Annotated in this window: 54 protein-coding genes and 1 pseudogene (1 of these 55 running past the window's edge); 31 read left to right on the forward strand and 24 right to left on the reverse strand. The window is 42.4% G+C overall.

Going from position 1 to position 57,671, the window contains the following annotated elements:
• Positions 1-166 precede the first annotated feature (166 nt).
• The gene (locus tag IEY42_RS09410; RefSeq protein WP_188925002.1) at positions 167-1,891 is read left to right on the forward strand and encodes a hypothetical protein; all 1,725 of its coding nucleotides are present in this window, start codon (positions 167-169) and stop codon (positions 1,889-1,891) included.
• An 84-nt stretch (positions 1,892-1,975) separates the two neighbouring features.
• On the opposite strand, the gene IEY42_RS09415 is transcribed toward IEY42_RS09410, so the two are convergent.
• Positions 1,976-2,866, reverse strand: a complete 891-nt coding sequence (locus IEY42_RS09415) for a phospholipase A (RefSeq protein WP_188925003.1) — start codon at positions 2,864-2,866, stop codon at positions 1,976-1,978.
• Between the two features lie 233 nt (positions 2,867-3,099).
• On the opposite strand from IEY42_RS09415, the gene cobA reads away from it, so the two are divergent.
• The 5 genes from cobA to cysC are packed head-to-tail and all read left to right on the forward strand — an operon-like array spanning position 3,100 to position 8,769.
• A complete protein-coding gene (cobA, locus tag IEY42_RS09420) occupies positions 3,100-3,918 on the forward strand; it encodes a uroporphyrinogen-III C-methyltransferase (protein WP_188925004.1) in 819 nt (272 codons plus the stop codon).
• Positions 3,919-3,972: 54 nt separating this feature from the next.
• Positions 3,973-4,881: a sulfate adenylyltransferase subunit CysD gene (gene cysD / locus IEY42_RS09425; protein ID WP_188925005.1), complete on the forward strand. Its 909-nt coding sequence runs from the start codon at positions 3,973-3,975 to the stop codon at positions 4,879-4,881.
• Between the two features lie 48 nt (positions 4,882-4,929).
• Entirely contained in the window at positions 4,930-6,372 is a 1,443-nt protein-coding gene (cysN, locus tag IEY42_RS09430) for a sulfate adenylyltransferase subunit CysN (protein WP_188925006.1), read from the forward strand.
• A gap of 3 nt (positions 6,373-6,375) precedes the next feature.
• The gene (locus IEY42_RS09435; RefSeq protein ID WP_188925007.1) at positions 6,376-8,100 is read left to right on the forward strand and encodes an SLC13 family permease; all 1,725 of its coding nucleotides are present in this window, start codon (positions 6,376-6,378) and stop codon (positions 8,098-8,100) included.
• A 45-nt stretch (positions 8,101-8,145) separates the two neighbouring features.
• Entirely contained in the window at positions 8,146-8,769 is a 624-nt protein-coding gene (gene cysC, locus IEY42_RS09440; protein WP_160053483.1) for an adenylyl-sulfate kinase, read from the forward strand.
• Positions 8,770-8,839: 70 nt separating this feature from the next.
• On the opposite strand, the gene IEY42_RS09445 is transcribed toward cysC, so the two are convergent.
• From IEY42_RS09445 to yjjX, 6 genes are all read right to left on the reverse strand, one after another.
• Positions 8,840-10,021, reverse strand: coding sequence for a membrane dipeptidase (locus IEY42_RS09445; protein ID WP_188925008.1), 1,182 nt, complete (start codon positions 10,019-10,021; stop codon positions 8,840-8,842).
• Between the two features lie 39 nt (positions 10,022-10,060).
• Complete coding sequence (locus IEY42_RS09450) at positions 10,061-10,522, reverse strand: SufE family protein (RefSeq protein WP_188925009.1); 462 nt, start codon at positions 10,520-10,522, stop codon at positions 10,061-10,063.
• Positions 10,523-10,559: 37 nt separating this feature from the next.
• The gene (locus IEY42_RS09455; RefSeq protein ID WP_188925010.1) at positions 10,560-11,819 is read right to left on the reverse strand and encodes an aminotransferase class V-fold PLP-dependent enzyme; all 1,260 of its coding nucleotides are present in this window, start codon (positions 11,817-11,819) and stop codon (positions 10,560-10,562) included.
• Between the two features lie 99 nt (positions 11,820-11,918).
• Complete coding sequence (locus IEY42_RS09460; RefSeq protein ID WP_188925011.1) at positions 11,919-12,959, reverse strand: NADP(H)-dependent aldo-keto reductase; 1,041 nt, start codon at positions 12,957-12,959, stop codon at positions 11,919-11,921.
• 143 nt (positions 12,960-13,102) lie between these two features.
• Entirely contained in the window at positions 13,103-13,615 is a 513-nt protein-coding gene (locus IEY42_RS09465; protein ID WP_188925012.1) for a GNAT family N-acetyltransferase, read from the reverse strand.
• Positions 13,599-14,171, reverse strand: coding sequence for an inosine/xanthosine triphosphatase (gene yjjX / locus IEY42_RS09470; RefSeq protein ID WP_188925013.1), 573 nt, complete (start codon positions 14,169-14,171; stop codon positions 13,599-13,601). The genes IEY42_RS09465 and yjjX overlap by 17 nt, the downstream gene beginning before the upstream one ends.
• A 281-nt stretch (positions 14,172-14,452) precedes the next feature.
• Here yjjX and IEY42_RS09475 point away from each other — a divergent pair, with 281 nt between their 5' ends.
• On the forward strand, positions 14,453-15,256 hold the full coding sequence (locus IEY42_RS09475; protein WP_188925014.1) for a DUF4097 family beta strand repeat-containing protein: 804 nt from the start codon (positions 14,453-14,455) through the stop codon (positions 15,254-15,256).
• 108 nt (positions 15,257-15,364) lie between these two features.
• The gene (locus tag IEY42_RS09480) at positions 15,365-16,153 is read left to right on the forward strand and encodes a ribonuclease H family protein (RefSeq protein ID WP_188925015.1); all 789 of its coding nucleotides are present in this window, start codon (positions 15,365-15,367) and stop codon (positions 16,151-16,153) included.
• Positions 16,154-16,216: 63 nt separating this feature from the next.
• Here the strand turns inward: IEY42_RS09480 and pepN are convergent, their stop codons facing one another.
• The 6 genes from pepN to IEY42_RS09510 all read right to left on the reverse strand — a co-directional run bounded on the left by pepN (position 16,217) and on the right by IEY42_RS09510 (position 22,777).
• Positions 16,217-18,883 (reverse strand): aminopeptidase N, encoded by a 2,667-nt coding sequence (gene pepN / locus IEY42_RS09485; protein WP_188925016.1) that lies wholly within the window; start codon positions 18,881-18,883, stop codon positions 16,217-16,219.
• Between the two features lie 77 nt (positions 18,884-18,960).
• Positions 18,961-19,554, reverse strand: a complete 594-nt coding sequence (lpoB, locus tag IEY42_RS09490; protein WP_188918121.1) for a penicillin-binding protein activator LpoB — start codon at positions 19,552-19,554, stop codon at positions 18,961-18,963.
• A gap of 49 nt (positions 19,555-19,603) precedes the next feature.
• Positions 19,604-20,974 (reverse strand): COG3014 family protein, encoded by a 1,371-nt coding sequence (locus IEY42_RS09495; protein WP_188925017.1) that lies wholly within the window; start codon positions 20,972-20,974, stop codon positions 19,604-19,606.
• The gene (def, locus tag IEY42_RS09500; RefSeq protein ID WP_188925018.1) at positions 20,968-21,480 is read right to left on the reverse strand and encodes a peptide deformylase; all 513 of its coding nucleotides are present in this window, start codon (positions 21,478-21,480) and stop codon (positions 20,968-20,970) included. The genes IEY42_RS09495 and def overlap by 7 nt, the downstream gene beginning before the upstream one ends.
• Positions 21,481-21,571: 91 nt before the next feature.
• Positions 21,572-21,784 carry a SlyX family protein gene (locus IEY42_RS09505; RefSeq protein ID WP_188918115.1) on the reverse strand — a complete coding sequence of 71 codons (213 nt, stop codon included), beginning with the start codon at positions 21,782-21,784 and terminating at the stop codon, positions 21,572-21,574.
• A gap of 24 nt (positions 21,785-21,808) precedes the next feature.
• Positions 21,809-22,777: a WD40 repeat domain-containing protein gene (locus IEY42_RS09510; RefSeq protein WP_188925019.1), complete on the reverse strand. Its 969-nt coding sequence runs from the start codon at positions 22,775-22,777 to the stop codon at positions 21,809-21,811.
• A 167-nt stretch (positions 22,778-22,944) separates the two neighbouring features.
• Between IEY42_RS09510 and fkpA the strand changes: the two genes are divergently transcribed.
• On the forward strand, positions 22,945-23,703 hold the full coding sequence (fkpA, locus tag IEY42_RS09515) for an FKBP-type peptidyl-prolyl cis-trans isomerase (protein WP_188925020.1): 759 nt from the start codon (positions 22,945-22,947) through the stop codon (positions 23,701-23,703).
• A gap of 146 nt (positions 23,704-23,849) precedes the next feature.
• Here fkpA and IEY42_RS09520 read toward each other — a convergent pair whose 3' ends face one another.
• Positions 23,850-24,815, reverse strand: coding sequence for a zinc transporter ZntB (locus IEY42_RS09520; protein ID WP_188925021.1), 966 nt, complete (start codon positions 24,813-24,815; stop codon positions 23,850-23,852).
• A gap of 186 nt (positions 24,816-25,001) precedes the next feature.
• Here IEY42_RS09520 and IEY42_RS09525 point away from each other — a divergent pair, with 186 nt between their 5' ends.
• A complete protein-coding gene (locus tag IEY42_RS09525; RefSeq protein WP_188925022.1) occupies positions 25,002-25,373 on the forward strand; it encodes a YacL family protein in 372 nt (123 codons plus the stop codon).
• 59 nt (positions 25,374-25,432) lie between these two features.
• On the opposite strand, the gene IEY42_RS09530 is transcribed toward IEY42_RS09525, so the two are convergent.
• Entirely contained in the window at positions 25,433-26,062 is a 630-nt protein-coding gene (locus IEY42_RS09530; RefSeq protein ID WP_188925023.1) for a response regulator, read from the reverse strand.
• Positions 26,055-27,770, reverse strand: coding sequence for a nitrate/nitrite two-component system sensor histidine kinase NarQ (narQ, locus tag IEY42_RS09535; protein WP_188925024.1), 1,716 nt, complete (start codon positions 27,768-27,770; stop codon positions 26,055-26,057). The genes IEY42_RS09530 and narQ overlap by 8 nt, the downstream gene beginning before the upstream one ends.
• 287 nt (positions 27,771-28,057) lie before the next feature.
• On the opposite strand from narQ, the gene nrfA reads away from it, so the two are divergent.
• The 5 genes from nrfA (at position 28,058) to IEY42_RS09560 (ending at position 33,287) form a co-directional block, all read left to right on the forward strand.
• The gene (gene nrfA, locus IEY42_RS09540) at positions 28,058-29,446 is read left to right on the forward strand and encodes an ammonia-forming nitrite reductase cytochrome c552 subunit (RefSeq protein WP_188925025.1); all 1,389 of its coding nucleotides are present in this window, start codon (positions 28,058-28,060) and stop codon (positions 29,444-29,446) included.
• Between the two features lie 346 nt (positions 29,447-29,792).
• Positions 29,793-30,131, forward strand: a complete 339-nt coding sequence (locus tag IEY42_RS09545) for a P-II family nitrogen regulator (protein WP_188918100.1) — start codon at positions 29,793-29,795, stop codon at positions 30,129-30,131.
• Between the two features lie 10 nt (positions 30,132-30,141).
• Positions 30,142-31,392 carry an ammonium transporter AmtB gene (gene amtB, locus IEY42_RS09550; RefSeq protein WP_188925026.1) on the forward strand — a complete coding sequence of 417 codons (1,251 nt, stop codon included), beginning with the start codon at positions 30,142-30,144 and terminating at the stop codon, positions 31,390-31,392.
• 236 nt (positions 31,393-31,628) lie between these two features.
• Complete coding sequence (locus tag IEY42_RS09555) at positions 31,629-31,949, forward strand: hypothetical protein (RefSeq protein WP_188925027.1); 321 nt, start codon at positions 31,629-31,631, stop codon at positions 31,947-31,949.
• 117 nt (positions 31,950-32,066) lie between these two features.
• On the forward strand, positions 32,067-33,287 hold the full coding sequence (locus IEY42_RS09560; RefSeq protein ID WP_188925028.1) for a tetratricopeptide repeat protein: 1,221 nt from the start codon (positions 32,067-32,069) through the stop codon (positions 33,285-33,287).
• A gap of 209 nt (positions 33,288-33,496) precedes the next feature.
• Here the strand turns inward: IEY42_RS09560 and IEY42_RS09565 are convergent, their stop codons facing one another.
• The gene (locus IEY42_RS09565) at positions 33,497-34,360 is read right to left on the reverse strand and encodes a substrate-binding periplasmic protein (RefSeq protein WP_188925029.1); all 864 of its coding nucleotides are present in this window, start codon (positions 34,358-34,360) and stop codon (positions 33,497-33,499) included.
• A 390-nt stretch (positions 34,361-34,750) separates the two neighbouring features.
• Here IEY42_RS09565 and aroG point away from each other — a divergent pair, with 390 nt between their 5' ends.
• A complete protein-coding gene (gene aroG, locus IEY42_RS09570) occupies positions 34,751-35,806 on the forward strand; it encodes a 3-deoxy-7-phosphoheptulonate synthase AroG (protein ID WP_188925030.1) in 1,056 nt (351 codons plus the stop codon).
• A 38-nt stretch (positions 35,807-35,844) separates the two neighbouring features.
• Here aroG and IEY42_RS09575 read toward each other — a convergent pair whose 3' ends face one another.
• Positions 35,845-36,021 carry a hypothetical protein gene (locus IEY42_RS09575; protein ID WP_188918088.1) on the reverse strand — a complete coding sequence of 59 codons (177 nt, stop codon included), beginning with the start codon at positions 36,019-36,021 and terminating at the stop codon, positions 35,845-35,847.
• Positions 36,022-36,382: 361 nt separating this feature from the next.
• On the opposite strand from IEY42_RS09575, the gene IEY42_RS09580 reads away from it, so the two are divergent.
• Both IEY42_RS09580 and IEY42_RS09585 read left to right on the forward strand, forming a co-directional pair.
• Entirely contained in the window at positions 36,383-38,173 is a 1,791-nt protein-coding gene (locus IEY42_RS09580) for an ABCB family ABC transporter ATP-binding protein/permease (RefSeq protein ID WP_188925031.1), read from the forward strand.
• A 297-nt stretch (positions 38,174-38,470) separates the two neighbouring features.
• Complete coding sequence (locus IEY42_RS09585) at positions 38,471-38,689, forward strand: hypothetical protein (protein WP_188925032.1); 219 nt, start codon at positions 38,471-38,473, stop codon at positions 38,687-38,689.
• A 209-nt stretch (positions 38,690-38,898) separates the two neighbouring features.
• On the opposite strand, the gene IEY42_RS09590 is transcribed toward IEY42_RS09585, so the two are convergent.
• Both IEY42_RS09590 and IEY42_RS09595 read right to left on the reverse strand, forming a co-directional pair.
• A complete protein-coding gene (locus IEY42_RS09590) occupies positions 38,899-39,093 on the reverse strand; it encodes a hypothetical protein (RefSeq protein WP_188925033.1) in 195 nt (64 codons plus the stop codon).
• A 156-nt stretch (positions 39,094-39,249) separates the two neighbouring features.
• A complete protein-coding gene (locus tag IEY42_RS09595; protein WP_188925034.1) occupies positions 39,250-40,737 on the reverse strand; it encodes an FMN-binding glutamate synthase family protein in 1,488 nt (495 codons plus the stop codon).
• A 195-nt stretch (positions 40,738-40,932) separates the two neighbouring features.
• On the opposite strand from IEY42_RS09595, the gene IEY42_RS09600 reads away from it, so the two are divergent.
• The 6 genes from IEY42_RS09600 to IEY42_RS09625 all read left to right on the forward strand — a co-directional run bounded on the left by IEY42_RS09600 (position 40,933) and on the right by IEY42_RS09625 (position 47,487).
• Positions 40,933-41,532 carry a DUF5610 domain-containing protein gene (locus IEY42_RS09600; RefSeq protein ID WP_188925035.1) on the forward strand — a complete coding sequence of 200 codons (600 nt, stop codon included), beginning with the start codon at positions 40,933-40,935 and terminating at the stop codon, positions 41,530-41,532.
• A gap of 133 nt (positions 41,533-41,665) precedes the next feature.
• Complete coding sequence (locus tag IEY42_RS09605; protein ID WP_188925036.1) at positions 41,666-42,415, forward strand: ferredoxin--NADP reductase; 750 nt, start codon at positions 41,666-41,668, stop codon at positions 42,413-42,415.
• Between the two features lie 188 nt (positions 42,416-42,603).
• Positions 42,604-43,611, forward strand: a complete 1,008-nt coding sequence (locus tag IEY42_RS09610) for an extracellular solute-binding protein (RefSeq protein ID WP_188925037.1) — start codon at positions 42,604-42,606, stop codon at positions 43,609-43,611.
• Positions 43,612-43,683: 72 nt separating this feature from the next.
• Entirely contained in the window at positions 43,684-45,315 is a 1,632-nt protein-coding gene (locus IEY42_RS09615; protein ID WP_188925038.1) for an ABC transporter permease, read from the forward strand.
• A 1-nt stretch (position 45,316) separates the two neighbouring features.
• Positions 45,317-46,351: an ABC transporter ATP-binding protein gene (locus IEY42_RS09620; RefSeq protein WP_188925039.1), complete on the forward strand. Its 1,035-nt coding sequence runs from the start codon at positions 45,317-45,319 to the stop codon at positions 46,349-46,351.
• Positions 46,352-46,548: 197 nt separating this feature from the next.
• Positions 46,549-47,487 carry a Dyp-type peroxidase gene (locus IEY42_RS09625; protein WP_188925040.1) on the forward strand — a complete coding sequence of 313 codons (939 nt, stop codon included), beginning with the start codon at positions 46,549-46,551 and terminating at the stop codon, positions 47,485-47,487.
• A gap of 111 nt (positions 47,488-47,598) precedes the next feature.
• Here the strand turns inward: IEY42_RS09625 and argR are convergent, their stop codons facing one another.
• A complete protein-coding gene (argR, locus tag IEY42_RS09630; RefSeq protein ID WP_188918066.1) occupies positions 47,599-48,069 on the reverse strand; it encodes a transcriptional regulator ArgR in 471 nt (156 codons plus the stop codon).
• A 226-nt stretch (positions 48,070-48,295) separates the two neighbouring features.
• Positions 48,296-48,607, reverse strand: a pseudogene (locus tag IEY42_RS22365) (META domain-containing protein); the annotation flags it as partial.
• A gap of 228 nt (positions 48,608-48,835) precedes the next feature.
• Here IEY42_RS22365 and IEY42_RS09640 point away from each other — a divergent pair.
• The 3 genes from IEY42_RS09640 to IEY42_RS09650 are packed head-to-tail and all read left to right on the forward strand — an operon-like array spanning position 48,836 to position 49,983.
• Positions 48,836-49,054 (forward strand): hypothetical protein, encoded by a 219-nt coding sequence (locus IEY42_RS09640; RefSeq protein WP_188925041.1) that lies wholly within the window; start codon positions 48,836-48,838, stop codon positions 49,052-49,054.
• Positions 49,055-49,057: 3 nt separating this feature from the next.
• A complete protein-coding gene (locus IEY42_RS09645; RefSeq protein WP_188925042.1) occupies positions 49,058-49,621 on the forward strand; it encodes a GNAT family N-acetyltransferase in 564 nt (187 codons plus the stop codon).
• Positions 49,621-49,983, forward strand: coding sequence for a hypothetical protein (locus IEY42_RS09650; protein WP_188925043.1), 363 nt, complete (start codon positions 49,621-49,623; stop codon positions 49,981-49,983). Before IEY42_RS09645 ends, IEY42_RS09650 begins: the two co-directional genes overlap by 1 nt.
• Positions 49,984-49,989: 6 nt before the next feature.
• Here the strand turns inward: IEY42_RS09650 and IEY42_RS09655 are convergent, their stop codons facing one another.
• Entirely contained in the window at positions 49,990-50,568 is a 579-nt protein-coding gene (locus IEY42_RS09655; RefSeq protein ID WP_188925044.1) for a GNAT family N-acetyltransferase, read from the reverse strand.
• Positions 50,569-50,638: 70 nt separating this feature from the next.
• The gene (gene metK, locus IEY42_RS09660) at positions 50,639-51,790 is read right to left on the reverse strand and encodes a methionine adenosyltransferase (protein WP_188925045.1); all 1,152 of its coding nucleotides are present in this window, start codon (positions 51,788-51,790) and stop codon (positions 50,639-50,641) included.
• A 538-nt stretch (positions 51,791-52,328) separates the two neighbouring features.
• Here metK and tkt point away from each other — a divergent pair.
• The 4 genes from tkt to fba form a co-directional block, all read left to right on the forward strand.
• The gene (gene tkt, locus IEY42_RS09665; RefSeq protein ID WP_188925046.1) at positions 52,329-54,323 is read left to right on the forward strand and encodes a transketolase; all 1,995 of its coding nucleotides are present in this window, start codon (positions 52,329-52,331) and stop codon (positions 54,321-54,323) included.
• A 185-nt stretch (positions 54,324-54,508) separates the two neighbouring features.
• Positions 54,509-55,528, forward strand: a complete 1,020-nt coding sequence (epd, locus tag IEY42_RS09670) for an erythrose-4-phosphate dehydrogenase (protein WP_188925047.1) — start codon at positions 54,509-54,511, stop codon at positions 55,526-55,528.
• Positions 55,529-55,608: 80 nt separating this feature from the next.
• Positions 55,609-56,784 (forward strand): phosphoglycerate kinase, encoded by a 1,176-nt coding sequence (locus tag IEY42_RS09675; RefSeq protein WP_188925048.1) that lies wholly within the window; start codon positions 55,609-55,611, stop codon positions 56,782-56,784.
• A 149-nt stretch (positions 56,785-56,933) separates the two neighbouring features.
• Positions 56,934-57,671, forward strand: the 5' portion of a protein-coding gene (fba, locus tag IEY42_RS09680; protein ID WP_188925049.1) for a class II fructose-bisphosphate aldolase. The gene runs 327 nt beyond the window's last position; only the first 738 of its 1,065 coding nucleotides appear in the window; it begins with the start codon at positions 56,934-56,936; its stop codon lies beyond the right edge, outside the window.

A 57,671-nucleotide genomic window follows, 5' to 3' on the forward strand; every position in this document is an offset into this window, starting at 1 on the left:
AATATGGGAACAACATAAATCAGCCGCTTAGTGAAAGGTATGTGCCTTTGCCTAGACGCTTACAGTTTATCGGTGCAATCGATAATTAGTTTTAGATGTACAACATAATTTTAACGCTAACTCATGTCATGGAAGAGTTAACAACAATATAAATTGGAGTTTATAGATGAACAAAATGGCAATTGCGGCTGTGGTATTGGCTGTCGGTGCAGGTGGATATTTCCTGTCACAACAAGGCGCATCGGTTGTTAAAAATGATCCTATGCTAGATTTTATCCCTGCTGATACCGTGATGTTTTCTGGCCAGCTGGCACCCTTTCCATTAAAAGATTATTTGTACAGTATTGCAGGTAATTACCAAACTAACGGCCTAGATGAAATTCTTCAGCTTGATGCCAGTTCATCTGAACAAGAGCGATTCTTTGTTAGCCTGTACAAGCAGTACATGAATGTATTACCAACCCCTGATGTGTTATTAGCGACCTACGGGCTACCTGACTCGATTAAGAGTTATTTCTATACTCTGGGCGCGCTGCCAGTAATGAAAATACAGTTAAGTAACCCAGATGCGTTTTGGGCTGAGCTTGACCGTGCTGAGCAAGACAGTGGTTTAGCCCATACAACAGGTAGCGTTGGTGAAACAGAATACCGTGCTTATGCATTAACCGACGCCAATGAGCAAGAACAAATAAATCTTGTGTTTGCTGAAAAGCAAGGCTGGTTAACTGTGACGTTAAATACCTCATTTAACCAGGTTGAATTACTTGAAATGGCGCTTGGCGAAAAGCCTGTTGAAAAGCCATTAAGCGACACAACAATGCTGCAAGACATTGCTAAAAGCCATGGCTTTATGCAAGACAACATTAGCTTTGTTAACCACGTTGAATTGGTTAAAGGCTTAACCACAACTGATGGCAATATGCTTGCGAAACAAATTAGCAAAATGGCCGAAACTCAGGGTGAAGATCCTTTTGCTGAGCTTAAAATATCGACTTGCCAAACCGAGTTTGCGGCAATTGCGGCTAATTGGCCTCGTACCGTGATGGGGTTAAATAGTTATTCTATTAGTCGTGAAGAAAGTGACATCGATGCAGCCGTGGTTGTAGAAAGTAATAACCAAGTAATTTTGTCTGCACTGGCTAAAATGCGTGGCTTTATTCCTGCGTTCGATAACAGTGACCACGATAATATTCTATCGATGGCCCTAGGGATGGATGTAAACCAACTTGCTCCAGCGTTAACCGAAGTGTGGAAAGATCTGCAAACCCCAAGTTACCAGTGTGAAGCATTAGCCCAAATGCAAGGCGAGCTAGATGAATTAAACCCTGCAATGTTAGGGATGATGACTGGCATGGCCAATGGTGTTAAAGGCATGAGCGTGACGTTAGCCGATTATAAATTAACCGAGGTTAATGGCGAGCCAAGCTTTGAAAAGTTAGACGCGTTAGTAACGGTGTCGGCTGAAAACCCAATCATGTTAATTGATATGGTGAAACCATTCTTCCCGCCTTTAGCCAACATCGATTTGAAAGATAATGGCGACCCAGTTGATATTACGCCTTTATTGATGCTGCCACCTGAATATGGTGTGAGTGCTAAAATGGCTGTCAAAGGAAATCATTTAGTGGTTTATACCGGTGACAGAGGTACAGAACTTGCTGATGGCTTATTTAAACAAACATTATCAGCCAATGGTTTTTTTGATTTTGCAGTGGATTATCAAAAAATGTTTATGCCATTAGTGGATGTGATTGAAATGAGCGGCGAGCCAATGCCAGAAGAGCTCGAAGCATTAAAAGATTACAATATGCGGTTAAAAATGTCTGTCGACTTTACCGACAAAGGTATTGTGATTGGCTCTAAAGTGAATAGTAGAGCCAGCGCTGAGTAGTGCCCATCTAGTCTTAATAGCTAATAAAAAGGTGACCTAATTAGGTCACCTTTTTTGTCTTTATCCTGGATTAATACGCACGAGTTACAAAATATCGTTTAACGCAATACCAATACCAAAACGTTGATTGTGGTGGTTGTAATCAATAAGGCTTTCACCGTAACCATTAAAATATTGAGTATAGATCCGCAAGTTACCAATAACAGGATAGCTCCAGGTGAACTCAACAGCGCCGCGATTAGGTGACTGTAAGTTATTACGCCATAGCACCGTAAAGCGATGTTCATCAAGACCATATACACCGGTTAACTCAAAGTTACCCATGTACTCGTCAATATCTGGATTATCGTCGCCATCAGCAGCGGTGGGGTTTTCTTTTTCATCTTCAGGAATGCGCCACCACGCTTTTAATCCTAATGCAAAAGGGCCTTTATCGAATACAGCACTACCATAAATGCGGTTCCAACTACGGGATAAATCTGTGGATTGCCCATTAGATTGATGTACAAGACCAAAGCCTAAAAATGAGTTAGTAAAACCGCCAATTTTCCAGTTGTTGTTAAATAGCATAAAGACTTCAGGTTCGTGGTTGGTTTCACGAAACGGCGACGAAGCGTCTTGATTGTAGACTTGCCAGTACGATTGGTTGGTATATGCAAAAAATAAATGGCCGTTATCGCCAAACACGTTGTACCACACCGGAAACTTAAAACTAATTTGAAACTTAGCCTCGAGCTTATCAATATTAATGTCATCGTCGGGATATTTCGCTTCGAACGATGACGGGTTGGTGCTAGTTTGGTAGGTTACTGGGAGTAAATAGTTCGCTTTATGTGGGGTGATCACAAAAGGTTTTTCTGAGGTTGCTAATTCATCTTTAACACGTTCTTCTACTAATGAATCTTCAGCAAAGCTTGAACTGATACTGCCGAGTAACAACAGTGGTATCGCTAGGTAGTATGTGTTTTTTATCATTGCATTATCCATTAGCAAAGTTGTAATTGTAATTATTTGATACACATTGTTATCAATTGTGTTGCTTTTGTCGAATTAAGTTCCAGTTTTAATCTATTGATACGGGGTTGAGTGATAACAAGAGTAAATCATCTTATATATCTTTTGGTTATAAAAACTAACTTTTTACTATTGTATATGGAATATGTAAAACGCTATATTCGAACATAGTAAATTATCTTGAGGTGAGTGTGATGGAATTAGTATCGATGCCAGGGCAAAAAGCCAAAGGCAAAGTATGGTTAGTTGGCGCAGGTCCTGGTGACGTTGAGCTATTAACCCTAAAAGCCTATCGCATTCTTAAAAATGCTGATGCAGTGTTATATGACGCATTAGTGAGCCAGGATATTTTAGATCTGATTCCATCGAGTGCTGAAAAGATTGCCGTAGGCAAACGTGCGGGCAAACACAGCGCCGCTCAAGACGAAATTAATCAGCTGCTTGTCACTAAAGCGTTTACCCGCAAAAATGTGGTGCGTTTAAAAGGTGGCGACCCGTTTATTTTTGGCCGTGGCGGCGAAGAGCTACAAACATTAGTGGCATCAGGCATTGCCTTTGAAGTTGTACCGGGCATTACCGCTGCCAGTGGCACTTCTGCTTATGCCGGTATTCCGCTTACGCACCGTGATTATGCACAAGGTGTCACGTTTATTACCGGACATTGTCAGTTAGCCAGCCGCCCAATGGATTGGCAAGGTTATGCCAATCCTAACAATACGCTAGTGGTTTATATGGGGATTTTAAATGCCAACATTATTAGCGAAGGGCTTATTGGTGCAGGTAGAAGCGCTGACACCCCCGTGGCTATCGTGTCAAAAGCCACCTCATCATCGCAACAGCGCTTTATTGGTAAATTAGGCGAACTTGCCCAGTTAGCGGCTGACCCTGCATTACAAATGCCAGCATTAATGGTTATTGGCGAAGTGGTTGAGCTTGCCGACAGCTTAAACTGGTTTGAACCTAACAAAGAAACGCCAGCAATCGATTTAGATACTACTGCCCACGCGCTGTAGTCACACAATATAACCCCGCTGTGTAAGCAGCATAATAGGTAATGGAGAATTATCATGGCAGGCCGTTCATTAAGCCATTTACAACAACTGGAAGCAGAAAGCATCCAGATCATCCGTGAAGTTGCCGCCGAGTTTGATAACCCTGTCATGATGTATTCGATAGGGAAAGACTCATCGGTGATGCTGCATCTTGCGCGTAAAGCGTTTTATCCAGGCAAAATTCCATTCCCGCTATTACATGTCGATACCGGTTGGAAATTTAAAGAGATGATTCATTTTCGAGATGCTCAGGCAAAAGCGTTTGGGTTTGAATTATTAACTCATACCAACCAAGAGGGTGTTGAGCAAGGTGTTGGACCCTTTACCCATGGTAGTGCCAAACACACTGACATCATGAAAACCCAGTCTTTAAAGCAAGCTTTAAACAAATACGGTTTTGATGCCGCTTTTGGTGGTGCCCGACGCGATGAAGAAAAGTCTCGTGCTAAAGAACGTGTGTATTCATTCCGTGATAAACACCATCGCTGGGACCCTAAAAGCCAACGTCCAGAATTATGGCGCACTTATAACGGCGCGGTAAACAAAGGCGAAAGCATTCGTGTATTCCCATTGTCTAACTGGACTGAGCTGGATATTTGGCAGTATATCTACCAAGAAAACATTGAAATTGTACCGTTATATTTTGCCGCACCTCGCACGGTAGTGAATAAAGGCGGACAGCTCATCATGAAAGATGATGACCGTATGCCTGTAGAAACTGGTGATGTTGAGTCTGTTGAGCGTGTGCGTTTTAGAACCTTAGGTTGCTATCCGTTAACCGCGGCTATGCCATCTGAAGCCGATACGTTAGAGAAAATTATTGAAGAGATGTTGCTTACTCGCTCAAGTGAACGACAAGGCCGTTTAATCGACTCGGACCAAAGTGCGTCGATGGAACACAAGAAACGCCAAGGTTATTTCTAATTAACCCAGCGGGCAACGCCAATAGACCTAATTTGAGTGAGAGAGATAATGGATAAAGCAACAGCAAATACCGACCGCATGGCAGCAGAGATCCAGCTGCACGGCGTAAAAGAATACCTGGCCTTACAACAAAATAAAGGCTTATTACGTTTTTTAACGTGTGGCAGTGTTGATGATGGTAAAAGTACCTTAATTGGACGTTTACTACATGACAGCGCCCAGATTTACGAAGACCAGCTAGCCAGTTTAAAAAATGACAGTGCTAAAATGGGTACCACAGGTGAAGCGATCGATTTAGCGTTATTAGTTGACGGCCTGCAAGCAGAGCGCGAGCAAGGCATTACGATTGATGTAGCTTATCGTTACTTTTCCAGTGAAAAGCGTAAGTTTATTATTTCTGATACGCCTGGCCATGAACAATATACCCGTAACATGGCAACCGGCGCATCGACATGTGACCTAGCCGTTATTTTGGTTGATGCGCGTTACGGCGTTCAAACGCAAACTAAACGTCACGCGTTTATTGCATCTCTTCTTGGTTTGCGCCACTTTGTTGTCGCGGTTAACAAGATGGATCTCGTCGGGTTTGATCAAACGGTGTTTGATAAAATACAGGCTGATTTTGCGGACTTCGTAAAAGACTTCGGTAATTTGGATATTCATTATGTGCCGTTATCAGCGTTAAATGGCGATAACGTGGTTAACCGCAGCACGCAGTGCGATTGGTATCAAGGTGGTACATTGCTCGAGTTACTAGAAACCATCGACACTCAACGTGAACTTAGTGAATTACCGGTGCGTTTTCCTGTGCAATATGTTTTGCGTCCAAACCTTGATTTCCGTGGGTTTTCAGGCACCTTAGCATCTGGTGTACTCAACGTTGGTGATGAAGTTGTCGCGCTACCTTCAGGCAAGCGCAGCAAGATTGAACGCATAGTGACCTTTGATGGTGATTTGCAAGATGCGGTAGCCGGTCAAGCTGTGACTATTACCCTAGAAGATGAAATTGACATCTCTCGTGGTGATTTGTTAGCTAAACCAGACAGCGCACCAGAAATGGCTAACCATATCGTGGCAGACTTAGTGTGGATGGATGAAAAGCCATTACAAATCGGTCAGTTATACGATGTAAAAGTCGCGGGTAAAAAGACTCAAGCAGTTGTCAGTGAAATCGAATACGTTACTGATGTAAATACTCTTGAGCGCAGTGCTGCGACTACGTTGAGCTTAAATACTATCGCAAGAGTTAAGTTAGATTTAACTGAATCGATTGTATTAGATGCATACAGCTTAGTGCGCGACACGGGCGGAATGATCTTAATCGACCGTTTATCAAATGCCACTGTTGCAGCTGTAATGGTAGTGAGTGGTCATCAAGGTGATAAGCAAACCAACACTGAATTTAGTGCATTTGAAATTGAGTTTAATGCGTTAGTTCGAAAGCATTATCCACACTGGAATGCCCGCGATATTAGCGTACTTGGAAAATAATTAATGAGCGAAATATGGTTGTTAGCGATTATCTTGTTAGCACTGGTCGGCGGGCTCCTTGCTGGGCTTGCCACTCCGGCCGCCATGTTTTTTTTCGCTTCATTATTGTGTTACATGCTCGGGTTGGTGGATTTAAGTGTCAGCCTGAGTAGTTTTACCAACAATGGTTTAATTGTTTTAGTGTTGTTGGTGCTTGCCGCCACAGCACTCGAGAAAACCTCTTTGCTTGGTAAGTTAAGTCAGGTTATAGGTAAAGGCTCTTTGTTTTCAACCTTGGCTAAACTCGGTGTTTCAACGGCGTTATTGTCATCATTTACTAATAATACTGCTGTTGTAGCCTCGCTAATTGGTGTTGTGCGTCGTAATCAGGCTCATGCTCCTGCTAAGTTATTACTTCCGCTCAATTATGCTGCCATTCTTGGCGGTACATTAACCTTAATTGGTACCTCAACTAACTTAATTGTTAACTCATTTGTTGAAAACGCGGGTTTAGAACCGTTAGGTTTTTTCGAGTTTTCACAAGTGGGTGCACTGTTGGTGGTGGGTGGATTAACTTTACTGACCATTCTCGCTAACTTTTTACCCGACAGACGCGAAGAGTCAGAAGATGAGGCATTGCCTTATTTACTTGAAGCTCACGTAGCTAAAACTTCCACTTTGGTGGGCAATAGTGTTATCGATAACCGCTTACGTGCACTTAAAAAGCTTTACCTAGTTGAGTTAGAGCGCAGTGGTATTCGCATTTGTCCTGTGCCACCACAAATGGTGTTGCAAGCAGATGATGTATTGCGATTCAGTGGCGCAGTTGAGTCGGTTGAATTATTGCATCAATTTGATGGCTTAGAATGGTTTGGTAAGCAACATGCTAAAGGCCAAAATTTGGTAGAAGCGGTGTTAGCACCATCATCAAGTTTAGTGGGTACGAGCTTAAAAGACTCTCGATTTCGTGAAGTGTTTGACGCTGCGGTCATGGCAATTCGTCGTGGCAATATGCCGTTAAAGGGTGGCCTGGGTGACATCGTATTACAACCTGGAGATGTATTGCTACTAACCCCAGGCGATCGTTTTTCAAAATGCCCCAATTTGACCACAGATTTTGCGGCCATTAGTGGTTTAGATCTCAGTGTTCGATTAGATGAAAAGCGTGGCAACTGGGTGTTAGCCGGTTTTGCCTTAACCATCTTAGCGAGCATTTTTGAAGTACTCCCTTTAGCCAAAGGGTTAGTGTTATTGCTACTTAGTTATGTGGCGATTGGCGCGGTTACCCTAACAGAACTTAAACGACGTTTTCCGCTCGAGTTGGTGGTTATTGTCGGCAGTGCTTTGGGTTTAGCCAACCTAATGGTCACCACAGGCCTCGCAGATCAAATGGCTCAGGGTTTACTCAATGTGTTTAGTGGTTATGGTGTGTTTGCTGCTTTTGTTGGGGTGTATTTTATCACTTTGATTGTCACTGAACTGATCACCAACAATGCTGCTGCGGCGTTAGCATTCCCGGTCGCTTATGCGATAGCCATAAGCTTTGGTGTTGATCCTCGCCCGTTTATTATGGCGGTAGTGTTTGGCGCTAGCGCGAGTTTTATTTCTCCTTACGGTTATCAAACTAATCTAATGGTGTACAACGCGGGTAACTATAGGTTGAGTGATTTTGTGCGTTTAGGTTTGCCGTTATCGATTTTGTATTCCGCCATAGTGTTAATGGCTGTACCGTATTTTTTCCCGTTTTAGTATGAGTTTTCGTGCGGTGTATATTGCCGTAGATCAGGAGCTGTTATGAGCAATATTGTTTGGCATCAACATTCGATAGACCAAGCCGCCCGAGGGGCGCAAAAGGGCCAAAATCCGGTGTTGTTATGGTTTACTGGTTTGTCTGGCTCAGGCAAGTCAACGCTTGCTGGCGCATTAGAGCGAGCGTTATTTGAGCATGGTTTTCATACCTATTTGTTAGACGGTGATAATGTTCGTCACGGCTTATGTAAAGATTTGGGCTTTAGCCTTGAAGACCGTGATGAAAACTTACGTCGTGTAGGCGAAGTGGCTAAATTGATGGTTGATTCAGGCTTAGTGGTACTGTCGGCGTTTATCTCTCCTACGCGTGAAGAGCGTGATCGCGTCCGCGCATTATTTCCTCAAGGTCAATTTGTTGAAGTGCATGTTTCAACGCCATTGAGTGTGTGTGAATCGCGAGATCCTAAAGGGTTATATGCTAAAGCGCGTAAAGGCGAAATTGCTAACTTTACCGGTATTTCATCACCATATGAGGTGCCTGAATCTGCTGAGTTAACCATAGACACCAGCAAAGGCGATCTTGGCACGCAGGTGAATGGTTTATTAGCTTATTTAAAAGCAATCGAAGTGTTAAATCCACCGAGACAAATAGCCGGAGCGGGAATTTAACTAGCTGTGAGCAAATAATTAAAAAAGGGCAGAATAGTAATATTCAGCCCTTTTTTACTTTTAGCAGAGGTTAAATTAACACCTTTTTTAACACTCGTTGCCAGTTACCGCCCATAAAACGATCGCGATCAGATGATTTAAAACGGGCTTTTTTCAGCGCGTCATCAATGCGGCTCATGCGATCGATATGATTAAACTCGGGGATCACTACGTGTTTAGGCTCTACGTCAAAACCGAGTACGTTTCTACTCTGTAAGCTGTGCCACCAGTCGAGATACTCTTTTACCCCTTCGCTGTTATTGTTATTTAACGCTAATAAATTCTCTTGGCCCCGCAGCGGAAAATCGTTGGCTATTGCCACACAATCAACACCACCGATCTTGGCGACATATTCAAGCTGGTCGATGTAGTCTTCTATGGTTGGAGTGGGGTTGTTTGTTAGCCAAAAACTCATCATAAACACTCCAAACACCCCACCCGTGTCGGCTACCGCTCGGATGACTTTATCAGATGAGCAGCGTGCATGATTGACAAAGCGTTTTGCTGCGCCATGACTGAGCACGATGGGCAATTGGCTCGCCTTGGCGGTATCAAGTGCGGTTTGTTCACTTGAGTGGCTAACATCGATAAGCATGTTTCTTTTGTTAAGCTCGGTAATTAGCGTATGACCTGCGGTCGTAAGAGGCTTATTAAGGCCCTGTTTGCCATTATTGTCTAATGCGCCACCCGCAAAACGATTGCCGTAGTGATGGGTAAGCTGTAATACACGTAAGCCCTGCTGATGCAGTGACTCTAGTTGCGGCCAAAGTGGAGGATTACCATTGGCTGAAATGCCATCGGCTTCGACACAATCAGCACCTTGGATTTGAAAGTACACGGCAGTGCGTTGTTGCGCGCGAGCCTTGTCAATATCGGCGCCCGTGAGACCTTGCAAGTATATCTCTGGATTTTCGTTAACGGTTTTGGCTGCTTGTTTAATGCTGTTAATACAGGCTTGATAGGTGCGTTTATAGTTTTTAGTGCCATCGCTTTGCTCAATAGTTTCTATGGCAGAAATATCGGCGATAAAGGCATCAAGTTTCGATGCTTTAACATCATTAATGTCATTGGGTAAAAACGATAAACCGTCGACATATAAGCGTGGGGGTTTGGCAGCCCAGGTTGGCATTGAATAGAGTGGGCTTAATAATGTGGCTGCTCCAAGGCCTTTTATGATGTGGCGGCGTGTTGGGTTGCAGACTTTTAAGGTCATTATTATTCCTTAGTTGAGGCCGATATTAGCGGCACTTTTTTAGGTGACACTCTCTTTGGCGTAACGTTTTATTGCTTCGGCTAATGCATTGAGGCCATTGGTTCGTGACGGACTTAACTGACCACTGAGGCCTAATGTATCGAAGTACTGCTTCACCTCAAATTGACTGATTTGTTCCGTGGTTTTGCCCTGGGTTGCCACAAGTAAAATGGCGATTAATCCTTTGACTATCCGCGCATCGCTGTCAGCGAGGTAAAAGTGTTGGCCGTTGTGTTGATGATGATATAACCAGGCTTGGCTTTCACAACCTTTTACCTGAGCATCAGCTTGCTTGAACTCATCGGCTAATGTGGGTAATTGTTTACCGAGTAGCATGATGTGACGATATTTGTCTTGCCAGTTTTTAGCTTGCTCTATCAGGGTGACTGCCGTTGATAGCTCAGCAGGTAACGAGATAAATAACTGACTTTCTGGTGTATTAGTTGCACTGATTTGGGTCATTAACTGTGTTGTCTCATAAAGCGTGTAAGTTGCCAAGTTATAACAATAACTCTTTTACCGTAATTAACGCATGAATAAATTGATCAATATCTTGCTTATTAGTATAGATGCCAATTGAAGCACGGCAGCAGCCGGCTAAATTAAGATCGCTCATCAGTGGCATGGCACAATGATGGCCGCAGCGAACGGCAACTGCTTGTTGGTCTAGTAATATACCAACATCTTGGTGATGCTCATTAGCTACGTTAAACGCCACAGAGCCAATATTACTCTGCAGTGGATTATCTGCAATACCGTACAGAGTTATGTCACCCAAACTAAGCAGCTGCTGTTGTAAATAAGCCATTAACTGTTGCTCGTGGGCTGCTATTTCTTGGCGCGGTAGGCCCTGTAAAAATGTGATTGCAGCACCTAAGCCTATGACTTCGGCAATGGCGGGTGTGCCCGCTTCAAGCCTGTTTGGCAACTCACCATATTCAGTACGATCAAAGCTAACGGTTTTGATCATCTCGCCGCCAGTGAGCATGGGTGTTAATGCATCTAGTTGTTCAAAGCGACCATATAAAATACCTACACCAGTAGGGCCATACATTTTGTGACCTGAAAACACATAAAAGTCGCAATCTATGTGTTGTACATCAATATCAAGGTGAGCAATAGCTTGGGCGCCATCAACTAAAGTTAATGCCCCGGCATTTTTTGCCTTGGCTATTAAGTCGTTAATGGGGTTTACAGTGCCTAACGCATTAGACACGTGGCATAAGGCAACGAGCTTTGGTTTGCTTTGCAGTAATTGCTCATATGCAGTGATATCAAGCTGCGCATTGGCTGTTAATGAGATAGGTTTAATGATGGCGCCAGTGCGTTTAGCAAGTTCTTGCCAAGGTACAATATTGGCGTGATGGGCTGCTGTATCAATTAAAATAATATCATTGGCTTGTAGCTGCGCAGTTAAGCCGTATGCCACCATATTGATTGCTTCAGTCGTGCCGTGAGTAAAGATAATTTCTTGCGGCTTTGCGGCATTAATAAAGTGGCCAACCTGGTGCCTTACCGCTTCATATTGACTGGTGGCCCGAGCCGATAACTGGTGCGCGGCACGATGAACATTGGCATTGTTGAGCTGATAATACTCATTCATTGCATCAATCACAGCCTGAGGTTTTTGACTGGTTGCGGCGGTGTCTAAATAACATAAAGGATGATCGCCTAGGGTCTGTTTGAGTGCCGGAAATTGATCGCGAATGGCTGGGTGATCAAATGGCGCTTGCGACGGCAATGGGGATATCGACTTCATGAATATGGGGTACTTTATCAAAATAAAAGGCATCAAGATCTTCAGTGATCTTGATGCCTAATGCAAGGTTTTGTCGGCAATTAGCTTAATGCCGCGAGTTTACGGACAAGGAAAACGATACAGTGTTGATAGTTCATTAATCCTAACCATCAACTCAGTCGACAAAGTCACTTTATGGCTGTCGATATTTTGCTTGAGCTGGTGCAGACCTGTTGCGCCGATAATGTTAGAGGCCACAAATTTGCGACTATTAACAAATGCTAAGGCCATTTCTGTAGGGGTTAAGTTAAACTCGCGCGCCAGGTCGATATAGGCCTGAGTCGCCTGTAATGCAACTGGTGTGCTGTTGTAACGAGCAAAACGCTTGTATACCGTTAAGCGTGCGCCTTCCGGCCATTGATCATTTTCATATTTACCCGTCAACATACCAAATGCCAGTGGCGAATAAGCCAGTAATGGTACGTCTTCGCGGTGACTGATTTCAGACATGGCAATCTCGTAACTGCGATTGAGCAAATTATAGGGATTTTGCACACTCACAATTCGCGGTAAATCGTGTTTTTCAGCCAGCTTGAGGTATTTCATAAAGCCCCAAGGGGTTTCGTTCGAAATACCGATATAGCGAACTTTACCTTGTTTAATCACTTCAGCGAGGGCTTCAAGGGTGTCTAAAATAGGTGTGTAATGTTCGTCTTCATCGTGCTCATACATCATCTCGCCAAAGAAATTAGTATTTCGGTCTGGCCAATGCACCTGGTATAAATCGATAGTGTCGATTTGCAAGCGGCTTAGCGAGTCATCTACGGCTTGATGCACATTGCGCCAGTCCAGGGCCATATTGTCGCGAATATAGTCACCTTTAATGCCTGGGGCGGCAATTTTGCTGGCGATAACGAGTTCGTCACGATTACCCTGGGCTTTTAGGTAGCGACCTAAAATACGTTCGGTTTCACCCTGGGTGCTGGCTTGAGGTGGCACAGGATACATTTCGGCGGTATCAATAAAGTTAACGCCCTGGCCAATGGCATAGTCAAGTTGAGCGAAAGCTTGTGCTTGGGTATTTTGTTCACCCCAAGTCATTGTCCCGAGGCAAATTTTACTGACCTCAAGGGTTGAATGTCCAATACGTTGATATTCCATTATCTTCCTCCTATGGAATGTACTTAATTTGAGGCTACCAAGCTTTTGCATCCTTGCAAAGCGCTATCAAACTGTTAGGAGAAGACTGCTTAAAAAATGCTCTAAAGCAACGCGTGCGGGAGATTAATGGAATGCTTTTTAAGCTATAAGTCCATTATCATGGCGATTTCGCAGGCATCGTGACCGGTTTCACCTAAATGCTGACAGTGGTTAAAGCCCAGTTTTTCGTAGAGCGCTAAGGCTTCAACTAACACTGCTGTGGTTTCTAAATACATCGATTGATATTGCTGGTTTTTAGCAAATGCAATGCATTGTTGGGTGAGTTTTTTGGCCATGCCCTGACCACGGATGGTGCGGTTAAAATACATCTTTTGCAGTTCGCACACACCGATATTCCCCGCAAGGGCTGCAACGCCAGCGCCGCCAACGACTTTACCTTGGTATTCAATCACCCAATATTGTGAGCCTTGTGCTTGATACACCTCACTTAAGCAGTCTAGGGTTTTATCTGCCACGCTAAAGCCTTTGTCTGGGGTTAGGCCGTATTCTGCCGACACTTCACGGATAACAGCAGCTATCGCGGCATCATCTTGTGCTGTGAGTGGACGGATTATGGCATCGACGCTGTGGCTTAAAGTGCTAGAGTGTTGAGTCATTAAATAATTCCGCATTAATAAAGGGAGTCATGGCCAGTAACAGCGCCTGAGTATAAATGCTTTCTCGAGTGGCTAAACCTTGGGTCAGCAAGCCAATCGCGCCGCCTTTTTGTTTAATATTTTGGGTGCTAAACATTCGGTCCATCACATGGCCGAGTTCTTCGCCAGCGGCTAGAGCATCATATACGGTCGGCGGTAAGGGTAAGTTGGCGCTACGGCCGACCGATAAAGTGTCATTACTAATAATCGCCATATAAGCAAACGTGGCAGGGCCATGATCGAATTGGTCAACGCCGCCTTCCATTGCCACATAAAAGTCTGCAACTTGTGCCTGTTGTTGACAATAACGAGCACGATTAATGGCGCCTAGTTTAGTTTCGGCTTCGGTCATCGGTTGTTCTGCCACTTGCGAGGGAGCATGCATACCTTGGCAGCGCACAGTGCTATTAGGGTAATACTGCGCAATGGCGTTTTTAGCAGCATTAATTTTTACCGGATTGTTAGAGCCGACAATAATATCGATGCAGTGAAGGTTATCGTGTTGAGTTGTTGTCATAAGTTGTCGTTATTCGTTATTCAATATTCGTTATTCAATATTGAATTTATCGGTTAGTGATATTCACCACTTTGTGCTGTTTTAGGTGATGTTTTAATTTTTTAGCTCACATAATATTTTTACATAATCATTATAAACAGCTATAAAACAATGTCTTACGATTTTGGTATGAAATCTGCTTAGTGATAGCTATCAGGTGAAGATATGTATTAGTCAGTTTGCGACTAAGCTTACGTATCAGCCTATTCTATTTCGAACCTCTTTTAAAAGGAATTTAACCTATGTCTATTCGTATTGCGACCATTAGCCTAACTGTAGGTTTAGTATTAGGTGCGACAATTTTTGGCGCGTCATACACTGAAGCTGAATCGATATTCTCGTTAACAGATTCTGCCGACGTGAATGCGGAGCTAACACATACTCAACAAAAAATGACCTTAGACAGTCAATCACTAAACCAATTAGTGGCTAATACTGGCGCGGGTAAATTAACCGTTAAAGGGGTAGAGGGGCAAACACATATTGAAGTCACGGCCGATATTTATACCGATAAAGACAGTGAAGATGTTGAGATTGAATTAACCTTAAACAAACAAGGCGACAATGCCAAGTTTGTGGCCGATATTGAGTCTGATGGTTTTATGGAGCAATCGCCTTTTATCGATGTGTTAATTACTGTACCAGCGGCTCTAGCGCTAGATATTACCGACGGTTCTGGTTCGATTAAGATATCTGATGTAGCGGCCGCCATTACACTCAAAGATGGCTCTGGTAGCATTGTGATGGACCATGTTGGCGCGGTGAAGTTAGCTGATGGATCAGGTTCGATTAACATGAAAGATGTCAATGGTGATGTGACTTTGCAAGATGGCTCAGGTTCTATCAACATTTCACAAGTGACCGGTGATATTGAGGTGAGCGATGGTTCGGGCTCGATTAATATCGACCAAGTTAACGGTAAAGTCACCATTAGTGATGGTTCTGGTGGCATTAATGTCAGCAATACTAAAGGGCTTGAGATTGTCAGCGCAGGCTCGGGTGGCGTGAATCATCAGGATATCGATGGCCCTGTAATCGTTAATTAATCTTTTATCCCTCATCTACAACAAAACCTGCCTATCTTGCAGGTTTTGTTTTAAAGCCTAAATTAATCGTGGCATGATGCGATATTGATTTAGCAAGGATAAACCACAATGGCAAAAAAGTATTATGTAGTTTGGGCAGGGCGTGAAACGGGTATTTTTACCAGCTGGGATGTGACTAAACGATCCGTTGATAAGTTTCCGCAAGCTAAATACAAATCATTTGCCACTGAAGCTGAAGCAAAAGCCGCTTTTGCCAAGTCGCCGCACAGCAGTATTGGCAAGGCTTCCGCTAAAGCATCGGGCACAAAAACGACAAGCACTAAGACGAAAGTGAGCAGCAGTACTGCAACCGAGGCGTCTAACAATGCGGTACTGTCGCAGTTTGATGTAGTGATTTACACCGATGGCGGTTGCGAGCCCAATCCGGGTAAAGCGGGTTCAGGGATTGCGGTATATCGTCAAGCTCAACTTGCCGAGTTATGGTATGGCTTATTTAACCCTAATGGCACCAACAATACCGCTGAGCTTAATGCGTTACATCAAGCCTTATTGATGGCTAAAACGGCATTAGATGCCGGACATAGCGTGCAGATTATGAGTGACTCGCAATATTCAATTAAGTGTATTAGCGAGTGGGCTTACGGTTGGAAATCAAAAGGCTGGACCCGCAAAGGGGGGGAAATCGCTAACCTAGACATTATTAAACAAGCGCATGAACTTTATGATGCGATAAAAGATAAACTCACCATTCAGCATGTTGCTGCTCATATCGGCATTGAAGGTAATGAACTCGCCGACAGAATGTCAATCTATGCCATTGATCAACAGCACAGCACTTTTAGTCAATTTAAGCCACCATTGGACATCGGTAAAATATTAGCATTACGCACAGGCTAATGACTGATCTTTACCGATAAAAAAGCCGGATTACTCCGGCTTTTGCATTTCACAACACCATTGTTAGTAGTTCAGCTTTTGCTTAATGCTGACACAACGTTGTTCTTGTTGGCGAGTTTCTAACAGGGCGCGTCTGGCCAGTTTTGATAAACCGGTTTCGCTATTTAACACCTGACTGATGGCGTCGATATTGGCTGCGCTGCAATCGGTAGGGATTAATTGCGAAGCAAAGCTGCGCATAAACACCGGCCCTTTATCGTCCATGAGTTGCAAGTTTTCAAAGCGTTGCTCGGCGGTTGCTGCGCTAAGTAATTTTTGTTCTGCAGGGTAGAGGTTGTTTATCGCCACACGAATTTTTGAAAATGCCATGCTGTCGTTATGTTCAATGGTATTTAGCCATTGGCGTTTAAGTGCTGATTCTGGACGGATAACTTCAGCCGCGATAGCGGCTTTTTCACCAGAGTCAGATTGATCAAGATGCTTTTCTTTAACCAATAATGCATGTGCATCGCCGTAGTCATAACGGTTTAGTTGACGGATCATGTTCCAGCGCAGGTCTTGATCTATGGTTAACCCTTTAATATGGCTTTTGCTTTGCAGTAACGACTGAATATGTTCAAGCGCATCACCATGGCTTGATAAGCTAATGTAGGCATCGAACCAACGACGTTGGAAATCTCGGTTACGGTAGCTTTCCATGCTCATGCGTAGGCTCATTTGGCTTAATGCTTTTGATATTTTGCTGTTATAACTGGCATGAGTTGGTGCCATTAAGTCGAGGTAGTTTTTGGCTCGCTGCAAGTTATTAAGTACTTGGCCTAAAATGGTGTAGTCTTTTTCCTGCGGCGCATTGATTAAGGCAATATTTAAGAACTGCTCTAACGACGCGTTACCATCAACCACACTGTCCCACATACTTTGCCACAACATAGAGCGCAATAATGGGTCGCTCACGTGGCTGAGTTGCTGTTTGGCCGTATCGAATGACTTTTGGTCTAATTCAACTTTCACAAATCCCCAATCATCATAGTTTGGATACACTAAATCAGGACAGATCTCGCCAACCAGTTGGTTCACTTCGGTATAAGCGCCTTTGTAGGTAACAGCAATTGCTTGCAGCTTATCGAGCCCGTGTCGTTGATGGTCGAATAAGCCTATTTTCACACGCTGTTCACGCAGTGTTGGGTGTTGGCTATCTTCAGCGGTTTGCACTAATGCAAAAGAGTCGATTTGGTTACCCTGGCAAGTGTATTGTGCCTTAATGGTATTGACGCCAGCGGCATATAACCATTCTTGAGTCCATTGTGACAAATCACGGCCACTGGCTTTGGCTAAACTATCAATAAAATCATCGAGCTCGGCATTTTGATAGCTGTATTGTGTTAAATATTGGCTAACACCACGACGAAAAGTTTCTTCACCTAACAGATGGCGCAGTTGTTTAATGGTTGATGCCCCTTTTTGATAGGTGATGGCGTCAATATTATCAAATGCATTTTGGCTGGTGGCTACCGGCACTTCAATAGGGTGAGTGGTGACTAAACTGTCTTGATGATAAGCAGCTTGCTTACCAGAGGCGTAGAAGGTGCGCCAGGCATGGCTAAACTCAGTGGCTTCGCTGGTGGCCAATGTCCCCATAAATGAGGCAAAGCTTTCGTTTAACCATAAGCCGTTCCACCATTTCATAGTGACTAAATCACCAAACCATTGGTGAGCCATTTCATGCATGATAACGCCGGCTAAACGCTGTTTTTGCTCGGCGGTCATTTTGGCATTAAATAAGAAGCGATCTTCTGAAAAAGTAATCGCAGCGGCGTTTTCCATGGCGCCGTATAAAAAGTCTGGCACTAACACCTGGTCGTACTTTTTAAATGGGTAATCAATCCCAAAGTAGCGGTCGAAAAAGTCTAAACCTTGCTTGGTATAGGTAAACCAATCTTGTGGTGTCACTTGCTCGGCAACCGATTGGCGCGAGAATAAGCGCATCGGATAGCGGCCTGAATTGTCTTCCCAGACTTTATAGGGGCCAGCATGCATCGAGAAGTTATAAGGGCTTAATTTTGGCGTAGTAGGGAAGGTCCACAGGTTAGTTTCGCCTTGGTCTACCACGTTAGTTTCACGCATCGCGCTGATTACTTGCCAGTCTTTGGGGGCGTGAACATTAATCTGGTAGGTGGCTTTTAAGTCGGGTTGATCAAACACGGCGAACATTTGCTGCGCGGCAGCAGGCTCAAAATGCGAGTACAAGTAAACTTTATTGTCTACTGGGTCAACAAAGCGATGTAAGCCTTCACCGTTAGTACTGTGTTCGCGGGTAAACTCAACTGTAATGGTGTTGCTTCCACTCGCTAATAGGCTTTGGTTAATTACGATATATGCGTCGTTGTAGTTAGGATAAACCTTGGTACCGTTAATGATAAATTGTTTAATATTGGCTTTGTTTAAGTCAAGTGTCAGTGATTTAGGCACACTGCTAAGGTCAAAGTTGACGGTCGACTTGGCACTGAATTGACTATTTTCACTTAAAAAGAAAGTAAGATCGTATTGTACATTTGATACTACATTAGCGCGTGCTTGTGCTTGCTGTTGGCTAATGTAAGCCGACCCATCACGTTGTAACGTTGAGGTTGATACTGAGCTACTGCAACTTATGACGCTGGCACAACATAATGCAACAAAACTGGTTTTGATAACCTGTGGACTAAACAATTCAGTAGATAACAATTTCACGTTAGTGTTCCTAACTTATTATTGGGTGTATGAAAAAGCCGACATCAATGTCGGCTTTATTACTATATGCTTGCGTATTACAAGCCTAAGAATGACTTAGATTTAACCTTACGAATTTCTTTTTCATCAGACCATTCAATTAAACCGGTTTCAAGATCCATTAAACGCATGGTCATTTTGTAGTACACATCTTTGGTGCTGCCATCTTGCTTAACAATGCTCGATAGGTTGCCGTATAACATGTACTGCGCGCCAATTTGACGACCAAACTTAATGGCGGTTGTTGGGTCTACCATGCCGGCATTGTTTTGATAATCTAGCTGCTTACGTACGGCATCCACTTTGGTCATGTCGATAAAACGGAACTTACCAGAACGGAGTAACTTGTTGCTAATCGTGTCGGTAACTGACTCAGTATCGATATGCTCTGAGGTCTTATTTTTAATTTTATCAACAAATATAATCGGACGATTGGTTTGTGTCATTACCACCACAGGCGGGAAGGTCATCATGCTGTCGACCATTTTGGCGGCAATATCTTGCAGATCAGTTGAGCCAAAGTTTTCGTTAACGGTTTCAACTTCGGTGGCATCGCCGTATTCAACTTTAGATTGACAGGCGCTCAGCCCCATTACTGCAGCTAACACAAATATCAGTTTTAAATTTTTCATAATAAATTCCATTGGTGATGAGTGACAGTTGATAAGGGGTTATCGTCTATCAGATGATTATCGAATAAAAACGGGTACGATTGCCAGTCTCTATTGCCCAAATTAATGTTGTACGGTTTGGTTTTACTTCAATTTTTACATTTTGGCTGTTATTTAAACGAATGTCGTAGTCACCTGCATCAATAAATTGTTTGGCTATTTGAGCCTGACGCGGCAAGGTTAACCAGCTGCGACGATCTGCTTGTTCGCTTATGACGTTAAAAATTTGCATCACCATGGCCGCGGCATCAACTTGATTATTGGCGCGGCGACTGCTGCTCTGAACGCTTTGATTAAGTTCGTACTTGGCATAAATACGTGCAGCTTGGCGAATGAGCGCAGCAGGTAGGTCTTCTTTTAATGCATTAATGGCTAGGGCGTCGATATGGGCAATACTGTCGGCGTAGAGTGTTTGGCCTAAGCCGCCTATTTGACTCTGTTCAGCTAATGGCATTTGTCTCTGGTAAGTGGCTAATGACGCGGTTTGCCAGTTACCATCTATTGAAAAAGGGACGGTAATGCTTTGTTTTTCGGGAACAAAGCTTCGTTCAACAATAAATACAACCTGGCCTTGATTTGCCGTTGCTAACACAGCATCGCCCCATCGTTTGGCAAACTCATCATATTGTGGCATAGCTAATTGTTTGGCTAAACGGACTAAGTCTTGTTGTAAATAGCGGTTGTCGGGAGTGATTTGCGCCGCTTTACGGTAATCGATAAAAGCATCATTAGGTTCGTTAGCCAGTTCGTGCAGTAAGCCTGTTATGTAGTAACTGTATGCATTTAAAAATGAACTGGTTACGCTACCTGCGGCTTGTCCTAGCTGCGCCATTTGGGCATCAATTTTGCCATTAGCCATTGCCTGAACCGATTCTTGTGATTGTTGATAACGCGCTTGTTCCATACTTTGCAGCTCATTACTGCGGCGCACTTCAACTAGGGCTCCCTGCGCGTCACCACTAAATAAATAATTCAACGCCTGGTATTGGTGCAACATAATGCGCTCATAACCCGGGCCACGATATGGAATGGCATTGTCGTTAAGCAGTATGCTGGATGCACCTGCGCCAAGCTGACTGGCACTGACGGTAGCTTTGTCGTCAAAGGCTTGGTATGCGGCTATTGCTTGTTGATAGTAGGTTTTGCTTTGCTCAAAATTACCCGCCACTTGCATAATACGTCCAGACTCTTGGGCGTAGAGTAAGCCGTCATTACCACTGATGTTGTCGGCTAATGCAGTAATATTAGTCGTAGGCGAGTTGCTGGCTAATTGCTGTTTATAAGGCGCTATTTGCGATGGATAATTAACGAATACACTGTTGTAAGCGCAACCGCTTAAACCGGCCATGAACAGTAGCAACAACCCAAGTGTTTTTAACATGGCATCGCCTCAACCTGTGGCGCCATAAGCTTAACCCGTTCAAGTAAGGTAATACCCTGAAGGTGGTCATATTCATGCTGAAATATCCGCGCCACGAAACCTGTTAAGGTGTGCTGCTGCAGTTCGCCATTTAGTGATTGGTATTGCACTTCAATTTGCTGATGGCGCAAAATCGATAAGCGTTGTCCCGGAATCGATAAGCAACCTTCAATCCCGGCTTCTGTTGCGCTAGATATTGACAAAATTTGGGGGTTAATAACTGCCGTTGGCGCCATTGTTGGGGCGTCTGGGTATCGCTCATTTGGGTTAGAAGCCATAATAAACATGGCTGCACGGCTAAACACTTGTGTTGCAGCAATGCCGACACCGTTAGCATTGAGCATTGTGCTAAGCATGCTATCGGCCAATGCACGCAATTTATCGTCAAACACCGTCACAGGTTCAGCTGTCAGCGTGAGAATATCATCGCCTGTTGTGGCTATTGTAAGGTGTTGAGTCGATTGCATGTGCACCTGCTATGTTAAAAATAAAGTAATGGCCAATATTGCAAACCCATTTTTTTAATCAACCTGTATTGCAACACAGCCTAAGTAGGGCCTAGTAGTGCGGAGGTGGTGTTTCTTCTGCTTGCGAAGCCATATTACTTGGCTCCATCGCCTGTAATTTATTGACCATTAATATCATTTGCTGTTGTTGTCTGGCAACTAAAGCATTGAGCTTTATCACTTCTTGGTTAAGTTCTTCAATAGTGATTTCTTGGAACGAAAGCTTCATTTCAAGGTCGTCTAGCTTTTGCAACACCTGCTCCATTGGGGCCTCTATTTGTCTCTGTTATTACTGCCAATATTCAATTAACCCCTGGCTACTTATACTGACGATAGAGCCTTGGGTTGTCATTGCGGCAGAGTATACTACAGCGCCCCTGTTTTGGGTGTTTTTACTGAGTTGAACTTGCCAGTGTCCTGTTTGTTGGCCTGAGTCGACTTGCCATAAAAAGATCTCTTTTGACGGCGTCCCTGTGAGTAGCTGTGTATCATTTTTGACAAAACGAGCCGCAGAAAAGTTCATTTGACGACGCTTAATATCGAGTTGGCTAAGCGAGTCGCCCGAGTTTGAGTGCCATAGGTTAGCATTACCGGTAATGTCAGCGGCAAAACTTAAGCTACCGCTGTCGTTAATTAATACTTTGGTGAGCCTTGAGTCCATTTGCCACTGTTGCATTGGCTGACCCGTTTGGCTATTCCATAATATGACTTTGCCATCATTCCCCCCACTGAGAGCGGTTTCACCGTCGGCGCTAATCGACACGCTATTGACCTTTTCTTGATGACCTAAAAATTGAATTAAGCGATTTTTTTGTGGCGATAATGACATCACCGAACCATCAACAAGGCCTACCAAGGTTTGGCCATTATTGGCGATAGCAACACTTTGAGCATAAGAGGGCAGAGACCACCAACCTACAGAGCTGCCGTCATCTAAGCGCCAGATCGCTAATGAGTCACTGCTCATCGTCGCGGCAAAAGTATTGTTAGCCGATATAGCCGTATCAATAACATTACTGGTGTTATCTTGTTTACCTTGAAGCCATTGGTAGGAGATGCTCGGACCGGTTAAATCCCACACTTGCACACCATTGTTGGCAGTGCTGACCAGAGCGATGTTGCCATCGTTAGACAAGCTGGCGCTGTAACTGGCATCGGTGGTGAGCACCATCATCTTATCAGCGCTCGGCTGACATGCAGATAATAGCGCAACACAAAGCCAAGTTGAGCAAAAAAGCAGCATTGGAACCCGTGTCATGAACTTGCCCCTTGAATTATTGTCGTAAACCTTGTGATATAAGGTCGACCCAATGGTATAACCCCATTAACTAGTATAAAGTGGCAAGCGAACATGACCACTAAAACATCTCATAGTTTGAATGTATTAGGTTATTGTAACCACTAAAGGATGCTGAGGAAGCTTTAATGAAATCTATTTACAAATTATCGTTAGTTGCATTAGCTGTTGTTGGATTGACTGCATGTAACCAAGAACAAGACGTAGCACCAAAGAAAGTCGAGCTAACAACAGACGCTCAAAAAGAAGCATACAGCGTGGGTGGTTCAATTGGTAAGTACATGTCTGGTCACATTAAAGAGCAAGAAGAGTTAGGTTTTGCTGTTGACCGTACTATGGTTATCAAAGGCTTTAGCGATGGCTTAGGCGAAGAAATGCAGTTGACCGAAGAAGAAATGCAAACTGTATTACAAAACCTAGATAAAAAATTAAACGACAAGCGTTTAGAGCAAGCAGAAGTGTTAGCGGCTAAATCGGTTGAAGAAGGTAAAAAATTCTTAGAAGAAAACAAAGCCAAAGAAGGTGTAACCACGACTGAGTCTGGCCTACAGTACGAAGTACTTGAAGCCGGTGAAGGTGAAAAGCCCGCTGCAGAAGATACTGTTGAAGTTCACTACCGTGGCACATTAATCGACGGTACCGAGTTTGACAGCTCATATGCTCGTGGCGAAACGGCTAAGTTTCCACTAAATCGCGTTATTCCTGGTTGGACTGAAGGCGTACAGCTTATGCCTGTAGGTGCTAAGTACAAGTTTGTTATCCCTTCAGAACTTGCATATGGCGAGCGTGATACAGGGACTATTCCTGCTAATTCAACATTGGTTTTTGAAGTAGAGCTTGTGTCTGTTGAAAAAGCCGCTGCGACAGCTGAAACTGAAACAAAATAATTAACTAGCTTGATTTCGGTGTTAACGCCCGAGATGCAGAGTTAATGGCAAAAAAGGACGCATCGCGTCCTTTTTTATTGCTCATTTGAGGCTGTAGATACCGTTAAACAAAGCGCTTTTAACGGTAGTCAATCAATATCAACTCATTACAACCACTTTAAGCGATAAAATAGATACATCTGCAATGCGATAAGGGCAATAAGACCACCACAGAATGCTGCAAATGCCCAGTTGGTTTCTGCACCGGGAATACCGCCAATATTGACGCCAAGTAACCCTGTTAAAAAACCAAGCGGTAAAAATACCGCTGAGATTAATGATAAAAAATACAGCCTTTGGTTCACCTGTTCAGACTGTTGAGATTGCAGCTCTTCTTGGGTGACACTGGCGCGATCGCGAATGGCATCTAAATCTTCAATGATGCGAATTAAGGTTTCATGAATTTCGCGTAAACGCAGTTTATCGTTATCATCAAATAGTTCGCTACTTTCATGCAACATCCGTGAAAAAGCTTCGCGTTGCGGCGCGAGGTAACGACGCAATACTACGGTTTTCCTGCGTAGCTCGGCAATCTCAGTGCGTAAGCTTTTGTTCACTTGGGTAACTACACGCTCTTCTAACTCATCGAGTTGTTCTTCTAGCTTGCCAATAAATTCAACTTTACGTTGGGTTAAGCGCTCACAAATGGCCATGATAAATGCCGCGGTATCAATTGGCCCTTTGCCTTGGCTAATGGACTCTGCGAGATCGATGACTGACTGTAATTGGCGCTCACAGGTTGAAATGATTTTATCTTCTTCGGCGTATATGCGCACCGCAACCATGTCTTCAGGATCTGAGTTAGGGTTGAGATTGACGCCACGCAAGGCTAATAACATCCCTTTACTTGAGTTGACGACGCGTGGACGAGTGTCTGTGGCTAACAAAGTATCTGTTTCAACACGATCGAGCCCTGAGTTAAGGATCCATTTACGCGCTTTAGGTTCACGATAACGAAGGTGTAGCCATAATAAACCGTCTTGTGGCTGCCATTGCGTAACTTGCTCCTCGCTGAGCGACTGACCGGCATTTGGCCCATTTAGCAGTAAGCTATAAATAAAACCAGTATTCATTGTTTATCATTCCAAGTGTTCGCTATCACAGCCATTAAGTGTGATCCAAGTGTATTGATTATAGCGAATGAAACCTTATATTTATCTAACATTTAATCTGATGCGCACTGATCAGACGACATTACAGGCAGCAGGTTTTGATTTCTTCGGTTAAAATAGTGATAACGCTAATTAAAGAGCAATATTATGGAATACCAATTTCGTCGTAATCGTCTAGAAGGGACGGTATTTGCAGAGTTTAGTATGGATCATGAAGTACTCGGCCGTTGGTTTGCTGAAGAGCTTGGCGATGATAACAGCCGTGCTAACCATATCCTGACGCAAATCATCTTAATCAAAAGCGGTAGTAAAAATCACTGGCGTCATATTGGTGCTGATTTAACCATCGATATCGACACCGAGCAGGTGCGAGTTTTCGCCAACGTTATCGATTTTGAAGAAGAGCATGAATTAGATGATGCCATGAATTTGTATGATGCAGAATCTGAGTCGTATTGCGGTTTAGAAGATTTTGAAGCGGTATTACAAAGCTGGCTTGCCTTTATTAATCAGAAATAATATTACCCCACACTGATTGGTGTGGGGCATCAATTCACGTTAAATGCATCTTGTAAGCGTTATTGGTTTAAATAACGAACCGCCATTTCGGTACGCGACTTCGCATTGGCTTTACGCAGTAAGTTTTTAACGTGTACTTTAACAGTGCCTTCACTGATGTGCAGGTCTTCTGAAATCATTCGATTACTTTTACCTTCAGCCAGCTCCTGTAATATTTGTAACTCACGAGGCGTGAGGTTTTCTATCCAAGTGTTGTCATCAGTGGCATTTTTTAACTCGTAAAGATAGGCCTCAACTTCGTTGCTGATGACGCGGTGACCTAACATGGCTTTTTTTAGCTGTTCGAGTAACAAATCTGGCTCAGTGTCTTTGAGTAAATAACCGTCAGCGCCAGCACGCAATAACCTAACGACATCTTGCTTGGCATCGGATACGGTTAAAATAACAATTCTCGCAGTGACGCCTTCTTGGCGCATCGCATTAAGCGTATCTAAGCCTGACATGCCTTTCATATTTAAATCGAGCAGGATGATGTCAGGTTCGTCATCAGCTACGGCAGTGAGGGCTTCTAGTCCTGTTCCAGTTTCACCAAAAAGTAAAAAATCACTGTCAGAGGTGATCAGCTGGCAAATACCTCGACGTAACAAGGGGTGATCATCTACAACAAGTACGGAGTACGGCTTACCCATTTAAAGGCTCCTGTTGAGGTGGAAAACTAAGTGTAACGGTGGTGCCGCCATGCAGATTACTCTCAAACGTCACAACGCCATGTAATTTATTGGCTCGTTCATGCATGATGCCGATGCCAAAATGTTGATCGCGCTCTTGTAAGTGTGACACACCAATACCGTCATCACATATTGCTATTGTTATCATAGCACTATTTGTTAATTGGCAATCTACCACTATATGGGCAGGCTTAGCGTGTTTGATTGCGTTTAGTGTTGCTTCGCGGATCAATTGTAAAATATGAATATGCTGTTTAGCTTCTAACAAGTGTGCTGACAACTTGTAATTGAGTTTAATATCAACATCACTTTGCTGACGAAGTTGATCAAGCATGACTTCAATCGCTTGATTTAAATTGGGTTCTTTAATGGTTAATCTGAATGTGGACAATAATTCGCGTAATTGCACGTAGGCAGTACTTACCCCTTCATTAATCTCGAGTAATTGTCCTTCCACCTCAGGGCTACGACAACTTTCGTGTAAACTTTTTTTGAGTAAACTGACCTGGATTTTTAAAAATGATAATAATTGACCTATCGAATCATGTAATTCTCGGGCGATGACTGCGCGTTCTTCCATTAATGCCATTTGTTGACGCTGCTCTGTGGCATTATGAATCGTAATTGAACGAGTAAGCATCATGGCAAAGTTTTCAAATAATTGCTGATTCAGGTGCTTAGCGGAAATCACATCCAAATAACCTAATTGAGTTTCTTCAATGTTTAATGGGAACTGGACAGAGCTGATATTGTTTTCTTCAGGCCAACCGCCTTCGGCTTTGATGACATCGCATGAGTCATCTTCATGCTTGATAACAAGCCTGATAAAGTCTAAGCCCTCATAGTATTTCAATTGATTTATAGCAGACTGCAGCGCTTTGTAATCCAGTTTGTCTGCATGCAGCATCACAAGGTTATCGTATAAAAACTTAAGCTCATTATTTGCGCGCGTTAATGCAAGGGTTTTATCGTTAACTTGGCCTTCTAAATCTTCATATAAATCGGCCAATTCTGAGGCAGTTTTTTGTAATGCGTTGCCCAGAGAGGTGAGCTCAATATATTCCGTTTTAGGCATCTTAACTTTAAAGTTACCTTTAGAAATAGTTGATGCGCTGTCCATTAATAATTGCAGCGGTCTTACAACGCGTTTTCGGGTAAACACAACGGCCATAATGGCAACTGCTAATAAAATCACTAAACCTATAATTTGTCCTATAACCAACAGCTTAAGTTTATATGCTGCGAAAAGCTCCATTTTCAATACTAGGGTGTCAATGGTATCAACAAAGTCTTTTAATGACGCCGAATACAGGCGAGCATCACCCGCTTCGACATAGGCTCTCATCACTTGCCACTTATCGATTACCTGCAGGTATTGGTCTGTCAATTCTTGAGGGCTGTACCAGGCCAACGTTCGCTTTAACGGTTCAGAATTAAGGGTATTTTCAAATTCGGTGATTTTTTCTTGAGCATTAATACTGCCTGCATTGGTAAATAACAGTAAGCGATAACTTTGCATACGCATTGAGCCTGAAGCATTAATGCCTTTAGCATCATCGAGGCTAAAAGTTAAATTGACGATAGAAAAAACGGCTAAGCTTGATGATAACAAAATGAGAAACAACATTAAGCCTAAAATCGTTGAGGTAAGACTGCCTCGAGTAAACATAAAACCCTACTTTGAATGACATTTAATAAAAGAATTTGGATAAGACAAAAGTATGGTTTCACTTCTTATCCAATAGTGTGTTCTACATTAGGTGTATCTGCATTACATTAACGAGTTAACGGAACTGTGAGATACATCCTGTTTACATGTTGATCTGGCGCAAACTTTTCTCGCTATACCCCATTGGAGGTATGTCTAAATGTTAGGTTAATGGCTACTTTTGATATTGGAGATGTCGTGGTTAATAAATTAAATATAATGTAACACGGAGATAAAGGGTGATGAAGATGAACGCAAAATCAATTGCACTCAGTGCTGTTATCGCTGCAAGCTTTATGGCTGCAGGCGCAATGGCGAGTGATAAAACTGAACCTCGTAATGAGGTTTATAAAGATAAGTTTTCAAAGCAGTATGACAGCTGGCATGCTACTGATGAAAGTAAAGACATTGTTGATATGTTGGAAAAAGTACCAAGTCTAGTTGTATTGTGGGCTGGTTACGGCTTTGCTAAAGATTATAATGCACCACGTGGTCATATGTATGCGATTACAGATGTAACTAATACATTACGTACCGGAGCACCAAAAAACGCTGAAGACGGCCCTATGCCAATGGCATGTTGGAGCTGTAAAAGCCCTGATGTACCTCGCATGATTGAAGAGCAAGGTGAAGATGGTTATTTCAGTGGTAAATGGTCTAAAGGCGGTCCAGAAATCGTTAATGTTCTTGGCTGTGGCGATTGTCATGTGAAAGGTTCATCAAAGTTACGTGTTTCACGTCCGTATGTTGAACGCGCAATGAACACGTTAGATACTCCGTTTGATAAAGCTTCTCGTAAAGATAAACAATCAATGGTATGTGCTCAGTGTCACGTTGAATACTACTTCGAGAAAACAGCTGACCGTAAAGGTTTTGTGAAGTTCCCTTGGGATATGGGTACCACTGTTGAACAAATGGAAGTGTACTATGACAGCATGGAGTTCTCTGATTGGACTCACGCAGTGTCTAAAACACCTATGTTAAAAGCACAACATCCTGGTTATGAAACTTGGAAAATGGGTACTCACGGTCAAAACAATGTAAGTTGTGTTGATTGTCATATGCCTAAAGTGACAAATGACAAAGGTCGTAAATTTACAGATCATAAAGTGGGTAACCCACTTGATCGCTTTGAAGAAACCTGTGCAACTTGTCACACTCAAAGCAAAGAATTTATGGTTAAGCAAGTTGAAGAAAGCAAACACAAAGCAGCAGATTTAAAAGCACGTGCTGAAGCGCAATTAGTTAAAGCTCACTTCGAAGCAAAAGCTGCTTGGGATGCGGGTGCAACTGAAGCTGAAATGAAGCCTATCCTTATGGATATTCGTCATTCACAATGGCGTTGGGATTTTGCGACTGCTTCACATGGCGCATCAACTCATGCTCCAGCTGAAGTTCTACGTATTTTAGGTACTGCAGTGGATAAAGCTGCTGATGCTCGCATTAAATTAGCTCAGTTATTAGCTGTTAAAGGTGTTAAGCAACCAATTGCTTACCCAGACATTTCAACTAAAGCTAAAGCGCAAGCGGCATTAGGCATGGATATGAAAAAAATGAATGCTGAAAAAGCTGAATTCAAGAAAACACTGGTTCCTCAGTGGAAAGAAGAAGCTAAAAAGCGTGAAGCGACTTACTAAGTAACTTGCTACATTAAACAGCTTATGCATTAACCATAAGCTGTTATCTCCAGTAAACCGTCCTTTTTTAAGGGCGGTTTTTTTATTCTATTTTGCGCAAGCCTTCTTCTGCGAACCCTTCTTAAAGTATCTATAACTGCTATTTCCCTTTGTTGAGCCTGCGCACCAAAAAGGGGCGCTGCGATTTTTTGGCTGCACTTTGTTGGTGCTTTTGTAAGCAGTGGACAGTGCAGTAATTATTTAAAAGTCATATTAAACAACAAGTTAAAAATCTGGCCTGATGATTGAATTAGTTAGTTCAACAAATCAATAACAATTACATTTTTTCACACTTTTGGAGGTCGAGATGAAACTCGTCAGCGCTATCATCAAGCCATTTAAATTGGATGATGTCCGTGAAGCCATAGCAGGCATGGGCATTGAAGGTATGACTGTTACTGAAGTTAAAGGCTTTGGTCGTCAAAAAGGACACACAGAGCTTTATCGTGGTGCAGAGTACCAGGTCGACTTTTTACCGAAAGTAAAACTTGAAATTGCTACCAAAGCAGAAAACTTGGAAATGCTTCTTGAAGCGATTACCAAAGCCGCGCACACCGGCAAAATTGGTGATGGCAAAATCTTTGTCACAGATTTAGAACAAGCAGTCCGCATCCGTACGGGTGAGCTTGATAACGAAGCATTATAAGGGGGCGATTATGGAAGAGTTAACAAAATTAGGGCTTACAGTAACTGAATTACGCTTTGCATTAGATACATTTTACTTTCTAATTTCAGGCGCATTAGTGATGTGGATGGCTGCAGGTTTTGCAATGTTAGAAGCAGGACTTGTGCGTTCAAAAAATACGACAGAAATTTTAACTAAAAACGTGTGTTTATATTCAATCGCTTGTGCGATGTTTTTATTAGTCGGCTACAACATTATGTATGTAGACAATGCTGAAGGCGGCTTCATTCCTTCGTTTGGTTCGTTAATTGGCTCACAAGCTGATGGTGCAGATCATGCATTAGAATCTGACTTCTTCTTCCAGGTTGTGTTTGTTGCAACGGCGATGTCAATTGTTTCGGGTGCGGTAGCTGAGCGAATGAAACTTTGGGCATTCTTAGCATTCTCAGTTGTAATGACTGCGGTAATTTATCCCGTTGAAGGTTACTGGACTTGGGGTGGTGGATTCTTATCAGAAGCAGGTTTCTTTGACTTTGCTGGTAGCGGTATTGTACACATGGCGGGTGCAGCAGCAGCAATCTCAGGTGTACTACTGTTAGGTGCTCGTAAAGGTAAATATGGCGCTAACGGTCAAGTACAACCAATTCCAGGTTCAAACTTACCAATGGCAACGCTAGGTATGTTCATTTTATGGATGGGTTGGTTCGGCTTTAACGGTGGTTCTCAGTTATTAGTGTCAGATGCTGAAAATGCAACAGCAGTGGCTAAAATCTTTGTAAACACTAACTCTGCAGCGGCCTTTGGTGCTATCTCTGCACTCATCGTATGTAAGGTTGTATGGGGTAAAGCTGACTTAACCATGATTTTAAACGGTGCATTAGCAGGTCTTGTTGCGATTACTGCAGACCCATTATCACCTTCATTCTTAATGGCTGCTGTGATTGGCTTAGTTGCTGGTGGCGTGGTTATCTTCTCAATTATTGCCTTTGACCGTGTTAAAATTGATGACCCAGTGGGTGCGATTTCAGTGCATGGTGTCGCGGGGTTCCTTGGGTTAATGTTAGTGCCTTTATCAAATGCAGACGCTAGCTTTGGTAGCCAGTTATATGGTGCTGCGGTTATCTTTATTTGGGTATTTGCTGCATCATTACTTGTATGGTTTGTATTGAAAATGACCATGGGTATTCGTGTAACAGAAGAAGAAGAATACAACGGTATGGATGTGTCTGATTGTGGTGTTGATGCCTATCCTGAATTTGTGAGTGTTAAATCTGCTGGATAATCTTACCCTTGCGATACGCTTAAAAACAGAACCTTTGGGTTCTGTTTTTTTTGCTGTTTTGAAACTGTACTCTGTTTAAGTTAACTCTCATCGTTTGTGTTAAGTACTGGGGGTATAAATCCGCAGTAGTCATCTCAAGCAAAGCCTATGCAGTTTGAATACTATGTTGGCAAAACGCGCATTTCAGTGTGGATGGGTATAATGTGACATGGGGTTATTCGGCGTTTGGAGGGAGTATGGCACATCGTTTAGGATTGAGCGTTTTGATTATAGGGCTATTAATGAGCTGTATAGCTGAAGCTGGCACCGTTATTGTGCGTAAATCATCGCAACCGTTTGATGCGTTTGCTGTGCGCGACGAACTGCAGCAACAGCATGAATGGCAAGAGCTTTTGCGTCAGCAACAACAATTATCCATTTTGCAATCTTTACCCCTAACCTGTATTGCAGTTAAAGGGGCTTTTTTGTATTTCAATTGCGGTCAGCATTATTATCGCCCTTATCAATATCAAGACCAGCAGTTATTTATTGAGATCAACCTAGCTCAAGAACAATAGGTATGTGTTAGGCGCTATTTGCCGTGTCTAGTCACTCTCCAAGATGTTCATTTGTGGCTGAATGCCAGTCTATTGACTACGCTTTAAGGTAGCTTATTTCTATCTGAGGGTTGAATCATGTCGGCTTATCACCCAAACAGGAACGCAACTAAGGCATTATGCCTATCCCCAAAAGTACTTCAATTAACGGTTAAGTTATTATTTATCATCGTATTAACCTGCCTTGTTGGCTGCCAATCTACACAGTCTAATGTGCAAAATACTGATATTAACACCTTGTTTTACGACGATTACTTTACCCCTGTATCCACCATTGATACCGATGATATATATCAACTTCCAGAAGCATTTGTTGCCAAGTTTAGACGCCAATATCTGGCTGAGAATACACTACGAAGCAACAATATATTGGCCAATGAATGGTTGGCGCAATACATAGGTGCTACCAATGGTGGGTTTGAATATCGTGATCATTACACTCGACCCGCGGCTGAAACAGTACTTAATCGTCAGGGTAATTGCATGTCTTTAGTGGTGCTGTCAGCAGCGTTAGCTGAGGCATTAGATGTGCCAGTGGAGTTTCATGATATTGACGTAGAGCCCATTTGGGATCGCCGTGGTGGTTTTTTCTTGGTCAATGGTCATGTCAATTTAAACTTGATGCCGCCTGAAGATAATATAACGGTATTGTTTAGGGGCTCAAAAATGCTCGTTGACTTTTTACCCGAACGTTCATTGAGGGCTTACCAAAGTAAGCGAGTCAATAAACGGCAATTATCAGCAATGTATTACAATAATGTTGCCGCTGAGGCCTTGGTTAAAAACGACTATGATCAAGCTTATGCTTTAGTTAAAAAAGCGATATTGTTAAATCCTCAATTTGTTGCTGCTATAAACACTTTGGCAGTGATTTATCGCCATAAAGGTTATCAAGCTGAAGCTGAACAAGTCTATCGAACAGCATTACAGGTGAACCCGCAAGATTTATCAACCTTGTATAATTTAGCATTAATTTTAGGTGAGCAAGATCGGTTAATTGAGTGGGCTGAAGTACACAAAGTATTAGAACTAGCCAGAATTAATAACCCTTTTTATTACTTTGATATGGCGCAGCAAGCGTATTTTGATCGACAGTATCAAGACGCGCTGGTGTGGTATAAGCGTGCCGTTGAAAAAGCAGATTACCGCCATGAGTTTTACTTTGGTTTATCGAGAGCGTATTGGGCAACGGGTGAGCAAAGGCTTGCAGAAAAAAACCTTAAGCGAGCGTTAGCATTGAGCGATGTGGATAACAAACAACGATATCAAAGTAAGTTACAAGCCATGCGTCAATACTAATTAAGGCTATCACTGGCTTAAGCATGCTCTATGTGTAAGTACACAATCGGTGGCTTTTTTACGTTGAGTATAATGTGTACGCTAATTATCCTTACCTAGCTCCCAAACTATAAACCTGATGTGTGACGCTTGATTAACATGACAAACAGACACTTACATTACTGCAGAAAGGGTATTCCCTTGAGTAATTGTTGTGTTTAGGCGAGGTGTTATTTGGTTAAGCGGTTGGCTTGTTGCGCAGGCTGATAGCTGTTTTGTTCAGCTAAACTGAGAATTTCTTGATACTGGTATGATTGCTTTAGGGTAGTTATGGCATTGTCTAACACTGCTGCAGTGTCTTTGTTGTGACAGGCAATCTTTCTTTCGGCTGGCGCAAATAAGGCTACTTCGGTCACCGCTAAGCTAGTGTCAAGTTTATGTCTTAGCTGGTGACGGTAATACTCAAAAATACGTCGCTCGAGTACAACAGATTGAATATGGCCATTAAATAGCATCACAACCTGGCTTTTTTGATTTGATATTTCACTGTAAAGTGGGTTTTGTTTTGTAATCTCACTAAAGGCTTCACCAAGGTATTTTTCTGCATTTTGAAACCCTAAAATCGAAATGGGTTTAAGATCTTCAATTGTATTAATATTCAACTTGTTTTTGCTTAGGTAAAACACGCTATTTTGATATTCAATTAAACTTTGAGTGTAAAACATTCCCTCAATATGATCTGGCGTATTAATCATGCAATCTATTCTCTTGGTATCGACCAGGCGTTGAGCACGCAGGTTCGGTGCGTGCACAAGGTCAGTCATAGAGATACCACTAAGCTCAAGTGCGGTGACTAATAAATCATATTGTACGCCTTGAGGTTTATTAGCAAAAAAATACGGTGCAATACTATTGCTGGTAGAAAAGCTGATTTGGGTGATATCGGGCAGTAAGGCTTGCTGTATGGTTTGGACGTGATGTTCGACTAAGATGTGAGGCAATTCAGACGGATCGCTAACGATGTCATCTGCCGTAGCGGTTAGACAGTTAAATAAGTTAAGCGTAACTAGCAAAAAAATGATGCAGTATTTCAAACGTTAAACTTCCTATTGTGTTGTCCTTGTCTATTATCGTCGATGTTAGTCAGGTAAATAATGGTTGTTTGTAAAGGTCATGCCTACGTTTGAAATGGTGCAAAAATTTGTTCATTATTTAGTACGAAACACATTATTGTTAACATCAGTATGGTCCATCAAATGTCTTGCATCAAGTTCACTTTTACTTTAGGTGATATCCTTCCATTTAATATCGGCATAGTTGAGTAATACTTGATTGATTTGTCGGTTGATACTGGTTAAATTGAACTTTCGCGTTCATTTTCCTGATGTACTCTACTCATTTTTATATCACTTTTATGAATTAACCCATTTCTTTCAATCTATTGAATAAGAGATATTATAGATTTTGCCGGAGTTGTAACCATTATGTATTATCAAAACGACGATATTCGTATCGATGAAATAAAAGAATTGCTACCACCTATTGCGATTCTTGAGCGATTTCCGGCTAGCGAAAATGCATCTGCGACCGTATATAACGCGCGTAATAACATCCATAATATTTTAGCGGGTAAAGATGACCGTTTATTAGTGATTATCGGTCCTTGTTCAATTCATGACCCTGTTGCTGCATTAGAGTATGGTGAGCGTTTAAGCGTTTTACGTGAGCAATATAAAGACCAGCTTGAAATTGTTATGCGTGTCTATTTTGAAAAGCCGCGGACAACGGTGGGTTGGAAAGGCCTAATTAACGACCCTTACATGGACAATAGCTATAAATTAAATGATGGTTTACGAACTGCACGTAAATTATTGGTCGATTTAAATGAGTGCGGCATGCCAACGGCGGGTGAGTTTTTAGATATGATCACACCCCAATATGTTGCCGATATGATGTGCTGGGGCGCCATTGGTGCGCGTACAACAGAATCTCAGGTGCATCGTGAACTGTCATCAGGACTTTCTTGCCCAGTCGGTTTTAAAAATGGCACTGATGGCACCATTAAAGTGGCGATTGATGCGATTGGTGCGGCTAATGCTCCACATCATTTTCTGTCGGTCACTAAGTTTGGTCATTCAGCGATTGTGTCAACCAAAGGTAATCCAGATTGCCATATCATTTTACGCGGTGGCCGTGAACCAAATTACAGTGCCGCACATGTTGAAGAGATTTCAGCGCAACTGAAAAAGTCAGGCCTTGCAGATAACATTATGATTGATTTTAGCCATGCTAATAGCAGCAAGGACTATAAAAAACAGATGTTAGTGGCCAAAGACGTTGCCGAACAAATTTCAGCAGGCAACCAAGCCATTTTTGGTGTGATGGTTGAAAGTCATTTGGCTGAAGGTCGTCAAGACCTAGTTGATGGTGTTGAATTATGTTACGGTCAAAGTATCACCGATGCCTGTATTGGCTGGGGTGATACAGAACAATTACTGACCACGTTAAATCAAAGTGTGGTGAATCGTCGCCAAGGTTAATTGAGCCGACGGACAAAAAATAAGGCGCTAAATGCGCCTTATTTTTTTTCTTGCTGTACTAAATATTCGTTTGCTTTTGCTAAGCTGCCAAATGCAGATATGAGGTTGTTGCGGCCTTTGTCTTGTAATTCAGGGTTCCCTGATTCAATCATCATCCATACCCAAGTTTGTATTAGTTGTAATGGTGGGTATTGAACTTTCGTGCTATCCAACATAAAGCATCCTTTAAACGGGTAAATCTTTGTTTGTGAATTACCCAAACAATCGTTTATTTATTTCTGAAGAGTATCAAATAATATCTGTAGAAATAACTCTATTTGGGCTTAAAAAGCGAAAAATGACTAAAAAAAAATTAAAAGTAGTATTAAAGTGTGATGCAAGCCGTAAGCTTGTAAGTCTAAAGTTTTACACTTGTTAAGCCTTAATAATAAAAATATTGAGATAATTCAGGGGTTTTTACAGTAGATTGTGACGTAAGTCTGATAAGAAAATGCTTTATAATAAGACAATACTGATAAACCTCATGATCGAACTTGATCACATTGCCACGTTAAGCGGCCTAACATTGGAGTAACAATGAGACCTTCTGCGTATTTTGAAGGCCCAATAGGGAAACTGAATTGGCATGTTTTACGATTATTGTGGCCTTATTTAATTGAGTTTAAAGGGCGAGTGTTATTGGCTATGTTGTGTTTAGTTATCGCTAAATTAGCCAGCGTCGGCTTACCCTTTATTTTAAAAGATCTCGTTGATACCTTAGACACCTTAAGTGTTGAACAAGCTCTCGCAGTGCCATTTGGGCTGGTGATTGCTTATGGTGCAATACGCTTTCTCAATGTCATCATCGGTGAAGTACGCGACACGTTATTTGGCCGTGTAACTGAACGTGCAATTCGCCGTCTTGGTTTGGCCGTGTTTGAGCATTTGCATCGTTTAGATCTTGATTTTCATCTTGATCGCAGAACCGGCGGTTTGTCGCGAGATATTGAACGTGGCACTAGTGGCGTAAGCTTTTTAATGCGTTTTATGGTGTTTAATATTGTGCCGACGCTCCTTGAAATTACACTGGTTATTGGGATTTTCTTTTTTAACTACGGTATTCAATTTGCATTGATTACGCTTGTCTCAGTGGTTGCTTATATCGGTTATTCAATCAGAGCAACTGAATGGCGCACAGGGTATGTACGTGATGCGGCAAAAGCTGATTCATTAGCCAATACTCGGGCAATAGACAGCCTATTAAATTATGAAACCGTTAAATACTTTAATAACGAATCTTATGAGTCACTCCGTTACGATAACGCGTTGGCTCAGTGGGAAGTCGCTAAACGTAAAAACCGTTTGTCACTTCTAGCCCTTAATGGAGGGCAGGCGTTTATCATTGCTATCGCCATGACTGCGATGATGGCATTAGCCGCTCACCAAGTATCATTAGGCATGATGACCATTGGTGATTTTGTATTAATTAACGCCTTTATGATGCAGTTATTTATTCCGCTCAATTTTTTAGGTTTTGTCTACCGTGAAATTCGAGGTGCCTTGGCCAACATTGAACGCATGTTCGACATTATGGCGAACGTGCCACAAGTTGAAGATCAAGAAGGCGCTTCAACCATTCGCCCAACTATAGGAGCAATAAAGTTTAATAATGTCAGTTTTCAATATGATCAACGATCGATTTTAAAGCAGGTAAGTTTTGACGTTCCTGCAGGTAAAAAAATAGCCGTGGTGGGCGACAGCGGTGCTGGTAAATCGACCATCATTAAACTACTGTTTCGTTTTTATGATGTAAAAAGTGGCTCAATTACCATTGATGATATCGATATTCGAGATCTGACCCAATTAGCGTTACGCCAAGCGATTGCTGTGGTACCACAAGATACAGTGTTATTTAATGATTCGATTTATGAAAATATTCGTTATGGTCGTCCTGGTGCGACAGAAGATGAAATAAAACAAGCCACTCAACTGGCACATTTGAGTGACTTTATTAATTCTTTACCTGATAAAGGCAATACTAAAGTCGGTGAACGCGGACTCAAACTTTCGGGTGGTGAAAAACAACGAGTCGCTATTGCCCGTGCAGTGTTAAAAGGTGCGCCGATTTTAGTGTTCGATGAAGCTACATCTTCATTAGATTCTCGCTCTGAGCAAGCAATTTTAAGTGCTTTGCGCGACGCCGCAAAAGGCCATACAAGTTTGGTGGTTGCACATAGGTTATCGACCATTATCGATGCAGACCAAATTGTGGTACTCAGTAAAGGCTGTATTGTTGAGCATGGCACTCACAGTAGTTTATTGGCCCAACAAGGCTTATATGCACGCTTATGGCATATTCAGCATGAGCAGGGTGAGCCAATGAGCTAATGAGCTCCAACCTATTTAGTTCGTTTTTGATGTGTTTTATATGTTTATTGTTACAATTATAATGAATGATTATTTTGACCATCTACAATAAGGTCGCTAATCTATAGCGCTGCGAGCAGTTGAGTAGAACATGTACATTGATATGATATTTCTACTCAACATCTAGGCTTAAATCTCATCTAGTTGGTTGTCCCACCGCTTAAATCCAAGCTGAGGTTATTGTAGTTGTTTATTAAACATCTAATTTTAATCTTTTTATTAATCTTTAATGTACTAAATGATGTATGGAGGTGACTTATGAATAATATTGCGTTAATAGCGGCGTTAGAAGGCACCCGACATCAGGTAACGACAGATTGGTTAGCTATTATGGCTATGTTAAAACAGCGCAATATGTCTGATGATGCTATTGAAATTGTATATAATGATTTGTGTGCAGGGTTACGGGTTACAACTCGTGGACTAACGTTAGCCAAGGCTGTTGAAAAGCAACAGAATGAGAATATCGTAAAGTAAAAATACCGATGATATAAATGACTTTTTACATCGATTTTAATCCCCTACATGTACAACTCAGATACTGTTTCCTCTAAAATAACTCTAGAACGGTCCTACTTATTTAGGAATAGATATCAATAGCAATATGATGCAGTGGCTAAAAAATGATTGGATAAATGCTTTATGCTTATTAAACAGCAAGCAGAAACGAAAGTAGGTGTTTATGGTTATTTTTTGCGCCAACCAATACAGACCATTTTGATCAATGATTGTGGTGAGGTATCTGGGATTAAGCGCTTAATCTTACCGTGTTCAAAGCACACCATCTCACCTTCGATCTCAATCATGCGATCGCAGTTTTTACAGCTAGCACTTAAACTTTTTTCGTTAACAGGTATATTTTCCGCTGCTACTTTTAACATATGATCCTTGGCTTACAAGTGTTCCTAAATCACATCAACCATGGTTACTGTGATCAATATCAAGTTCTATTCTACACCTTATTGTTATTTTCAGCAAAGCCATGCTGTATAAAAAAAGAAATATCAGTACTACCTAATTAGTCTAGGTTAGTAGACTTATTGCATGTGTCGATAATGCTTATCAAGTGTTACTGCTATCCCTGCTGTTTGTACAATGCGAGCATGGTGACGGGTCAGATACCTTGGGTCTGTGACGCCACATGAATGCGCAATCATAGTTAAATCATAATGAAGAAAATGATTATAGTTAGCCACTCGGGCCGATTTGTCTTTTGGGTCTAGGCCTTGCTGCAAGCGAGTGTTGTGGGTCGTTATGCCTGTTGGGCAAGTATCTTTGTTGCACTGTAATGATTGAATACAACCTAACGCGAACATATTACCTCTGGCCGAAGCAATAAAATCTGCGCCAGTAGCTAATGCCCAAGCAACATAAGATGGCATGACTAACTTACCGGTTGCGATGATTTTGATTCGCTGTTTTAAGCCGCGCTCGTTTAATAGATCAACTAATAATGGCAAGCTTTGTCTTAATGGTAAGCCCACATTATCCATTAAAGCCTGTGGTGCAGCACCTGTTCCACCGTCTGAGCTGTCGAGGGTAAAAAAGTCTGGAGAAGAGTCGACACCACGTCGTTCTATTTCGTCACATAGATCGCTTACCCAGGTTATATCGCCTAATACAGCTTTAATGCCAGTGGGTTTGCCTGTGATATCGCGCACTTGGTTAATCATATCGAGGATGTCACTCACACCTTTAAATTCAGCATGACCATTCGGGCTTATGGAGTCCTGGCCGATAGGGATACCCCTAATGGTGGCAATTTCTTCAGTCACTTTAATCGCAGGTAAAATCCCACCTTTGCCGGGTTTTGCGCCTTGGCTTAATTTTATTTCGAACATTTTGACTTCAGGGTGTGCGGCTATATCAGTTAACTTTTGCGGGTCTAGATGTCCTTGTTCGTTGCGCACCCCGTATTTTGCTGTGCCGATTTGAAACACTAAATCACATTGCCCTTTCAAATGGTGTGGGCTCAGACCACCTTCTCCTGTATTTAACCAACAGCCTGCTTTCGCGGCGCCATGAGACAATGCCGTTATTGCAGGGCGAGATAATGCACCAAAGCTCATGGCAGAAATATGGCAAATTTTATCAGTGCTATAGGGTTGCTTGCAGTTGGTGCCCACGGTTACCGCAATAGGTTGATGTTGCTCATGATCACTAATAGGAAAGGCCGAGTTCATAAACATGACTGTGCCAGGTTTGTCTAAAACCTGGGTTGAGCCAAAAGCGATAGTGCGATCAACATTTTTGGCAGCACGATATACCCAGCTTCGCTCTGCACGGTTGAAAGGCAGCTCTTCGCGGTCTTGGGAGAAAAAATATTGTCTAAAAAACTCGCCTTGTTTTTCAAATAAATATCGAAAGCGGCCAATTACAGGGTAATTGTGGCGTACGGCCTGCTTAGTTTGCAATTTGTCAGCGATATACATGTAAACCACCGCGATAAGCAGTAGCCAAAACAGCACCAAAAATAAACCTGAGAACAAGTCTATTCCCCACATAAACCAATGTTGTTGTTCCATGCTGCAGTCCTTAATGATTGCGTATATTGATTACCATATTAGCCGCAATGAATTAGGGCAAGTTAAATTGATGATATTAATCAGTAGACTAAAGCAGCTTGCCACTACATAGCTTAAAAAGATCGCTACAGCACTTTAGAAATCGGTGTGTTGGTCGATAATTAAGCTATCGGTCATTGTATGTGAGCCAAGATTATGGATATTAAGTCAACTAATAGTGCCAGTGTAAACACGCAGAACAGTACTCAAAACACGGCCAATCAACAAGCAACAAAAACCAATGATACAGAGCCTAAATTGACTAACAATCAACTCAGTCGTCAAATGATGAATAACTCGATTTTAGCTGCCCAAGAAGAAGTGAGTATTGCTGCTGGCGATAAATCGATGGCGCTGCTTTATCGTGCAGCCATTGAAGCCATCAATGAGGAGCTTGCCCCCACCATGGGCGAGAATGCGGTACAAAAAAATGCTGAGGAGGGCATTGATTACTCGCCTGAAGCAACAGCCGACCGTATTGTGAGCTTTGCCACCAACTTTTTTTCGGTTCATCAGCAGCAAAATCAATCGATGGGTTTTGATGAGCTGGTCAGTAGCTTTATGGTTAAGATTGGTGATGCAATTGACCAAGGTTTTAAAGAAGCCAGTGATATTTTGTCAGGATTGAAAGTATTGCAAGGCGACATTGCCGACGGAGTAGACCAAACCTATGAATTGATACAGCAAAAACTGGCTCAGTTTGCACAAGACAGGTTAGATGCTAATGAGGTTAATACAGAAATCAAAGAGGCTTAGTCTTATGCAATAACATTGACGAGATCATGTAGAGGTTGCGATAAATATCATAAATAAACTTAGACTGTTAATTAAGCAAATATCTGTATAGATTGGTATTATTATTTATCGCCAATCTAAAAGGATACTCGCCATGTGGATTAACGGTACTGTACTCAAACGCATTGACTGGAATGACAAATTATTTTCTTTGCGTATTAAAGCTGATATTGAGCCCTTTATTGCCGGGCAATTTATTAAGTTGAGCCAAAAACGCGACGATAAGCGCGTAGCCCGAGCTTATTCACTTGTTAACCCGCCCGGCACTGATTATGTTGAAGTTCTTGCTGTGGCGGTAGAAGAGGGGCAACTCTCTCCCGATCTGCAAAGCCTAACCCCAGGTGACACAATCGAAATTACCCCTAAAGCTACCGGGTTTATGACCTTAGATGAGATCCCTCAAGGTGCTTTACAAGGTAAACATTTGTGGTTTTTAGCGACCGGAACCGCTGTTGGGCCGTTTATTTCTATGTTGGCAACCGAAGAACCTTGGCAACGGTTTGAAAAAGTAGTGCTGGTTTATGGTGTCAGGCTGGCTGAAGATTTAGCGTATCTTGATACCATTAAGCTGTTACAACAAAAATACCCCCAACAATTTATTTTTATCCCTATCGTAACCCGCGAAGCGTTTCCCGATGCGTTATCTTGTCGGATCCCTGATGGAATAAGCAGTGGTTTAATTGAGCAAAAAGCTGGTATTGGCATTAATGCAGAATATTCACAAGTGATGATTTGTGGTAACCCAGGGATGATTAGTGACGCGCAAACTGCGTTAATCGAAAAAGGACTCAATAAAAACTTACGCCGTGCCCCTGGACAAATTACCGTTGAAAAATATTGGTAACTTGCATTTTTAGCTAATTGAATTTTTTTAGAGGAGAGGGTGTTTACATTCTGTTGACTTAAAGTACGAAAAAATTAAACAGTGCTTGCTCAATATGTGACGTTTATCTATCATGTATGCAATTGATAACTATTATCACTTACATTTTGAAAGGCTTTTTTAAAGCTTGATCACAGGAGAGTGCCACAATGAAATTGCTCAATAACGTCGTATTGTTAGGATTAGCTGGTATGACATTTTCTGCCACAGCGGCAGATCCTCTGACCGTTTATTCTTATCGCCAAGCATTTTTAGTTGAGCCAATCCTAGAAAAATTTACAGAACAAACCGGCGTTGGCGTCAATGTGGTGTTTGCTAAAGACGGCATTGCAGAGCGTATAGCTCGTGAAGGTCGTTTATCCCCTGCAGATGTGGTTTTAACCTCTGATTTTTCGCGTTTAATGGAGTTAGTTGAAAAAGAGTTGGTTAGCCCAGTTAATAGTTCTGCTATTGATGAAAATATCCCCGCGCAATATCGCTCACCTAATCACGATTGGTTCGCATTAACTATGCGCGTGCGCAACGTATACTCTTCAAAAGAACGTACTGGCAAAATTGACATTGATTATCAAGATTTAGCGTCAGAGCAATACAAAGGCAAAATTTGTACCCGCAGTGGTAAACATCCTTATAATGTGGCCCTTGTTGCCTCAATGATTGCTCACGACGGTGAAGCTTCAACCAAAGCATGGCTTGAAGGTGTTAAAGCGAATTTAGCTCGTAAGCCACAAGGTAATGACCGCGCCCAAGTGTTAGCAATTAAAGAAGGCTTATGTGATATCGCCATTGGTAATAGCTACTATTACGGTAAAATGATGATGGATAAAAACCAAAAAAGCTGGGCTGAAGCGGTTTATATTAACTTTCCAAATCAACAAAACCGTGGCGCACATATCAACGTATCAGGTATGGCTTTAGCAAAACATTCACCTAACAAAGATAATGCGATCAAATTGATGGAGTTTTTAACTTCAAATGTTGCTCAAGGCATGTATGCTGAAGTGAATATGGAATATCCCGTAAAGGCGGATGTTGCGCCATCTGAACTGGTTGCATCGTGGGGCGACTTTAAAGCGGATTCACTGCCTATTTATAAATTAGCAGAAAATCATCAAGCAGCAATTAAGTTATTAGATGAAGTAAAATTTGATCTGTAATTAAGTGCGGTTTTTTCAGTATCAGCGCGTTGTTAAAAAATAATAACGCGCTGAATTAATTCGGTAGACTTTATGATCTTAGGGTTAACCAGAAGCTGGTCGCTTATTGGTTATTTGATTACTGCAGTATTATTGTTACCGCTACTTGCGCTTATTGTCCAGGCTACTCAACCAGACGAAGCGGTATTCACCCATCTGTTTGACACGGTATTGCCTACCTATATTTCCAATAGCTTACTGCTAATGTTACTTGTTGGATTTGGCTCACTCGTCATCGCTATACCTGCCGCTTGGTTTGTGGCTCGTTGTGAGTTTCCTGGACGACGTTATTTTCAATGGCTATTGTTATTACCTCTGGCCATGCCTGCTTATATTGTCGCTTATGTTTATACCGATATGCTCGACTATGCAGGCCCTGTGCAGCGCGCAATGCGGGCATGGTTTGAATGGCAAACACCTCATGATTATTACTTCCCCGCTATTCGCAGTATTGGTGGTGCCGCGGTTATGTTGTCGTTGGTATTGTTTCCTTATATTTACTTGTTGGCTCGCACTGCATTTATGGAACAATCGTCTCACTTTTTACACGCGTCTAGAGTGATGGGATGTGGGCCTTGGCGTAGCTTTTGGCGGTTAGCGTTACCCATGGCGCGTCCTGCTCTAGCGGTGGGGGTTGCACTAGTGGCAATGGAAACCGCCGCCGACTTTGCCACAGTAAGTTATTTTGCGGTGCCAACATTAACCACTGCTGTTTACGATACATGGCTAGGTTATGGCAGTTTAACCGCAGCAGCTAAACTGTCGGCAATTATGTTACTGGTGGTATTTAGCATGGTGGGCGTTGAGCGTTTTGCTCGGCGCAAACAGCAATTATTTCAAAAGCAGTCAAGATTAAATGAAGCCGATAGATACCATTTAGCGCCAGCCAAAGCATGGGCAGCATGGAGCTATTGTATGGGCCTATTGGTAGTATCATTTTTACTGCCTTTTGTTGTGTTGTGCGCATACGCTGTTGACTACTTTAGCGAAAGTTGGGATGACCGTTTTTGGCAGTACAGCATTAATAGTTTGTATATAGCGGCTATTGTGAGCTTTATCTGTGTGGCTTTTGCGGTGGTGTTAATGTTTGTTAGGCGCGTGAGCCCGCGCCCAAGCGATAAGCTTGCCTCACGCTTGAGCAGTACTGGCTATGCCTTACCCGGCACGGTATTAGCGATTGGTGTATTGGTTCCGTTGACCTATGCTGACTTTGCCATTAATGACTTAATGGCATGGTTTGGCGCCAAAGGCCCTGGACTGTTATTTACGGGTAGCGTATTTGCGTTAATTTTTGCATTTTGCGTGCGTTTTGTTGCGATTGCGATTGGCAGTCTAGAGAGCAGTTATAAGCGTATTTCCCCCTCGCTTGATATGGCGAGCATCACGTTAGGCCAATCACCTCGGCAATTATTGTGCAGTGTTCACCTTCCGTTATTACGTAAAGGCATGTTTGCGGGTGCATTATTAGTGTTTATAGAAAGCATGAAAGAATTACCTGCAGCATTGTTACTTCGCCCTATTGGGTTTGAAAACCTAGCCACGTATGTCTTTCAATTTGTCTCAGATGAGAAGTTAGAGCATGGGGCTTTAGCCGCAATTGTAATTGTGTTGGTTGGGCTAGTACCATTGATTTATTTGAACCGTTCGTTGGAGCAATCACGCTAATATGTCTACTTTATCTATTCATAATGTCACTAGTGATTACCAGGGGCGGGTGATATTAAAGCAGTTAGATTTAACCCTACAACAAGGCGAAATCGTTGCGTTATTGGGCCCCAGTGGCTGTGGCAAAACCACATTGTTAAAAGCGATAGCGGGGTTACAGGCCATCAGTGAAGGCAGCATTAGCATTAATGGTCAGGTGCTCAGTGGTAATGGGATTTTCGTTGCCAGTGAGCAACGAGGCGTGGGGATGATTTTTCAAGATTATGCCTTATTCCCTCATTTATCGGTTGCTGACAATATTTTATTTGGGGTAAAAGGCTTAAATAAGCTTGAGCGCCAAACAAGATTAGAAGACATGCTTGAACTGGTTAAATTAACCGGGCTTGGTGATCGTTATCCTCATGAGCTTTCTGGGGGGCAGCAGCAACGAGTCTCCATTGCGCGAGCTCTGGCATATGAACCAGAGCTCATGCTACTTGATGAGCCTTTTTCTAATATCGATGCACAGGTACGCCATGAGATGATGCTAGAAATCCGCGCAATTTTAAAACAACGTAATGTCAGTGCCGTGTTTGTTACTCACAGTAAAGACGAAGCTTTTGTATTTGCAGATCAATTAGCGTTATTTGAACAAGGCCGGATAGTGCAACATGGCGCTGCAGAAACCTTGTATTCAAATCCAAACAGTCAATACGTTGCCGACTTTTTAGGAACCACAAATTATCTCGATGTGACGGTAACCGCTGAAAAACAAGTTGATTCACCTCTAGGGACTGTCTTCAGCACGACAACTCTACCTCATACTATCGGTTCTAAAGGGAAGCTATTATTAAGACCGCAGCAAATCTTGCTACAAGCCAATGACAAAGGAAGCGCTGAAATTATCGAAAGGCGTTTTTTGGGCTCAGTTTGCCATTATCATGTTGTGCAAAATGGGGTGTTTTTAGAAATTAACAGCCCAATGATGAATTTTAGCATTGGACAGCGAGTGCAATTAGTTATTCCAGAGCATCAGTTAGTGGTGTTTAGTGAATAATGCTAAAGCTTATTAGTTTTTACTGATGAAAATTATCCAGCCAAAACAGTTATTGATTTAAATGTGAGAGTACATCAAGTAATTTGTTTGTATTTAAGCTAAAGTGTTTTGGCTTAATGATATCAAATCAAATATGATCAAATTGTTAAGTTATAAGCATTTAGGCCGACATAAAGTATTAAGGTGGATGAGTAAATATGGGTAACCAAGTTATGCCTCGTGAACAATTAGGGATTTGCGCTGAAGGTAATTTACACAGTGTGTATTTAATGTTTAACGCCATCGACGGCGTAGAAGAACAATTACGTCCTTCAATTGCCAATGTGGCGCAATACATTTATGAACTCACGGACCAATATGCCGACAGTGCTTTTAATGGCTTTGTAGGAATTGGCGCAAATTTTTGGGACACCTTTTATCCACAAGCTCGCCCTGCATTACTAAAACCGTTTCCCTCAATGAATGAAGGCAACCGCGATGCACCTGCAATGGAATACGACCTTTTTGTCCACATTCGTTGTGATCGTTATGATATTTTGCACCTAGTGGCTAACGAAATTAACCAAATGTTTGAAGATTTAGTCGAACTTGTTGATGAAGAGCGTGGTTTCCGTTTTATGGACAGCCGCGATTTAACCGGTTTTGTTGATGGCACCGAAAACCCTAAAGGTCGTCATCGCCAAGAAGTGGCATTAGTGGGTAATGAAGACGCAGAATTTACTTCAGGTAGTTATGTCCACGTACAAAAGTACAAGCATAATTTAAGTAAGTGGCATCGTTTACCCCTTAAAAAGCAAGAAGATATTTACGGGCGTACCAAGGTTGACGATATTGAATATGAATCGGAAGATAAGCCTCTAACCAGTCATACTAAGCGGGTTAATTTAAAAGATGATCAAGGTAAGTCGCTTGAAATTTTACGCCAAAGCATGCCTTATGGTTCGGTAAAAGAGCAGGGATTAGTGTTTATTTCTGTGTGTCGTACACCTGAGCATTTTGAGAAAATGTTACGCAGTATGGTGCATGGTGATGCTCACGGTAATCACGACCATTTAATGCTATTCACAAAAGCACTTACAGGCTCTTCATTCTTTGTACCATCACTTGATTTTTTAACTCAATTTGATGATGCTTAGCGCTTGATAAAAGAATAAAAAAAGCAATGCGATAGCATTGCTTTTTGTATTTTGGATAACGATCACGTTGCAAAATACAACGTTGAATATTTAGTCGCTTAAATCATATTTTTATTCGGTGTAATTAAACAGTGATTTAACGGTCTCAAGCGTGTCATCAATTGTTTTGATGCTGGCTGGGCAGATAAAGATAGTATCGTCACCTGCAATCGTACCTAAAATACCTTCTGGTTTACCTATTGAGTCGAGTAAACGGGCAATCAATTGTGCTGCTCCTGGGCTGGTGCGTACCACAATCATAGCTTGGTTATGATCTACGTCTAGCACGAGGTTTTTCAATGGGCTACCAGCAGTGGGCACCCCGAGTTCAGCTGGAAGGCAATATACCATCTCTTGTTTGGCATTGCGGGTACGAACCGCGCCAAATTTACTAAGCATGCGCGACACTTTAGATTGATTAATATTACCGAATCCTTCGGTTTGTAGCGCATTAACAATCTCGCTTTGGCTTCCAAAGCGCTCTTCTTTTAGAATCGCTTTAAAGGTTTTTACGAGCTCATCCTGATTTTTTGTCGCTGGCATAGTGAAAATTCATCTTATAGTTGTTATATAAAAAATTTTATAATTGTTATTCAAAAAAACTAGCTCATTTTGAATAGATTGCTTGATTAAGTCAAGAACGAATCAGATTTGCTGAATAAAAATTCATTTGTAAAGTGGAACTTTATGCTGACACTTTACGCCGAGCCTTGAGCGTAAGGCAAAGCTGATTGGCAGGTATGCCTCATGATTTAGATGATGTGTATTGTTAGCCAGAGTGTTTCGTTAATACCAGTAAAGTGTCACCATTGGCAGCCATTAAGTTAAGCTTACCATTTGAAATATTGACGTGTTTTACCAATGATATCGCCTGCATTAATTTTGCTTCTTGCGCCACAAGAGCATCAATACAAGCTTTCATGGTGGCACCTTGCGTGGCAATCTGTAATTGATGGCCTTGTTGAATATAATGCCCAAAAAATTGATTACAGCTATTATGGCCGCTTAATTGGCCATCTCGAGAAAAGGCAATATTAGCGGGACTGTAGTCAATGGCAGGTGTATTGACTACAACCTCAACATTCCATGTGCCAAGTCATTGTTGTGGTGTGGCCATTTGCGGTTGAGTTTGACAAGCGCTAAGGCCAAAAAGTAATCCTATGGCACAAAGAGTAGGCTTTATCATGCGACGAATGCTCCTATAATAAAAAGTAGCGGTTATTCTGCTATTGCGAGAATACATTTAGGCTGATAATGGTCATCTTTTGTTGGTTTAATTAACACAATTTAACCTGTAATGAGTACGTATATGATCAAACTGCTAAAAGCACTGCATTTTATTGGCATCGTTATGTTATTAGTTGGCATTTTCTTGTATTGGCAGACAGATGTAGTCCAACAAGTGAGTGGCATGTTAGTCGTTGCATCACTGATAGGCGTTGGCACATTAATGATGTCACCATTACCTGTGGCGCTAGTGTTTGAGTGGGCACGAAATCAACCGACGTCAGACAACCCAAAGGAATAATCATTGTTATTCACTATCCGTAAAGGCGTACTAACTGACGCCGCAGCCATTGTGCAATTAGAACGCGAGCATATTAACGACGAACTAATCAGGCCTGTTGCCGCATTGCACGCGCACTCTTTTACTCTTAATGAGGTTAAAACGTTAATCAATCACCACTGGCTGGTGGTTGCTGAGGTACAAGGCAAAATTATTGCTTATGTTGTAGCGGCTAAGTGGGCGTTTTTTTCATCTCAACCACTGTATCGTTACATTATTCAACGTATTAAATTTGCTGATGTAGACGGCTGTGCATTATCAACCACAAACACTTGCCAATACGGGCCTGTTTGGATTGACCCATCTTATCGAGGCCAGGGAATATTTGAAGCTTTAGCGAATGAGCTTAAGCATCAGGTAAAAGCCACTTATCCGTTTATGGTGACGTTTATTTCTGGTGATAATAAACGTTCGCTTGCAGCGCATAAAAACAAAGCCGCTATGCATGTGCTTGAATATTTTACATTTGAGCAACGTGACTATCAGTTGCTGGCCACTGACAATCATCAATCGACTGAGGCAAACTAATGACGACGAATTTTGAAACACTGTTTAGCCCCTATTCAGCATTGCGGTTGGCGGCTTTTGATAATATGAAGTTAATTGCCGCCGTGCTAACTGAGGCCGGTGAGGCGTATCAATGTGTAGAGGCCAATCTATTAGTATCTGCTGCCAATGAGCAGGTTAATCGTGGCTATTTTGTGCAATGGGGTGATCGCTGGTTATATTGCGGGCTTTGTAACTCTTATGCCGATCCGATTGTATTAATGACGAAAATTGAACTTGAGCAGATTGATGTGGCATCGGTGACCTTGATTACGGTGCCTGTGATGTCTATGCAGCAAGTGGGTTTTATGTGTATTGAAAGTGCCCACTTTGATCACTGCTAAGTATATTTAGAGAGTGCGGCATAATTGCATTATGACGAGGGGGCGCTTATCGCTATGGTAACGCAGATACAGCTGGAGAATATCTGCGGGAATTTGATTGGTTTGTTGTGGTGTCACTAAATTAAATTGTTGTTTTTGATACAAAGGTTGCAGTATTGCCTCAGTAAATAAAAAGCATTTTTTATCGATTAAATGCGGGTTTATAAAGTTGAGCAAATCGCTCGCGACACCTTTGCCGCGGGAGTCGGGTTCAACTAATACGCCGTTAATTAGTTGAAACGGCCCCACGGGTTTTATTCTGACAGCCGCAATAATTTTGGCTGGTGAGCTGAATGCTTTGTTTGAACCCGTTAAGGTTTGTGTCGTGATAGCTTGCGCCATTGAAGGAGGTTTATCATCAGCCAGAGCAGGGGTGTGATGTTGGCAAATTACTGCAACAGACTCTTTCGCGGATACCCTGGCATAGGGCATATACTGGCGGTAAAAAAGCTTTAGCGCTGACCATTGTTTTATTTGAGCTAGGCTATCAGCACAATCATGACTTCCACTCAGTAGGTCAGTATTTATCCAGTCTGTTTTAATCATTAGTTTTGACTTTATTTATAGTAACAAAAAACCGCCATAAGGCGGTTTTTTTATAGCCATGCAAGATTAATTATAAACCGGCATCTGCACGTAATATTTCAGCTTTGTCTGTCGCTTCCCAAGGGAAGATATCGCGGCCAAAGTGACCATAAGCAGCCGTTTGTTGATAGATAGGACGTGCTAAATCTAACATTGCTGTTAAGCCATATGGGCGTAATTCAAAATGTTGACGAACTAATTTGATTAACACTTCTTGAGGCACTTTACCGGTACCGAAAGTTTCGATACTGATAGAGGTTGGCTCAGCAACACCAATAGCGTAAGACACTTGTAACTCGCAACGATCAGCAAGACCGGCAGCGACAATATTTTTAGCGACATAACGTGCTGCATAAGCTGCACTACGGTCAACTTTTGATGGGTCTTTACCAGAGAAAGCGCCACCACCATGACGTGCCATACCACCGTATGTATCAACGATAATTTTACGTCCAGTTAGTCCGCAGTCGCCAACGGGTCCGCCAATAACAAAACGTCCAGTTGGATTAATAAAGTATTTAGTGTCTTTATTTAACCACTGCGCAGGTAATACTGGCTTGATGATGGTTTCCATTACGGCTTCAATCAAATCAGCTTGAGTGACGTCTTCACGGTGTTGAGTCGATAACACAATGGCATCAATACCGATAATTTTGCCTTCATCGTATGCAAAAGTAACTTGGCTTTTTGCATCTGGGCGTAACCAAGGTAATGTGCCGTCTTTACGCACTTCTGACTGACGCTTCACTAATTTGTGCGCATAAGTAATCGGTGCTGGCATTAATACGTCAGTTTCATTGCTGGCATAACCAAACATTAAGCCCTGATCGCCAGCGCCTTGTTCTGCAGGATCACTGCGATCAACGCCTTGGTTAATGTCCGGAGACTGCTTACCAATGGCGTTTAATACGGCACATGAATCAGCATCAAAACCCATATCTGAATGGGTGTAACCAATTTCACGTACAGTTTTACGGGTAATTTCTTCAATATCGACCCAAGCAGAAGTGGTGACTTCGCCGCCCACTAATACCATGCCTGTTTTGACATATGTTTCGCACGCAACACGAGCTTTTGGATCTTGCTCAAGGATTGCGTCTAATACCGCATCAGAAATCTGATCGGCGATTTTATCTGGATGACCTTCTGAGACCGACTCAGAGGTAAACAAGTGCTTTGCCATAATTGGAAAATCTCGTTGGTTGCATTTGAATATACGTCTAGACGTCTATTTTAATCGAAATCGAAATTGATAACACCCCCCTAATACGAATTTAACCTAAGAATTGTGCATTACATCAGCAATCTATTTTACTTTTGGGATTTATGGTTTGAATAAATATAGGTTAATTTATTGAATTATAGTGACTTAATGATACTATTTATCATTTTTGATGTCTGTGGAATGGTCAGTATTAGGCAATTTTTTTGCTCATAATGTGATTTTAGTAGTGAAAATAAACGACCTAATTTATCAAATGTCCTCAATTAATCGTGTCAGTGTCAACAAATCATTACTGCTAATTGCACAAGATGTCGAAAGCGGCTTTATTGCAAACTTAAGTTAAATCTGTATAGACATGCACAGCCAAATGCAACAAGCATCGTCGTTAGGACTCATAAAAACAACCCGAAAAATTTTAATTTGCGTCCCACCGCCTAGTAGGGGAAAATGCCTATCCACAATTGCCGTTAGATCTCACAAACAAGCAGGAGAGAGCATGTCTTCTCGTAAAGTACTCGCTAATGCCATTCGCGCCCTAAGTATGGACGCGGTTCAAAAAGCTAACTCTGGTCACCCAGGTGCACCAATGGGGATGGCTGATATCGCAGAAGTGCTATGGAACGATTTTCTAAAGCATAACCCGACTAACCCAAACTGGGCTGATCGCGATCGTTTCATTTTATCAAACGGTCACGGTTCAATGCTTATTTACTCTTTACTGCATTTATCGGGTTATGAATTACCTATTGAAGAGCTAAAGCAATTCCGTCAGTTACACTCTAAAACGCCGGGTCACCCAGAGTTTGGTTATACGCCTGGTGTTGAAACGACTACCGGTCCTTTAGGCGCTGGTATCAGTAACGCTGTGGGTATGGCAATTGCTGAAAAAACTTTAGCAGCCCAGTTCAACCGCCCTGGCTTTGATATTGTTGACCACTACACTTATTGTTTCTTAGGTGATGGCTGCTTAATGGAAGGTATTTCTCACGAAGCCAGTTCATTAGCAGGAACCTTAGGCCTAGGTAAGTTAGTGGCATTTTGGGATGACAACGGTATTTCTATCGATGGCCATGTTGAAGGTTGGTTTACAGACGACACACCTAAGCGTTTTGAATCATACGGCTGGCATGTGATTGCTGGTGTTGACGGTCATAACCCTGATGCAATCCGTGCAGCAATTGAAGAAGCTAAGTCGGTAACTGATAAGCCATCTATGATTTGCTGCAAAACTATTATTGGTTTTGGCTCGCCAAACAAATCTGGCAGCCACGACTGTCACGGCGCACCATTAGGTGATGCAGAGATTGCGGCAGCACGTGAATTCTTAAATTGGCCACATGCGCCGTTTGATATTCCAGCTGATGTATATTCAGGTTGGGATGCCAAGCAAAAAGGTGTGGCTAACGAAGCATTATGGAATGACAAGTTTGCTGCATACCAAGCTGCATTCCCTGAATTAGCTGCTGAATACGACCGTCGTGTACTTAACGGCGATTTACCTGCTGATTTTGAAGCCAAAGCACAAGCTTATATCCAAGAGTGTCAAGATAAAGCGGAAGGCATTGCCAGCCGTAAAGCATCGCAAAATGCCATTGGTTTCTTTGGTGCAATGTTGCCAGAGCTATTAGGCGGTAGCGCCGACTTAGCGGGTTCAAACCTAACGCTTTGGTCAGGTTCAAAAGGCATTCAAGACGACCCAGCCGGTAACTACATCTATTACGGTGTACGTGAGTTCGGTATGAGCGGCATTATGAACGGCGCATCATTACACGGTGGTTTTATCAACTACGGCGCAACGTTTATGATGTTTATGGAATACGCGCGTAATGCTGTCCGTATGTCTGCATTAATGGGCATTCAAAATATTTTTGTTTATACCCATGACTCTATCGGTCAAGGTGAAGATGGCCCAACTCACCAACCGGTTGAACAACTTGCAAACTTACGCTTAACGCCAAATATGGCGGTATGGCGTCCATGTGATGCGGCTGAAACCGCAGTATCTTGGAAAGCCGCTATTGAGCGTCGTAATGCACCAACATCATTAATCTTTAGCCGTCAAGGTCTTAAAGCTCAAGCACGTACTGCTGAGCAATTAGCTAACGTGGCTAAAGGTGGCTATATATTGTCTGATTGCGAAGGCACTGCAGAAGTTATTTTGATTGCTACCGGCAGTGAAGTGCAATTAGCCATGGATTCTGCTGCTGAGTTAACTAAGCTAGGTCAAAAAGTGCGTGTGGTTTCTATGCCATCAACCACTGAATTTGATAAGCAAGATGCAGCATATAAAGAGTCAGTACTACCAAAAGCTGTGACTAAGCGTGTAGCCATTGAAGCTGCTCATACTGATTTTTGGTACAAGTATGTTGGTTTTGAAGGCGGCGTAGTGGGCATGACCACCTTTGGTGAATCTGCTCCAGGCGGTGACTTACTTAAGCATTTCGGCTTCACTGTTGATAATGTCGTAAAAACTGTCCAGTCTTTAGGATAATCGCTTGCCATTAAACACTTATCTATTAAGTGTTTAATCTGTATAATAACGACCTGCAATGCAATTGTAGGTCGTTTTTTTATGCCTACAATTTCACAAAAATAATATACTAAGCCACTCATGTTTAAGCTTTTTATATCGCTGACTCAATAACATGTGCTTAGGTTAATTACTTTGGACCCTAAATGATTCGAGTTGCAATTAATGGATATGGTCGAATTGGCCGCTCAATTCTTCGTGCATTGTACGAGTCGGGTAAACGCCAGCAAATTCAGATAGTCGCGATTAATGAACTCGCAAAACCTGAAGCCATTTGTCACCTTACGCAATACGACACCACCCACGGGCGTTTTAAGCACACAGTCCGCCTCGATGGCGACAAGCTGTTGATTGGCGATGACAATATTCAATTATTTAATCAAGCTGATGCGAGTTTACTGCCCTGGCGCGAGCTTGATATTGATATTGTATATGAAGCCACAGGTAGCTTAATCGACCGTCAAGCTTGCGGGGCGCACATTCAAGCGGGCGCTAAACAAGTGTTGATTAGTCATCCGTCATCTGCCGATGTTGATGGCACTATTGTTTATGGTGTTAATCATGATTTATTGCGCCCTGAACACACTATTATCTCTAATGCATCATGCACAACAAACTGTATTGTGCCGGTTATCGATGTGTTAGACAGGCATTTTGAAGTCAAAAGTGGCGCTATTACTACTATTCATTCGGCCATGAATGATCAACAGGTGATTGATGCCTACCATGATGACTTGCGCCGAACTCGCGCTGCTGGGCAATCTATTATTCCTGTCGACACCAAGTTAGCCCGTGGTATCGAACGTATTTTGCCTCACATGAAAGATAAATTTGAAGCGATCTCGGTAAGGGTTCCCACCATTAATGTGACCGCGATCGACTTATCGGTCACCCTCGATAAAAAAGTCGATATTGAACAAATCAACAAAGTGTTAGAACTTGCGTCAAACGGCAGTTTTAATGGTATTTTAGGCTATACTGACGAGCCGTTAGTGTCGTGTGACTTTAACCACGATCCTCGCTCAAGTATTGTCGATGGCACTCAAACCCGTGTCAGCGCCGGCCACCTGGTCAAATTATTATTATGGTGCGACAACGAATGGGGTTTTGCTAATCGCATGCTCGATACGAGTTTAGCAATGATCCAAGCTAAACAAGTGCAGTAAATACCAACCGATTAATCAGTAATGGGTGTTAAACCGGTTACGTCCAATTTTGTTTTTAACTTAAAAAGGAAAGGCTAATTATGGCAATTATTAATATGACAGATTTAGATCTACAAAATAAGCGCGTGCTTATTCGTGAAGATTTAAATGTACCTGTCAGTGACGGTGTGGTGACCAGTGATGCGCGTTTACGTGCATCAATACCAACCATTCAACTCGCATTGCAAAAAGGCGCCGCCGTGATGGTGATGTCGCATTTAGGTCGCCCAACAGAGGGTGAATTTAATGCTGAATACTCAATGCAACCCGTTGTCGATTATCTAGTAAAAGCCCTAGATTGCCCAGTGCGTCTAGTTAGCGATTACCTCGATGGAGTTGATGTAAACGTCGGCGAAGTGATGGTTTTTGAAAACGTCCGTTTTAATGTAGGTGAAGGCAAAAACGATGACACATTGGCCAAGAAAATGGCCGCATTGTGTGATGTTTACGTTATGGATGCATTTGGTACCGCGCATCGTGCTCAAGCATCTACCCATGGTGTTGGTGTCTATGCCCCGGTGGCGTGTGCTGGCCCGCTATTAGCACAAGAGCTCGATGCATTAGGCAAAGCGCTTCATAATCCAGCTCGTCCGATGGTGGCCATTGTGGGTGGTTCAAAAGTATCAACTAAGTTAACGGTACTTGAAAGCCTATCAACCAAAGTTGACCAGCTTGTAGTGGGCGGTGGTATTGCTAATACCTTTATCGCAGCTGCCGGTTATAAAGTGGGCAAGTCACTATATGAAGCCGATTTAGTTGAAGAAGCTAAGCGCCTTGTGGCTAACGCGCAAAGCCGTGGTGGTGATATTCCTGTGCCAACCGATGTGGTTGTCGCCAGTGAGTTTAGCCCAACAGCCGCGGCAACGCTTAAATCAGTTGCGGATGTAACCGACGGCGATATGATTTTTGATATCGGCCCTGACAGTGCAGAAGCGCTGGCAAAAATAATTGAACAAGCCGGTACGATAGTCTGGAATGGCCCTGTGGGCGTATTCGAGTTTGATCAATTTGGTGAAGGCACTAAACGCATCGCAGAAGCGATTGCAGAGTCAAAAGCATTTTCTATTGCAGGCGGTGGCGATACGCTAGCGGCAGTCGATAAATATAATATTGCTGACAAAGTGTCTTATATCTCCACTGGTGGTGGTGCTTTCCTTGAGTTTTTAGAAGGCAAAGAATTACCTGCAGTGGCAATGCTTGAAAAACGTGGCGCATAAGTTCACGTCTTAAGTTATTGTAAGTAAAAATATAATTATTATAAAAAATGCGCTGTTACTGTCTAAAGGAATGAGGTTGTAGCAGCGTTAAAAATCCGTCCAAACGATAGCGACCTAGGTGAGCAATCACCCTATTAATGGAGAACAAAATGGCTCTTATCTCTCTACGACAACTACTTGATCATGCTGCTGAGCATGATTATGGCGTCCCTGCATTTAACGTAAACAACCTTGAGCAAATGCGTGCCATTATGCAAGCGGCTGAAGCAACAGACAGTCCTGTGATTGTGCAAGCATCTGCTGGTGCGCGTAAATATGCTCGCCCACAGTTTTTAAAGTACCTTATGGCTGCTGCGCTTGAGCAGTATCCTGATGTTCCAGTGTGTATTCACCAGGACCACGGTACCGATCCTGATATTTGTCAGCGTTCAATTCAGTTAGGCATGTCATCTGTAATGATGGACGGCTCGTTAATGGCTGATGGTAAAACACCTGCATCTTATGAATACAACGTAGACGTTACTCGTCGTACGGTTGCATTTGCGCATGCGTGTGGTGTGTCTGTTGAAGGTGAAATCGGTTGCTTAGGCAGTTTAGAAACTGGCCAGGCAGGCGAAGAAGATGGCGTGGGTGCTGCAGGTATTTTAAGCATGGATCAAATGCTTACAACACCAGAAGAAGCGGCACGTTTTGTTGCTGACACTCATGTAGATGCATTAGCTATTGCAATTGGTACTAGCCATGGTGCTTACAAATTTAGCCGTAAGCCTACTGGTGATGTGCTACGTATTGACCGCATTAAAGAAATTCATGCACGTATTCCAAATACTCATTTGGTTATGCACGGTTCTTCATCGGTACCGCAAGAGTGGCTGCAAATCATTAAC

This window comes from Shewanella algicola (assembly GCF_014648035.1).
GTDB classification, from domain to species: domain Bacteria; phylum Pseudomonadota; class Gammaproteobacteria; order Enterobacterales; family Shewanellaceae; genus Shewanella; species Shewanella algicola.

Excerpts from the sequence above, each read along its gene's own strand:
- IEY42_RS09410 (WP_188925002.1), top strand. The coding sequence starts at position 167 with ATGAACAAAATGGCAATTGCGGCTGTGGTATTGGCTGTCGGTGCAGGT.
- IEY42_RS09415 (WP_188925003.1), bottom strand. The coding sequence starts at position 2,866 with ATGATAAAAAACACATACTACCTAGCGATACCACTGTTGTTACTCGGC.
- cobA (WP_188925004.1), top strand. The coding sequence starts at position 3,100 with ATGGAATTAGTATCGATGCCAGGGCAAAAAGCCAAAGGCAAAGTATGG.
- cysD (WP_188925005.1), top strand. The coding sequence starts at position 3,973 with ATGGCAGGCCGTTCATTAAGCCATTTACAACAACTGGAAGCAGAAAGC.
- cysN (WP_188925006.1), top strand. The coding sequence starts at position 4,930 with ATGGATAAAGCAACAGCAAATACCGACCGCATGGCAGCAGAGATCCAG.
- IEY42_RS09435 (WP_188925007.1), top strand. The coding sequence starts at position 6,376 with ATGAGCGAAATATGGTTGTTAGCGATTATCTTGTTAGCACTGGTCGGC.
- cysC (WP_160053483.1), top strand. The coding sequence starts at position 8,146 with ATGAGCAATATTGTTTGGCATCAACATTCGATAGACCAAGCCGCCCGA.
- IEY42_RS09445 (WP_188925008.1), bottom strand. The coding sequence starts at position 10,021 with ATGACCTTAAAAGTCTGCAACCCAACACGCCGCCACATCATAAAAGGC.
- IEY42_RS09450 (WP_188925009.1), bottom strand. The coding sequence starts at position 10,522 with ATGACCCAAATCAGTGCAACTAATACACCAGAAAGTCAGTTATTTATC.
- IEY42_RS09455 (WP_188925010.1), bottom strand. The coding sequence starts at position 11,819 with ATGAAGTCGATATCCCCATTGCCGTCGCAAGCGCCATTTGATCACCCA.
- IEY42_RS09460 (WP_188925011.1), bottom strand. The coding sequence starts at position 12,959 with ATGGAATATCAACGTATTGGACATTCAACCCTTGAGGTCAGTAAAATT.
- IEY42_RS09465 (WP_188925012.1), bottom strand. The coding sequence starts at position 13,615 with ATGACTCAACACTCTAGCACTTTAAGCCACAGCGTCGATGCCATAATC.
- yjjX (WP_188925013.1), bottom strand. The coding sequence starts at position 14,171 with ATGACAACAACTCAACACGATAACCTTCACTGCATCGATATTATTGTC.
- IEY42_RS09475 (WP_188925014.1), top strand. The coding sequence starts at position 14,453 with ATGTCTATTCGTATTGCGACCATTAGCCTAACTGTAGGTTTAGTATTA.
- IEY42_RS09480 (WP_188925015.1), top strand. The coding sequence starts at position 15,365 with ATGGCAAAAAAGTATTATGTAGTTTGGGCAGGGCGTGAAACGGGTATT.
- lpoB (WP_188918121.1), bottom strand. The coding sequence starts at position 19,554 with ATGAAAAATTTAAAACTGATATTTGTGTTAGCTGCAGTAATGGGGCTG.
- IEY42_RS09495 (WP_188925017.1), bottom strand. The coding sequence starts at position 20,974 with ATGTTAAAAACACTTGGGTTGTTGCTACTGTTCATGGCCGGTTTAAGC.
- def (WP_188925018.1), bottom strand. The coding sequence starts at position 21,480 with ATGCAATCGACTCAACACCTTACAATAGCCACAACAGGCGATGATATT.
- IEY42_RS09505 (WP_188918115.1), bottom strand. The coding sequence starts at position 21,784 with ATGGAGCAGGTGTTGCAAAAGCTAGACGACCTTGAAATGAAGCTTTCG.
- IEY42_RS09510 (WP_188925019.1), bottom strand. The coding sequence starts at position 22,777 with ATGACACGGGTTCCAATGCTGCTTTTTTGCTCAACTTGGCTTTGTGTT.
- fkpA (WP_188925020.1), top strand. The coding sequence starts at position 22,945 with ATGAAATCTATTTACAAATTATCGTTAGTTGCATTAGCTGTTGTTGGA.
- IEY42_RS09520 (WP_188925021.1), bottom strand. The coding sequence starts at position 24,815 with ATGAATACTGGTTTTATTTATAGCTTACTGCTAAATGGGCCAAATGCC.
- IEY42_RS09525 (WP_188925022.1), top strand. The coding sequence starts at position 25,002 with ATGGAATACCAATTTCGTCGTAATCGTCTAGAAGGGACGGTATTTGCA.
- IEY42_RS09530 (WP_188925023.1), bottom strand. The coding sequence starts at position 26,062 with ATGGGTAAGCCGTACTCCGTACTTGTTGTAGATGATCACCCCTTGTTA.
- narQ (WP_188925024.1), bottom strand. The coding sequence starts at position 27,770 with ATGTTTACTCGAGGCAGTCTTACCTCAACGATTTTAGGCTTAATGTTG.
- nrfA (WP_188925025.1), top strand. The coding sequence starts at position 28,058 with ATGAACGCAAAATCAATTGCACTCAGTGCTGTTATCGCTGCAAGCTTT.
- IEY42_RS09545 (WP_188918100.1), top strand. The coding sequence starts at position 29,793 with ATGAAACTCGTCAGCGCTATCATCAAGCCATTTAAATTGGATGATGTC.
- amtB (WP_188925026.1), top strand. The coding sequence starts at position 30,142 with ATGGAAGAGTTAACAAAATTAGGGCTTACAGTAACTGAATTACGCTTT.
- IEY42_RS09555 (WP_188925027.1), top strand. The coding sequence starts at position 31,629 with ATGGCACATCGTTTAGGATTGAGCGTTTTGATTATAGGGCTATTAATG.
- IEY42_RS09560 (WP_188925028.1), top strand. The coding sequence starts at position 32,067 with ATGTCGGCTTATCACCCAAACAGGAACGCAACTAAGGCATTATGCCTA.
- aroG (WP_188925030.1), top strand. The coding sequence starts at position 34,751 with ATGTATTATCAAAACGACGATATTCGTATCGATGAAATAAAAGAATTG.
- IEY42_RS09575 (WP_188918088.1), bottom strand. The coding sequence starts at position 36,021 with ATGTTGGATAGCACGAAAGTTCAATACCCACCATTACAACTAATACAA.
- IEY42_RS09580 (WP_188925031.1), top strand. The coding sequence starts at position 36,383 with ATGAGACCTTCTGCGTATTTTGAAGGCCCAATAGGGAAACTGAATTGG.
- IEY42_RS09585 (WP_188925032.1), top strand. The coding sequence starts at position 38,471 with ATGAATAATATTGCGTTAATAGCGGCGTTAGAAGGCACCCGACATCAG.
- IEY42_RS09590 (WP_188925033.1), bottom strand. The coding sequence starts at position 39,093 with ATGTTAAAAGTAGCAGCGGAAAATATACCTGTTAACGAAAAAAGTTTA.
- IEY42_RS09595 (WP_188925034.1), bottom strand. The coding sequence starts at position 40,737 with ATGGAACAACAACATTGGTTTATGTGGGGAATAGACTTGTTCTCAGGT.
- IEY42_RS09600 (WP_188925035.1), top strand. The coding sequence starts at position 40,933 with ATGGATATTAAGTCAACTAATAGTGCCAGTGTAAACACGCAGAACAGT.
- IEY42_RS09605 (WP_188925036.1), top strand. The coding sequence starts at position 41,666 with ATGTGGATTAACGGTACTGTACTCAAACGCATTGACTGGAATGACAAA.
- IEY42_RS09610 (WP_188925037.1), top strand. The coding sequence starts at position 42,604 with ATGAAATTGCTCAATAACGTCGTATTGTTAGGATTAGCTGGTATGACA.
- IEY42_RS09615 (WP_188925038.1), top strand. The coding sequence starts at position 43,684 with ATGATCTTAGGGTTAACCAGAAGCTGGTCGCTTATTGGTTATTTGATT.
- IEY42_RS09620 (WP_188925039.1), top strand. The coding sequence starts at position 45,317 with ATGTCTACTTTATCTATTCATAATGTCACTAGTGATTACCAGGGGCGG.
- IEY42_RS09625 (WP_188925040.1), top strand. The coding sequence starts at position 46,549 with ATGGGTAACCAAGTTATGCCTCGTGAACAATTAGGGATTTGCGCTGAA.
- argR (WP_188918066.1), bottom strand. The coding sequence starts at position 48,069 with ATGCCAGCGACAAAAAATCAGGATGAGCTCGTAAAAACCTTTAAAGCG.
- IEY42_RS09640 (WP_188925041.1), top strand. The coding sequence starts at position 48,836 with ATGATCAAACTGCTAAAAGCACTGCATTTTATTGGCATCGTTATGTTA.
- IEY42_RS09650 (WP_188925043.1), top strand. The coding sequence starts at position 49,621 with ATGACGACGAATTTTGAAACACTGTTTAGCCCCTATTCAGCATTGCGG.
- IEY42_RS09655 (WP_188925044.1), bottom strand. The coding sequence starts at position 50,568 with ATGATTAAAACAGACTGGATAAATACTGACCTACTGAGTGGAAGTCAT.
- metK (WP_188925045.1), bottom strand. The coding sequence starts at position 51,790 with ATGGCAAAGCACTTGTTTACCTCTGAGTCGGTCTCAGAAGGTCATCCA.
- tkt (WP_188925046.1), top strand. The coding sequence starts at position 52,329 with ATGTCTTCTCGTAAAGTACTCGCTAATGCCATTCGCGCCCTAAGTATG.
- epd (WP_188925047.1), top strand. The coding sequence starts at position 54,509 with ATGATTCGAGTTGCAATTAATGGATATGGTCGAATTGGCCGCTCAATT.
- IEY42_RS09675 (WP_188925048.1), top strand. The coding sequence starts at position 55,609 with ATGGCAATTATTAATATGACAGATTTAGATCTACAAAATAAGCGCGTG.